This is a genomic window from Phycicoccus sonneratiae, assembly GCF_016887965.1.
Classification (GTDB): Bacteria; Actinomycetota; Actinomycetes; order Actinomycetales; family Dermatophilaceae; genus Phycicoccus; species Phycicoccus sonneratiae.
Map to the genome: position 1 here is coordinate 56,623 of NZ_JAFDVD010000001.1, position 54,668 is coordinate 111,290.

Annotated in this window: 56 protein-coding genes and 3 tRNA genes (2 of these 59 only partly in view); 26 read left to right on the forward strand and 33 right to left on the reverse strand. The window is 74.8% G+C overall.

Features of this window, described 5'->3' with window-relative positions; all coding sequences use genetic code 11:
- Window positions 1–222 carry the 3' portion of a MarR family winged helix-turn-helix transcriptional regulator gene (locus JQN70_RS00265; RefSeq protein WP_204129314.1) on the forward strand. The gene continues 186 nt to the left of window position 1, outside the view, so the window shows 222 of its 408 coding nt (coding positions 187–408); the start codon falls outside the window, past its left edge; its stop codon occupies window positions 220–222.
- Window positions 223–226: 4 nt separating this feature from the next.
- Here JQN70_RS00265 and JQN70_RS00270 read toward each other — a convergent pair whose 3' ends face one another.
- The 4 genes from JQN70_RS00270 to JQN70_RS00285 form a co-directional block, all read right to left on the reverse strand.
- Window positions 227–814, reverse strand: coding sequence for a TetR/AcrR family transcriptional regulator (locus tag JQN70_RS00270; protein ID WP_204129315.1), 588 nt, complete (start codon window positions 812–814; stop codon window positions 227–229).
- A gap of 97 nt (window positions 815–911) precedes the next feature.
- Complete coding sequence (locus JQN70_RS00275; RefSeq protein ID WP_204129316.1) at window positions 912–1,484, reverse strand: hypothetical protein; 573 nt, start codon at window positions 1,482–1,484, stop codon at window positions 912–914.
- Window positions 1,485–1,743: 259 nt separating this feature from the next.
- Window positions 1,744–1,817: transfer RNA gene (locus JQN70_RS00280), tRNA-Pro, on the reverse strand.
- Between the two features lie 87 nt (window positions 1,818–1,904).
- Window positions 1,905–2,852 carry a metallophosphoesterase gene (locus JQN70_RS00285; protein ID WP_204129317.1) on the reverse strand — a complete coding sequence of 316 codons (948 nt, stop codon included), beginning with the start codon at window positions 2,850–2,852 and terminating at the stop codon, window positions 1,905–1,907.
- Window positions 2,853–2,931: 79 nt separating this feature from the next.
- Between JQN70_RS00285 and JQN70_RS00290 the strand changes: the two genes are divergently transcribed.
- A complete protein-coding gene (locus JQN70_RS00290; RefSeq protein WP_204129318.1) occupies window positions 2,932–3,396 on the forward strand; it encodes a GatB/YqeY domain-containing protein in 465 nt (154 codons plus the stop codon).
- Window positions 3,397–3,487: 91 nt separating this feature from the next.
- On the opposite strand, the gene JQN70_RS00295 is transcribed toward JQN70_RS00290, so the two are convergent.
- Window positions 3,488–5,887, reverse strand: coding sequence for a transglycosylase domain-containing protein (locus JQN70_RS00295; protein ID WP_204129319.1), 2,400 nt, complete (start codon window positions 5,885–5,887; stop codon window positions 3,488–3,490).
- 242 nt (window positions 5,888–6,129) lie between these two features.
- Between JQN70_RS00295 and JQN70_RS00300 the strand changes: the two genes are divergently transcribed.
- Window positions 6,130–6,453, forward strand: coding sequence for a WhiB family transcriptional regulator (locus JQN70_RS00300; protein WP_204129320.1), 324 nt, complete (start codon window positions 6,130–6,132; stop codon window positions 6,451–6,453).
- Between the two features lie 110 nt (window positions 6,454–6,563).
- Here JQN70_RS00300 and bagB read toward each other — a convergent pair whose 3' ends face one another.
- The 3 genes from bagB to JQN70_RS00315 are packed head-to-tail and all read right to left on the reverse strand — an operon-like array spanning window position 6,564 to window position 9,580.
- Window positions 6,564–7,760 carry an ArsA family ATPase gene (gene bagB / locus JQN70_RS00305; protein ID WP_204129321.1) on the reverse strand — a complete coding sequence of 399 codons (1,197 nt, stop codon included), beginning with the start codon at window positions 7,758–7,760 and terminating at the stop codon, window positions 6,564–6,566.
- On the reverse strand, window positions 7,760–8,773 hold the full coding sequence (gene bagA, locus JQN70_RS00310) for an ATPase BagA (protein ID WP_204129322.1): 1,014 nt from the start codon (window positions 8,771–8,773) through the stop codon (window positions 7,760–7,762). Before bagA ends, bagB begins: the two co-directional genes overlap by 1 nt.
- A 21-nt stretch (window positions 8,774–8,794) precedes the next feature.
- On the reverse strand, window positions 8,795–9,580 hold the full coding sequence (locus JQN70_RS00315) for an alpha/beta hydrolase (RefSeq protein WP_204129323.1): 786 nt from the start codon (window positions 9,578–9,580) through the stop codon (window positions 8,795–8,797).
- Between the two features lie 45 nt (window positions 9,581–9,625).
- Between JQN70_RS00315 and sp36 the strand changes: the two genes are divergently transcribed.
- From sp36 to JQN70_RS00335, 4 genes are all read left to right on the forward strand, one after another.
- Window positions 9,626–9,778, forward strand: coding sequence for a Sp36 family protein (sp36, locus tag JQN70_RS00320; protein WP_143598344.1), 153 nt, complete (start codon window positions 9,626–9,628; stop codon window positions 9,776–9,778).
- A gap of 5 nt (window positions 9,779–9,783) precedes the next feature.
- Window positions 9,784–10,257 (forward strand): RidA family protein, encoded by a 474-nt coding sequence (locus tag JQN70_RS00325; RefSeq protein WP_204129324.1) that lies wholly within the window; start codon window positions 9,784–9,786, stop codon window positions 10,255–10,257.
- A 13-nt stretch (window positions 10,258–10,270) separates the two neighbouring features.
- On the forward strand, window positions 10,271–10,966 hold the full coding sequence (locus JQN70_RS00330; RefSeq protein ID WP_204129325.1) for an NUDIX hydrolase: 696 nt from the start codon (window positions 10,271–10,273) through the stop codon (window positions 10,964–10,966).
- Window positions 10,967–11,144: 178 nt separating this feature from the next.
- Window positions 11,145–11,966, forward strand: coding sequence for an MBL fold metallo-hydrolase (locus JQN70_RS00335; protein ID WP_204129326.1), 822 nt, complete (start codon window positions 11,145–11,147; stop codon window positions 11,964–11,966).
- Window positions 11,967–11,978: 12 nt separating this feature from the next.
- On the opposite strand, the gene JQN70_RS00340 is transcribed toward JQN70_RS00335, so the two are convergent.
- Window positions 11,979–12,656 carry a Crp/Fnr family transcriptional regulator gene (locus JQN70_RS00340; RefSeq protein WP_307835729.1) on the reverse strand — a complete coding sequence of 226 codons (678 nt, stop codon included), beginning with the start codon at window positions 12,654–12,656 and terminating at the stop codon, window positions 11,979–11,981.
- Between the two features lie 91 nt (window positions 12,657–12,747).
- Here JQN70_RS00340 and nth point away from each other — a divergent pair, with 91 nt between their 5' ends.
- From nth to JQN70_RS00355, 3 genes are read left to right on the forward strand one after another with little or no spacing between them, the layout of a single operon-like run.
- The gene (nth, locus tag JQN70_RS00345) at window positions 12,748–13,536 is read left to right on the forward strand and encodes an endonuclease III (RefSeq protein WP_204129327.1); all 789 of its coding nucleotides are present in this window, start codon (window positions 12,748–12,750) and stop codon (window positions 13,534–13,536) included.
- A 49-nt stretch (window positions 13,537–13,585) separates the two neighbouring features.
- Window positions 13,586–14,296: an NUDIX hydrolase gene (locus JQN70_RS00350; protein WP_204129328.1), complete on the forward strand. Its 711-nt coding sequence runs from the start codon at window positions 13,586–13,588 to the stop codon at window positions 14,294–14,296.
- Window positions 14,293–15,501: a MarP family serine protease gene (locus JQN70_RS00355; protein ID WP_204129329.1), complete on the forward strand. Its 1,209-nt coding sequence runs from the start codon at window positions 14,293–14,295 to the stop codon at window positions 15,499–15,501. Before JQN70_RS00350 ends, JQN70_RS00355 begins: the two co-directional genes overlap by 4 nt.
- 9 nt (window positions 15,502–15,510) lie before the next feature.
- On the opposite strand, the gene JQN70_RS00360 is transcribed toward JQN70_RS00355, so the two are convergent.
- The 4 genes from JQN70_RS00360 to JQN70_RS00375 form a co-directional block, all read right to left on the reverse strand.
- Entirely contained in the window at window positions 15,511–15,915 is a 405-nt protein-coding gene (locus JQN70_RS00360) for a phage holin family protein (RefSeq protein WP_204129330.1), read from the reverse strand.
- A gap of 51 nt (window positions 15,916–15,966) precedes the next feature.
- Window positions 15,967–17,340, reverse strand: coding sequence for a Na+/H+ antiporter NhaA (gene nhaA, locus JQN70_RS00365; protein WP_204129331.1), 1,374 nt, complete (start codon window positions 17,338–17,340; stop codon window positions 15,967–15,969).
- 191 nt (window positions 17,341–17,531) lie between these two features.
- Window positions 17,532–19,466 carry an acetate--CoA ligase gene (gene acs, locus JQN70_RS00370; RefSeq protein WP_204129390.1) on the reverse strand — a complete coding sequence of 645 codons (1,935 nt, stop codon included), beginning with the start codon at window positions 19,464–19,466 and terminating at the stop codon, window positions 17,532–17,534.
- A gap of 196 nt (window positions 19,467–19,662) precedes the next feature.
- Window positions 19,663–21,111 (reverse strand): DUF4832 domain-containing protein, encoded by a 1,449-nt coding sequence (locus tag JQN70_RS00375; RefSeq protein ID WP_204129332.1) that lies wholly within the window; start codon window positions 21,109–21,111, stop codon window positions 19,663–19,665.
- Window positions 21,112–21,397: 286 nt separating this feature from the next.
- Here JQN70_RS00375 and JQN70_RS00380 point away from each other — a divergent pair, with 286 nt between their 5' ends.
- The 3 genes from JQN70_RS00380 (at window position 21,398) to JQN70_RS00390 (ending at window position 24,422) form a co-directional block, all read left to right on the forward strand.
- Complete coding sequence (locus JQN70_RS00380) at window positions 21,398–22,294, forward strand: phenylalanine 4-monooxygenase (RefSeq protein WP_204129333.1); 897 nt, start codon at window positions 21,398–21,400, stop codon at window positions 22,292–22,294.
- Between the two features lie 233 nt (window positions 22,295–22,527).
- Window positions 22,528–23,769, forward strand: coding sequence for a beta-ketoacyl-ACP synthase II (gene fabF, locus JQN70_RS00385; protein WP_204129334.1), 1,242 nt, complete (start codon window positions 22,528–22,530; stop codon window positions 23,767–23,769).
- Window positions 23,770–23,834: 65 nt separating this feature from the next.
- Entirely contained in the window at window positions 23,835–24,422 is a 588-nt protein-coding gene (locus JQN70_RS00390) for a hypothetical protein (protein WP_204129335.1), read from the forward strand.
- Window positions 24,423–24,437: 15 nt separating this feature from the next.
- Here the strand turns inward: JQN70_RS00390 and JQN70_RS00395 are convergent, their stop codons facing one another.
- Together JQN70_RS00395 and JQN70_RS00400 are read right to left on the reverse strand one after the other, a co-directional pair.
- Window positions 24,438–24,953 carry a DUF3145 domain-containing protein gene (locus JQN70_RS00395; protein ID WP_204129336.1) on the reverse strand — a complete coding sequence of 172 codons (516 nt, stop codon included), beginning with the start codon at window positions 24,951–24,953 and terminating at the stop codon, window positions 24,438–24,440.
- Window positions 24,954–25,159: 206 nt separating this feature from the next.
- Entirely contained in the window at window positions 25,160–25,759 is a 600-nt protein-coding gene (locus JQN70_RS00400; protein WP_204129337.1) for a hypothetical protein, read from the reverse strand.
- Window positions 25,760–25,896: 137 nt separating this feature from the next.
- Between JQN70_RS00400 and JQN70_RS00405 the strand changes: the two genes are divergently transcribed.
- Window positions 25,897–25,970: transfer RNA gene (locus tag JQN70_RS00405), tRNA-Ile, on the forward strand.
- 32 nt (window positions 25,971–26,002) lie between these two features.
- Complete coding sequence (locus JQN70_RS00410) at window positions 26,003–26,176, forward strand: hypothetical protein (RefSeq protein WP_204129338.1); 174 nt, start codon at window positions 26,003–26,005, stop codon at window positions 26,174–26,176.
- Window positions 26,177–26,191: 15 nt separating this feature from the next.
- Here JQN70_RS00410 and JQN70_RS00415 read toward each other — a convergent pair whose 3' ends face one another.
- A complete protein-coding gene (locus tag JQN70_RS00415) occupies window positions 26,192–26,851 on the reverse strand; it encodes a nucleoside/nucleotide kinase family protein (protein ID WP_307835730.1) in 660 nt (219 codons plus the stop codon).
- Window positions 26,852–26,893: 42 nt separating this feature from the next.
- Entirely contained in the window at window positions 26,894–27,475 is a 582-nt protein-coding gene (locus tag JQN70_RS00420) for a TetR/AcrR family transcriptional regulator (RefSeq protein ID WP_204129339.1), read from the reverse strand.
- 89 nt (window positions 27,476–27,564) lie between these two features.
- Between JQN70_RS00420 and JQN70_RS00425 the strand changes: the two genes are divergently transcribed.
- Window positions 27,565–28,416 carry an alpha/beta fold hydrolase gene (locus JQN70_RS00425; protein ID WP_204129340.1) on the forward strand — a complete coding sequence of 284 codons (852 nt, stop codon included), beginning with the start codon at window positions 27,565–27,567 and terminating at the stop codon, window positions 28,414–28,416.
- A gap of 17 nt (window positions 28,417–28,433) precedes the next feature.
- On the opposite strand, the gene JQN70_RS00430 is transcribed toward JQN70_RS00425, so the two are convergent.
- From JQN70_RS00430 to JQN70_RS00460, 7 genes are all read right to left on the reverse strand, one after another.
- Complete coding sequence (locus tag JQN70_RS00430; protein WP_204129341.1) at window positions 28,434–28,691, reverse strand: hypothetical protein; 258 nt, start codon at window positions 28,689–28,691, stop codon at window positions 28,434–28,436.
- A 134-nt stretch (window positions 28,692–28,825) separates the two neighbouring features.
- Complete coding sequence (locus tag JQN70_RS00435) at window positions 28,826–30,733, reverse strand: DUF6541 family protein (protein ID WP_204129342.1); 1,908 nt, start codon at window positions 30,731–30,733, stop codon at window positions 28,826–28,828.
- A complete protein-coding gene (locus JQN70_RS00440; protein ID WP_204129343.1) occupies window positions 30,730–31,461 on the reverse strand; it encodes an ABC transporter ATP-binding protein in 732 nt (243 codons plus the stop codon). The genes JQN70_RS00435 and JQN70_RS00440 overlap by 4 nt, the downstream gene beginning before the upstream one ends.
- Window positions 31,461–32,312: an ABC transporter permease gene (locus tag JQN70_RS00445; RefSeq protein WP_204129344.1), complete on the reverse strand. Its 852-nt coding sequence runs from the start codon at window positions 32,310–32,312 to the stop codon at window positions 31,461–31,463. The genes JQN70_RS00440 and JQN70_RS00445 overlap by 1 nt, the downstream gene beginning before the upstream one ends.
- On the reverse strand, window positions 32,309–34,240 hold the full coding sequence (locus JQN70_RS00450; RefSeq protein WP_204129345.1) for a glycosyltransferase: 1,932 nt from the start codon (window positions 34,238–34,240) through the stop codon (window positions 32,309–32,311). The genes JQN70_RS00445 and JQN70_RS00450 overlap by 4 nt, the downstream gene beginning before the upstream one ends.
- Window positions 34,237–35,415 carry a UDP-galactopyranose/dTDP-fucopyranose mutase family protein gene (locus JQN70_RS00455; protein ID WP_204129346.1) on the reverse strand — a complete coding sequence of 393 codons (1,179 nt, stop codon included), beginning with the start codon at window positions 35,413–35,415 and terminating at the stop codon, window positions 34,237–34,239. Before JQN70_RS00455 ends, JQN70_RS00450 begins: the two co-directional genes overlap by 4 nt.
- Window positions 35,412–36,380 (reverse strand): glycosyltransferase, encoded by a 969-nt coding sequence (locus tag JQN70_RS00460; protein WP_204129347.1) that lies wholly within the window; start codon window positions 36,378–36,380, stop codon window positions 35,412–35,414. The genes JQN70_RS00455 and JQN70_RS00460 overlap by 4 nt, the downstream gene beginning before the upstream one ends.
- A gap of 169 nt (window positions 36,381–36,549) precedes the next feature.
- On the opposite strand from JQN70_RS00460, the gene glfT1 reads away from it, so the two are divergent.
- Window positions 36,550–37,443: a galactofuranosyltransferase GlfT1 gene (gene glfT1, locus JQN70_RS00465; protein ID WP_307835732.1), complete on the forward strand. Its 894-nt coding sequence runs from the start codon at window positions 36,550–36,552 to the stop codon at window positions 37,441–37,443.
- 13 nt (window positions 37,444–37,456) lie between these two features.
- Here glfT1 and JQN70_RS00470 read toward each other — a convergent pair whose 3' ends face one another.
- Window positions 37,457–38,863: an NAD(P)/FAD-dependent oxidoreductase gene (locus JQN70_RS00470; protein WP_239110347.1), complete on the reverse strand. Its 1,407-nt coding sequence runs from the start codon at window positions 38,861–38,863 to the stop codon at window positions 37,457–37,459.
- Window positions 38,864–39,004: 141 nt separating this feature from the next.
- Between JQN70_RS00470 and JQN70_RS00475 the strand changes: the two genes are divergently transcribed.
- The 6 genes from JQN70_RS00475 (at window position 39,005) to JQN70_RS00500 (ending at window position 44,520) form a co-directional block, all read left to right on the forward strand.
- Window positions 39,005–39,340: a cupin domain-containing protein gene (locus JQN70_RS00475; protein ID WP_204129349.1), complete on the forward strand. Its 336-nt coding sequence runs from the start codon at window positions 39,005–39,007 to the stop codon at window positions 39,338–39,340.
- A 106-nt stretch (window positions 39,341–39,446) separates the two neighbouring features.
- The gene (locus JQN70_RS00480; protein ID WP_204129350.1) at window positions 39,447–40,187 is read left to right on the forward strand and encodes an amino acid ABC transporter ATP-binding protein; all 741 of its coding nucleotides are present in this window, start codon (window positions 39,447–39,449) and stop codon (window positions 40,185–40,187) included.
- Window positions 40,188–40,255: 68 nt separating this feature from the next.
- The gene (locus JQN70_RS00485) at window positions 40,256–41,107 is read left to right on the forward strand and encodes a glutamate ABC transporter substrate-binding protein (RefSeq protein WP_204129351.1); all 852 of its coding nucleotides are present in this window, start codon (window positions 40,256–40,258) and stop codon (window positions 41,105–41,107) included.
- Between the two features lie 143 nt (window positions 41,108–41,250).
- Window positions 41,251–41,928: an amino acid ABC transporter permease gene (locus JQN70_RS00490; RefSeq protein ID WP_307835735.1), complete on the forward strand. Its 678-nt coding sequence runs from the start codon at window positions 41,251–41,253 to the stop codon at window positions 41,926–41,928.
- On the forward strand, window positions 41,925–42,860 hold the full coding sequence (locus JQN70_RS00495; protein WP_204129352.1) for an amino acid ABC transporter permease: 936 nt from the start codon (window positions 41,925–41,927) through the stop codon (window positions 42,858–42,860). Before JQN70_RS00490 ends, JQN70_RS00495 begins: the two co-directional genes overlap by 4 nt.
- Window positions 42,861–42,951: 91 nt before the next feature.
- Window positions 42,952–44,520 carry a glycoside hydrolase family 16 protein gene (locus JQN70_RS00500; RefSeq protein ID WP_204129353.1) on the forward strand — a complete coding sequence of 523 codons (1,569 nt, stop codon included), beginning with the start codon at window positions 42,952–42,954 and terminating at the stop codon, window positions 44,518–44,520.
- Window positions 44,521–44,581: 61 nt separating this feature from the next.
- Here JQN70_RS00500 and JQN70_RS00505 read toward each other — a convergent pair.
- The 5 genes from JQN70_RS00505 to JQN70_RS00525 all read right to left on the reverse strand — a co-directional run bounded on the left by JQN70_RS00505 (window position 44,582) and on the right by JQN70_RS00525 (window position 49,184).
- A tRNA-Asn gene (locus JQN70_RS00505) sits at window positions 44,582–44,654 on the reverse strand.
- An 88-nt stretch (window positions 44,655–44,742) separates the two neighbouring features.
- Window positions 44,743–45,273 (reverse strand): hypothetical protein, encoded by a 531-nt coding sequence (locus JQN70_RS00510; RefSeq protein ID WP_204129354.1) that lies wholly within the window; start codon window positions 45,271–45,273, stop codon window positions 44,743–44,745.
- Window positions 45,270–47,204: a DNA primase gene (gene dnaG, locus JQN70_RS00515; RefSeq protein ID WP_204129355.1), complete on the reverse strand. Its 1,935-nt coding sequence runs from the start codon at window positions 47,202–47,204 to the stop codon at window positions 45,270–45,272. Before dnaG ends, JQN70_RS00510 begins: the two co-directional genes overlap by 4 nt.
- Before the next feature lie 68 nt (window positions 47,205–47,272).
- Window positions 47,273–48,505 carry a deoxyguanosinetriphosphate triphosphohydrolase gene (locus JQN70_RS00520; RefSeq protein ID WP_204129356.1) on the reverse strand — a complete coding sequence of 411 codons (1,233 nt, stop codon included), beginning with the start codon at window positions 48,503–48,505 and terminating at the stop codon, window positions 47,273–47,275.
- A gap of 10 nt (window positions 48,506–48,515) precedes the next feature.
- Window positions 48,516–49,184: a YdeI/OmpD-associated family protein gene (locus JQN70_RS00525; RefSeq protein WP_307835733.1), complete on the reverse strand. Its 669-nt coding sequence runs from the start codon at window positions 49,182–49,184 to the stop codon at window positions 48,516–48,518.
- Between the two features lie 118 nt (window positions 49,185–49,302).
- Here JQN70_RS00525 and JQN70_RS00530 point away from each other — a divergent pair, with 118 nt between their 5' ends.
- Window positions 49,303–49,491 carry a hypothetical protein gene (locus JQN70_RS00530; RefSeq protein WP_204129357.1) on the forward strand — a complete coding sequence of 63 codons (189 nt, stop codon included), beginning with the start codon at window positions 49,303–49,305 and terminating at the stop codon, window positions 49,489–49,491.
- A gap of 6 nt (window positions 49,492–49,497) precedes the next feature.
- Here JQN70_RS00530 and dusB read toward each other — a convergent pair whose 3' ends face one another.
- Window positions 49,498–50,721 (reverse strand): tRNA dihydrouridine synthase DusB, encoded by a 1,224-nt coding sequence (gene dusB / locus JQN70_RS00535; protein ID WP_204129358.1) that lies wholly within the window; start codon window positions 50,719–50,721, stop codon window positions 49,498–49,500.
- Window positions 50,722–50,776: 55 nt separating this feature from the next.
- Entirely contained in the window at window positions 50,777–51,508 is a 732-nt protein-coding gene (locus JQN70_RS00540) for an alpha/beta fold hydrolase (protein ID WP_204129359.1), read from the reverse strand.
- Between the two features lie 63 nt (window positions 51,509–51,571).
- Here JQN70_RS00540 and JQN70_RS00545 point away from each other — a divergent pair, with 63 nt between their 5' ends.
- A complete protein-coding gene (locus JQN70_RS00545) occupies window positions 51,572–52,405 on the forward strand; it encodes a sulfurtransferase (protein WP_204129360.1) in 834 nt (277 codons plus the stop codon).
- 12 nt (window positions 52,406–52,417) lie between these two features.
- On the opposite strand, the gene JQN70_RS00550 is transcribed toward JQN70_RS00545, so the two are convergent.
- Window positions 52,418–54,226, reverse strand: coding sequence for an RNA polymerase sigma factor (locus JQN70_RS00550; protein ID WP_204129361.1), 1,809 nt, complete (start codon window positions 54,224–54,226; stop codon window positions 52,418–52,420).
- A 51-nt stretch (window positions 54,227–54,277) separates the two neighbouring features.
- Here JQN70_RS00550 and JQN70_RS00555 point away from each other — a divergent pair, with 51 nt between their 5' ends.
- On the forward strand, window positions 54,278–54,668 hold the 5' portion of the coding sequence (locus JQN70_RS00555; RefSeq protein ID WP_204129362.1) for a hypothetical protein. Its footprint extends 1,886 nt past the window's final position; the window shows 391 of its 2,277 coding nt (coding positions 1–391); the start codon lies at window positions 54,278–54,280; its stop codon lies beyond the right edge, outside the window.

The following is a 54,668-nucleotide window of genomic DNA, read 5'->3' on the forward strand; positions in this document are numbered from 1 at the left end:
CAGGCCTTCGCCTCGCTCGCCGGCCGCCTGCTGCGCCAGGGCCTCGTCGAGCGCGTCCCCGGGCACGGGAGGCGGCTCGAGCACCACCTCACCGAGTCCGGCCGGCAGACCTTGGAGCGCGGCTCGTCGGTGGCCGACACGACGCTCGAGCGCCTCTTCGCGGGGTTGGGCGCCGACGAGCGCCGCCGGCTGCAGCGGTTGCTCGACCGGCTGCTCGCCTGATCGGTCAGGCTCGCTCGCGCCGCTGCAGGCCGTCGAGGAGCAGGCCCACGGACTCCCGCGGGTCGTAGCGGGGGTCCTGGTCGCCACCGATGCAGAGGTTCCCGACGGCGCGCAGGAGCTGGTAGGGCTCGATGTCGCGGCCCAGCTCTCCGGCGTCCGCGGCGGCGTCGAGCAGCTCGCCGCACACCGGGACCAACCGGTCGACGAAGAAGGTGTGCAGCGCCGTGGAGGCGGCGTCGTCGGAGTTCAGCGTCTCGGCCAGGCCCCGCTTGGTCACGAGGAAGTCGACGAAGAGCTCGACCCATCGGGTGAGCGCCGTGCTCGGCGTCGCGGACTCGCGCAGGAGGGTCGGTCCCGCGGCCGCGCACGACTCCACCTGGTGGCGGTACACCGCGACGATGAGGTCGGCGCGGGTGGGGAAGTGGCGGTAGATCGTCCCGATCCCGACGCCCGCCCGGGCCGCGATGGCACGCACCGGGACCTCCACCCCGGAGGCGACGAACGCCTGCGTCGCGGCCTCGAGCAAAGTCTCCTCGTTGCGCCGCGCGTCGGCGCGCTTGGCCCCACGGCCTGCGGACGGCGAGGTGGTCACTGGGTCTCCGGACGGGTCGACGGAACGACGTTCCGCAGGGTAGCGGGGCCTGGGTCCACCCGGGGTGGGGCGGTGTCGACGGCTGCGCCCGGATGGGTCAGGACGGTGGCAGCCGGACGGTGTCGAGGACCCGGCCCGCGGCGTCGCGCAGGCTCACGGTGGCGCCGCCGCGACCCCCGCGCAGGACGACGAGCCGGCCGTGCCACGGCACGAGGACCTCGCGGTCGCCGACGATGACCGACGTCACGGCGGCCGTCACCCGCAGCTCGGTGTACCCGATCCAACGTCCGCTCCAGGGCCACCGCCCCGCGCGCGCAACGCCGTCGCTCACGCCACCCCCGCCCTCGACGCGTGCGTACGGTGCGGGGCCGGCGGCGTGCGGCGGCCCGGGGGGAGGCTCGAGGACCTCGGGGCGCGGGGCCAGCAGGTCGTCGTCGCCCGAGGAACCGCCGCCGCCGACGAGGTGCCAGCCCTCCTCCCGGCGTGTGAGGACGTGGGTCTCCGACCACACGCACCCCACCCCGCGGCGCGCGAACATCGTCACGGCCGTGTCGCCGGCGACGTCGACCGCCAGGGCGGCGAACCGGCGGCGCCGGCTGAGTGCCGGCACGACGTCGAGGCGCCGCGACTCGATGAGCCGCACGCTCTCGACGAGCGCGTCGTAGGCCATGGGCCGATGCTACGAGCGGTCTTTCGGCACGGACCGGGGACACCGGGGTGATGGCACCGGTTTCCTCGGGTGCTGGTCTGCTGTTCGGGTCGGGGGCACAGGACGCCCCGGTTTCGGGGTGACAGGACGCCGCGCGGGCGGGGTGACAGGACGCCGCGCTCCGCGTCCGCTCCTGCGTCGCGGTCGCGGTGCGCTCCCAGCATCCTGTCCCCCGACAGCGCGAAGGCCGTCCGACGGAGTCGGACGGCCTTCGCTGCTGTCGGGGTGACAGGATTTGAACCTGCGACCTCGTCGTCCCGAACGACGCGCGCTACCAAGCTGCGCCACACCCCGTGGCATGTCGCCGAGGCCCGGGGGCCGCAGCGACACCCGAGGATAGCCGACCACCTCCGGCCACCCGAAATCGGTCCCGCCCGCGGCTCAGGAGTCCCGGGCGACGAGGGTGAGGAGGGTGGCCTCCGGGCGGCACGCGAAGCGCACCGGGGCGTAGGGCGAGGTGCCGAGCCCGGCCGAGACGTGCAGCCACGCGGCGTCCTCCGGCGTGCCGCCGGCCGCCGGGCGACCGGCCCCCGGCCACCACCGCGAGACGCCCTTGGCCCGTCCGGTGTCGAGGTCGCAGTTCGTGACGAGCGCGCCGTAGAGGGGGACGGCGAGCTGCCCGCCGTGCGTGTGCCCGGCGAGCACGAGGCCCGCGCCGTCGGCGACCATCGCGTCGAGGATGCGCTGGTACGGGGCGTGCACGAGCCCCATCGTCAGGGCGACGTCGTCACGCGCCGGGGCGGCGACGTCGTGGTAGCGGTCGAACTCGACGTGCGGGTCGTCGACCCCGACGAGCTCGACCCGGTGCTCACCCATCTCGACGACGGTCCGGGCGTTGTCGAGGTCGGCCCAGCCGCCGGCCCGCAGGCCCTCGACGAGCTCGCCGACCGGCAGGTCGCCGCGCGTCTTCGGCGCCTTCGCGTAGCCGCGGGTCAGGTAGCGCGCGGGGTTCTTCGGCACCGGCGCGAAGTAGTCGTTGGACCCGAGGACGAACGCGCCCGGGAACTCCTGCAGCGGCTCCATCGCCCGCAGCAGCGGGGGTACGGCCTCGATGTGGGCGAGGTTGTCCCCGGAGTTGACGACGAAGTCGGGGCGCAGCCCGGCGAGCGAGCGCACCCACTCGACCTTCTTGCGCTGGCCGGGGGTCAGGTGGAGGTCGGACACCTGGAGGATGCGCACCGGCGCCGCCCCGGCCGGCAGGACCGGAACGGTGAAGCGGCGCAGCGTGAACCACGTGCGCTCGACGAGCGAGGCGTAGGCGACGGCCGCGACGCCGGCGCCCACGAGGCCCCCGGCGGTGCGCAGGGCGGTGCGGGCGATCGGCTCCATCGAGCCATCCTCGCAAACGAGCCCCCCGTCCGAGGAATCCCGGGTGCTCCCGTCGTCGGACCGGTGGGAGGATCGGGGCATGAGCGACACCTCCCTCAAGGCCCGGCTGCAGGACGACCTCCACGACGCGATGCGCGCCCGCGACAAGGTCCGGGCCTCGACGCTGCGGATGACCCTCACCTCCGTGACGACCGCCGAGGTCGCCGGCGACGAGGCCCGCGAGCTCGACGACGACGAGGTGCTCAAGGTCATCGCCAAGGAGGCCAAGAAGCGGCGCGAGGCGGCCACCGCCTACCGCGACGCGCAGCGCCCCGAGCTGGCCGACGGCGAGGAGGCCGAGCTCGCCGTCCTCGAGGCCTACCTGCCCGCCCAGCTCGGCGACGACGAGCTGCGGGCCGTCGTCGAACGGGCCGTGGAGTCCACGGGCGCCGGCGGGATGTCCGACATGGGGCGGGTCATGAAGGCCGCCCAGGGCGAGGTCGCCGGCCGCGCCGACGGCGGGCGGGTGGCGGCGGTCGTCCGGCAGGTGCTCGGCGCCCGCTGACCCGGACCCGTGCGGCCCGGACCGACGCCGGGCGCACGACGACGCAGGGCCCCCGACCGCGACGGTCGGGGGCCCTGCGTCGTCACCGGCCTCAGCCGGGTCCGGGCGGAGCGGTGGGTCCGCCGCCACCACCACGGCCCTTGCCGGGCTTGGTCGGCTTCGAGGGCTTGGGGTCGGGCTGCTGCGCCGGGCCGGAGGAGATGAGCAGGGTGACGGTCTGCCCGGGCAGCGCGCCGCCGGACGGCGAGGTGCCGCCGACGGTGCCCTTCGGGGCGTTGCTCGAGATGTAGCCGCCGACCCGGCTGTCGAAGCCCGCGTCGCGGAGGATGGCCGCGGCCTCGCCCGGGCTGCGCCCGTAGACGTTCGGCAGGTCCTGGAGGTTGCCGCGGCGGGCCTTGTCGCTCGGGGCCGGGAACTGCTTGACCTCCATGCCCTCGGACATCTTCTTCATCGCCGAGGCCCAGACCGGCGCCGAGACGGTGCCACCGAAGACGTCGCCGAAGCAGCCGTACGAGCCGAAGCACTTGCCGTTGAGCGAGTAGAGCTTGCGGTTCTTGTCGGTGACCTTGACGTTGCCGATCCACACCGCGGTGGCCAGCTGCCGGGTGTAGCCGACGAACCACGCCTGGTTGTGCTTCTCGGTCGTCCCGGTCTTGCCGGCCGCCGGGCGGGCGCCGACGTCCCAGTTGCCGTCGGCGGTGCCGCCGTTGCGCAGGGTGCCCTCGAGCAGGTCGGTCGCCGCGTTCGCGGTGTCCTTGGAGATGACCTGCTTGCACGAGGTCTTCGGGACCTTGATCTCCTTCTTGTCCGGCGTCGTGATGGAGACGATGGGGCTCGGCTCGCAGTACTTGCCGTCGGCCGCGAGGGTGGCGTACGCGCTCGCGAGGTCGAGGGGGGTCGTCGTGCCCGAGCCGAGGGTGGCGTTGGAGATGGTGCGGTCGAAGTCCTTGCCGTTGGCCATGTGCAGGCCCATCTTCTTCATCGTGTCGAGCACGTTGCACGGCCCGACCTCGATGGTCAGCTGGGCGGCCCAGGTGTTGATCGACTTCGAGATGCCCTCGGCGAGGCTCATCTGCCGCCCGCCGATGGCGTAGTCGTTGCCGACCTTCCAGGGCTCGTTGGCGCCGCACTCGGCCCCGACGACCTTCGGCCCGTCGAAGACGTGGTCCTGGTGGTTGCTCGCGAACGGGACGTTGATCGTCGCGTTCATCGGCATGCCCTGCTCGAGGGCGGTGACGAGGCCGAACATCTTGGCCGTCGACCCGAACTGGTAGCCGTAGGGACCGCCGCCGTAGACCTGGTCGACGTTCCAGTTGGTCTGGTTCTTCTCGAAGTTCGCCGCCTGGCCCATCGCGAGCACCTTGCCGGTGCCCGGCTCGACGACCGACATCGCGCCGCCGAGGTTGCTCTTGTTGCCGATCGGGATGGCCTTGGTGATCTCGGCCTGGGCGATCTTCTGCTTCGCCGGGTCGAGGGTGGTGCGGATGGTCAGCCCGCCCTGGTTGATCCGCTTGAGCCGCTCCTCTGGGGTCTTGCCGAGCACCGCCATCTGCGGGGAGTGCTGGAGGTAGCCCATGACGTAGGCGCAGAAGTACGGCTGCGACGAGCGGTGGCAGACACCCTTGACCGGCGTCTTCTTGATCATCTTCTTGACGTCGAGCTTCTTCGCGGCGGCGACGTCCTTGGCCGAGGCCATCCCGAGCTGCTGCATCCGGGTGAGGACGATGTCGCGGCGGGCCTGGGCCTGCTTCGGGTTGATGACCGGGTTGTAGGCCGTGGGCTGCTGGACGATGCCCGCGAGCAGCGCGGACTGCGCGAGGTTGAGCTTGCTCGCGTGGACGCCGAAGTAGTTGATGGCCGCGGCCTCGACGCCGTAGGCCTGGTCGCCGTAGTAGACGAGGTTGAGGTAGCCCTCGAGGATCTGCTGCTTGGTGAAGTTCTCCTCGACGTTGATCGCGTACTTGAGCTCCTGCACCTTGCGGGCGTAGCTCTTCTTGACCGCGGCGTCGGCGGCCTCCTTGTCGCCGGCGCGCAGCGCCTGCTCCTGGAGGGTGATCTTCACGTACTGCTGGGTGAGCGTGGACGCGCCCTGGACGTCGCCGCCCTTGAGGTTGCTGATCATCGCGCGCGTGAAGCCGCGCGGGTCGAGGCCGCCGTGCTCGAAGAAGCGCGCGTCCTCGATGGCGATCTGCGCGTTCTGCATGTTCTTCGAGATGGTGTTGAGCTTGACGATGATGCGGTTCTCGTCGTACGGGTTCGCGATGAGCTTGTTGTCGGCGTCGACGATCTTCGACTGCTGGGCGAGCGGGGAGATCTCGAAGTCGCTCGGGAGCTCGTTGAAGAAGTCGACGCCCGCCTTGGCGGCCTGACCGCTGGCACCGATGGCGGGCACCGCGATGCCGGCCACGAGCAGCCCGGCGACCGTGCTCAGCACGACGAATCCGAGGAGGAGCCTGAGCACGGCGGGGATGTTCTGGGCGCGACCGTCCATGCCCGACAGGGTAACGCGGGCATCTGGCAATGCCCGATTCCGCGGTGTCCGGGCGCTCGCCGCGCCGCGTCGGGCACCTGCGGGTCCCGTCGGTCGTCCGTTCGGCCCGGGGGTCGTCCGTTCGGCCGGGGGCGCGACCCGCTCGGACGATAGCCGCTGGTCACCGCCCTGCCTACGGTTTCAGTACGTCCTCACCGACATCCGGGGGGCCGAGGACATCGAGGCAGTGGAACGAGGTGGACATGAGCATCTCCCCGCAGGAGCAGAGCACCGAGGGGCAGTGGGTGGTGGAGTGGGCGCCGCTGGGCAAGTGCGCCGGCAGCGACCCGGACGCGCTCTTCGTCCAGGGCAAGGCGCAGCGCGCCGCGAAGGTCGTGTGCAAGGGGTGCCCGGTCGTGGCCGAGTGCCTCGCCGACGCGCTCGACAACCGCACGGAGTTCGGTGTCTGGGGAGGGATGACCGAACGAGAGCGCCGCGCCCTGCTGCGCCGCCGCCCTGACGTCAGGTCGTGGACGGCGCTGCTGTCCGCGGCGAAGGCCCGTGGCGCCGAGGGCGCCATCGCCTGACCCCCGATCTCCCCGGAGGGGCCGACCACCCCTGCACCCCGTTCGTGGCACCCCTGCAGCCGCGCGCGGACCCGGTCGGCCCCCCGGGGATTCTTCCTGTCCGGGATCGTTCAGCCCGCGGTCAGCGCGGCGGACACCTCGCGCAGCCCGTCGAGGTCGTGGATGTCGGTGGCGCTCGCCGGCACCGTCGAGAGCGGGACGCCCGGGTGCGACGCGACGAACCGGCGCACGTGCGCCTCGTGGCGGGTGGCGGTCTCGGCGAGCGAGGCGTGCAGCCGCAGCAGGGCCGGCGTGAGGCCGGCGGTGCCGGCCGCGTCCCCGGTGGTTCCGCCGCCGTCGTCCTCGCGGTCCTCGAGCTGCTCGGCCGCCGCGGCGGCGCGCGCGCCGCTGAGCCCCGGCGCCGCGAGCACCTGCATCCGGTTGACGACGACGCCGGCCAGCGGCATCGCCTCGGCCTCGAGCCGCTCGACGAAGTAGGCCGCCTCGCGCAGCGCATCCCGCTCGGGGGCGGCGACGACGACGAACGCCGTCGACGGCTCCTTGAGGAGGGCGTAGGTGACGTCGGCGCGCTCGCGGAAGCCGCCGAACATCGTGTCGAGGGCGGCGACGAAGGTCTGGACGTCGGAGAGGAACTGCCCGCCGAGGACCTTCGAGAGGGTGGCGGCCGCGAGGTTGGCACCGACCGAGAAGACCTTGAGGTAGGCCCGCCCCCCGGCCTTCGCGGGGGCCATGAGGAGCCGGATGAACCGCCCGTCGAGGAAGGAGCCGAGGCGCTTCGGGGCGTCGAGGAAGTCGAGGGCGCTGCGCGAGGGCGGGGTGTCGACGACGACGAGGTCCCACGTGCCGTCGGCGTCGGCCTGCGCCCGCAGCTGGCCGAGCTTCTCCATCGCCATGTACTCCTGCGTGCCCGCGAACGAGCTGGAGACCGCTTGGTAGAACGGGTTCTCGAGGATCTGCTCGGCCTTGTCGGGCGTCGAGTGGGCGAGCACGACCTCGTCGAAGGTCCGCTTCATGTCGAGCATCATCGCGTCGAGGGAGCCCCCGGCCGCGGTGTCGATGCCGGACACGGGACGCGGGGTGTTGTCGAGCTCGGTGAGCCCGAGGCTCTGGGCCAGCCGGCGGGCGGGGTCGATGGTGAGGACGACGACCTTCCGCCCGGCCTCGGCGGCCCGGACCCCGAGCGCGGCGGCGGTCGTCGTCTTCCCGACCCCACCGGATCCGCAGCAGACGATGATGCCGGTGCCCGGGTCGGCGAGGAGGGCGTCGACGTCGAGCCGGTCGGCGGCGGGGGCGGCGGCGCGGGCCATCAGCGGACCCCCTGCGCGGCGAGCTCGTCGGCGAGCACGGCGACGCCGCCGTCGTCGGTGCCGGCGGCCAGGGCCGGCAGGGTGAGCGTGGGGAGGCCGAGGGCGTCGACCTCGGCGGTCAGCTCGTCCTCGAGGGTGATGCGGGCCGCGTGGTCGCGGGCCTCGGCGAGCAGCCCGCCGACGGTCCGGGCGCCCGAGCGGACCCCGACCGCGGAGAGGTCGGCGCGCACCTGCTCCTCGACCTGCGGGCCGTCGGCCTCGAGCCGGGCGAGCAGCGGCGCGGGCACGAGCGGCTCGCGCACCTGGTTGACGACGACCGCCCCGAGCCCGAAGCCGGCGGCGGAGAGCTCGGCGACGGCGTCGGCGCTCTCCTGCACCGGCATCTCCTCGAGGACGGTGACGACGTGGACGACGCTGCGGCGGTCGCGGAGCATCCGGGTGATCGAGGCGGCCTGGGAGTGGATCGGGCCCATCCGGGCCAGGCCGGCGACCTGCTCGTTGACCCCGAGGAAGCGGGCCACGCGCCCGGTCGGCGGGGCGTCGAGGACGACGGCGTCCCAGACGAGCCGGCCCTGGCCGCGCTTGCCGCCGCTCGTGCGGCCGACCGCCTCGTAGACCTTGCCGGTGAGCAGGACGTCGCGCACCCCCGGCGCGATCGTCGTCGCGAAGTCGACGACCCCCATCCGCTCGAGGGCCCCGCCGGCGCGGCCGAGCTTGTAGAAGGTCTGGAGGTACTCGAGGAGGGCGGCCTTGGCGTCGACCGACAGCCCCCACAGCTCGCCGCCGGACGGGTCCTGGACGAGGCGGACCTCCTCGGTGCCGAGGGGCGGGACGTCGAAGGTCTGGCTGATGCCCTGCCGGTTCTCGACCTCGACGAGGAGGACCCGGCGGCCCTGCCGGGCGAGGGAGAGGGCCAGCGCGCTCGCGACCGTCGTCTTCCCGACCCCGCCCTTGCCGGTGACGACGTGCAGCCGGACGCCGTCGAGCACGCGCGCGAGGGGAGGGGCGGCCATGGGCCCAGCGTAGGTGGGGGGTCAGGCGTGGTGCGGGCCGCCCCGGCCGAGGGTCAGCTCCTCGACCTCGGCGAGGAGCAGGAGGTACGCGGGGTGCTCGGGGTCGACGAGGTCGAAGTGGTCGGCCCCGCGGGCGGTGGCCGTCGTGGCGTCGGCGTCGGCGTCGGTGCGGGTGGCGGCGTAGGACGCGGCGACCTCCGGCGGGACGACGTCGTCGTGCTCGCCGGAGACGAGGGCCACCGGGGCGCTGAGGCGCTGGCGGGCGGGGTCGGCGGCGGCCCACGCGTCCGGCACCTCGTCGGGGGCGCCGCCGAGGAAGGCGCGGGCGGCGTCGTCGCCGAGGTGGAGGCGGTCGGCGGCGCCGAGGTCGGCGACCGGCCCGAGCGCGACGGCCCCGACGAGGTCCTCGACCCGGTCCTCGGACGCCAGCCAGGTGACGAGGTGCCCGCCCGCCGAGTGGCCGACGAGGACGAGGGTGTCGGGCAGGTCGGTGTCGGCCCGCGCCGCCGCGAGCGTGGCGCGCAGGGCGTCCGCGGTGCCCGGCCAGCCGCCGCCGGGCATCCCGGTGCGCGGGTACTCGAGGTTGGCGACGTGGAAGCCGTCGCGGGCGAGGGCCTCGGCGAGCGGGCCGAGGTGGGTGCGGTCGTACGTCGGGCGCCAGAAGCCGCCGTGGACGAGGGCGACGGTGATGCCGCGGGCCCGGTGCGGCTCGGGGTCGAAGACGTCGTAGACGTCGGTCTGCTCCGGGCCGGTGACCTCGGTGCGGTCGGGCTGGCGGGCGGGCCGGGTCATGACGTCGTCGCTCATCACCGGCCACGGTAGCCGTGGTGGGCCGCCGGTAGGGTGGCGCGCATGCAGAAGTGGGAGTACGCGACCGTGCCGCTCATCGTCCACGCGACGAAGCAGATCCTCGACCAGTGGGGCGAGGACGGCTGGGAGCTCGTCCAGGTGCTCGTCATGCCCGAGGGCAACCTCGTCGCCTACCTCAAGCGCGCGAAGGGCTGAGCCGGATGGGTGTCGTCGAGGACCGCCTCGCCGCGCTGGGGCTGACGCTCCCGGAGGTCGTCCCGCCGCTGGCGGCCTACGTTCCGGCCGTGCTCGACGGCTCGCGCGTCTACGTCTCGGGGCAGGTGCCGATGGTCGACGGCGCGCTGCCGGTCACGGGTGCGGTCGGCGAGCTCGTCGGGCTGGTGTCGCCCGAGCGGGCCAAGGAGCTCGCCGCCGTCTGCGCGCTCAACGCCATCGCCGCGGTGAAGACCGTCGTCGACGACCTCGACCGCGTCGAGCGGGTCGTCAAGGTCACCGGTTTCGTCGCCTCCGACCCCTCGTTCACCGGTCAGCCGGGGGTCGTCAACGGCGCCAGCGAGCTGTTCGGTGCGGTCTTCGGCGACGCCGGGGTGCACGCCCGCTCTGCCGTCGGGGTGGCCGCGCTGCCGCTCGGCGCGCCGGTCGAGGTCGAGGTGATCGTCCACGTCCGCGACTGACGGCGCGGGCCGGGTGCTGCGCGCCCCGATGCGTGACGGCGGGCTGCTCGAGCGGGCGCGCGCGTGGGTCGGGGCGGGGTCGCCGTCCGGCGCCGAGCCGCAGCCCGCCGCCACGGTGATGCTGGTGCGTGACACCGCGTCCGGGCCCGAGGTCTACGTCCAGCGCCGGGTCGCGACGATGGCCTTCGCGCCGTCGATGGTCGTCTTCCCGGGTGGGCGCGTGGATGCCTCGGACTCCGGCATGGACCCCGCGACGCCGGGGCTCGCCGACCTCGCCGCGCACCTCGGGGTGTCGGCGGCCGCGGCCGCGCCCTTCGCCGCCGCCGCGGTGCGCGAGGTCGAGGAGGAGTGCGGGGTGCGGCTGCCCGTGTCGGCGCTGCGCGGGCGCGGGCACTGGGTGACCCCGGCCTTCGAGCCGCGCCGCTACGACACGTGGATCCTCGCCGCCGGGATGCCGGAGGGGCAGGAGGCGCGGGAGACGAGCGGTGAGTCCGACGGCGGCGGGTGGGCGCGGCCCGCGGTGCTCCTCGAGCGGGCGGCCGCCGGTGAGCTGCGGATGATGCCGCCGCAGGTGTGGGCGCTCGAGGCGCTCGCCGGGTTCGACGCCGCGGCGGCCTTCCTCGCCGACCGGCCGCGCATCGCCCGGGTCGCGCCCGTGCTCGAGCAGGAGCCGGACGGCTCGCTCGTCCTCGTCACCGAGCTCCCCTGACGGCCCGAGGGGCGACCCGGCGCACGGACCACCCGGACGTCCACCCCGCGTGGGCCGCCAGGAAGCCTCCCTGGGGCCGGACTGGGGGTGCTCGCCCCACCTCAGCGACCTGGAAGCCTTCCTGGGGCCGGACTGGGGGTGCTCGGCGGGGGACCGGGCCCGCGTCTAGGGTGGCCGGATGAGCGCCCAGCCGCCCCCGTCGGTCCGCGACCCGTGGGTCGGGGGAGCGGTCGGCGAGCGGGCGCACTGCGTCCTCGCGCCGAACCCCGGGCCGATGACCCTCGACGGCACGAACACCTGGGTGCTCCTCGAGCCGGGGTCCACCGAGGCCGTCGTCGTCGACCCGGGCCCGCACGGCGACGAGCACCTGCGCGCCGTCCTGACCCACGTCGAGGCCCGCGGCGCCCGGGTCGCGCTGACCGTCCTCACCCACGGCCACCACGACCACGCCGAGGCCGCCCCGCGCTTCGCCGAGCTGACGGGTGCCCCGACCCGGGCCGTCGGCCGCGGTCACGACGACCTGCACGACGGCGACGTCGTCACCACCGGCGGGCTCGAGCTGCGGGTCGTCGCGACCCCGGGCCACACGGCCGACTCCGTCTCCTTCGCGCTGCCGGCCGAGCACGCCCTGCTGACCGGCGACACCGTGCTCGGCCGCGGCACGACCGTCGTCGCCCACCCGGACGGCGAGCTCGACGCCTACCTCACCTCGCTCGAGCGCATCGCCGCGCTCACCGGCGACGGCGCCGTGACCCGCATCCTCCCCGGCCACGGCCCGCTCGTGCCGGACGCCGCGGCGATGGTCGCCTTCTACCGGACCCACCGCGCCGAGCGGCTCGACCAGGTGCGCCAGGCGCTGGCCGACGGCGCGGCCGCGGAACCGGACCCCGTCGAGGGCGTGCTGACGCGGGTCTACGCCGAGGTGCCGCAGGAGGTGTGGCCGGCGGCCCGGATGAGCATCCGCGCCCAGCTCGACCACCTCGGGGTGGCCTGGCGCTGAGCGCGCGGGACCTCAGCGGGCGCGGCGCCTCAGGCGCTCGACGTCGACGAGGAGGACGGCCCGGGCCTCGAGCCGCAGCCAGCCGCGGGAGGCGAAGTCGGCGAGCGCCTTGTTGACCGTCTCGCGGGAGGCGCCGACGAGCTGGGCGAGCTCCTCCTGGGTGAGGTCGTGCGCGACCATGACGCCCTCGTCGACCGGGCGCCCGAACCGCTTCGCGAGGTCGAGCAGGGCCTTGGCGACGCGGCCGGGGACGTCGGTGAAGACGAGGTCGGCGAGCACGTCGTTGGTGCGCCGCAGCCGGCGGGCGAGCGCGGTGAGGAGGGTGAGGGCGACACCCGGGCGCTGGTGCAGCACCTCGCGCAGCTGGTCCTGGCCCATCGAGACGAGCTGGGTCTCGGCGACGGCGGTGGCCGTGGCGGTGCGCGGCCCGGGGTCGAAGAGCGAGAGCTCGCCGAACATCTCGCCGGGGCCGAGGATGGCGAGGAGGTTCTCGCGCCCGTCGGTGCTCGTGCGGCCGAGCTTGATCTTGCCCTCGGCGATGACGTAGAGGCGGTCGCCCTGGTCGCCCTCGTGGAAGAGGACGTCACCGCGCTCGAGGCGCGCGGCGCTCATCGAGGAGATGAGGGTCTCGGCCGCCTGGTCGTCGAGGGGCGAGAAGAGCGGGGCTTTCCGCACGACGTCGTGATCCACGTCGCACAGTGTGCCAGAACGCGCAGGTCGTCCCGGGTGCACCGGCCGCCCGTCGCCCGGGGGTGTCGGCGCGGGCCCGTAGGCTGCCGCCGTGCCCGTCCGTCCCTCGCCCGCCGTCCGTCGCGCGGCCACCGGCGAGGAGTCGCCGGTCGCCCGCACCCGCCGCGCCCGGCGCATCTCGAAGGCGCTCCACGAGCGCTACCCGTACGCCCACTGCGAGCTCGACTTCGAGACCCCGCTGCAGCTGCTCGTCGCCACCGTCCTGTCGGCCCAGACCACCGACGTCATGGTCAACACCGTCACCCCCACCCTCTTCTCGCGCTGGCCCACCGCCGAGGCGCTCGCGGCCGCCGACCGCGAGGAGATGGAGGCCGTCCTCAAGCCCACCGGCTTCTTCCGGGCCAAGACGAACTCGGTCATCACCCTCGCCCAGGCGCTCGTCGAGCGGTACGGCGGCGAGGTGCCGGGGCGGATGGCCGACCTCGTCACCCTTCCCGGGGTCGGTCGCAAGACCGCCAACGTCGTCCTCGGCAACGCCTTCGGGGTGCCGGGCCTCACCGTCGACACGCACTTCGGCCGGCTGGTGCGCCGCTGGGGCTGGACGCAGGAGACCGACCCCGTCAAGGTCGAGGCCGACGTCGCCGCCCTCATCCCGAAGGCCGACTGGACGATGCTCAGCCACGTCGTGATCTTCCACGGCCGGCGCACCTGCTTCGCCCGCAAGCCGGCGTGCGGGGCCTGCCCGGTCACCCGCTGGTGCCCCGCCTACGGCGAGGGCGAGACCGACCCCGAGAAGGCCGCGAAGCTCCTCAAGTTCGAGCTCGCCCCCGGCGCCGTCCTCCCCGACCCGCCGCCGGGTCCGCTCCCCGACGAGCAGTGAGACGACGGGCTGCCCGGCCCACCCAGCGGGCGTGCCTACGATGACCCGCATGACCCCGGCCCCCGAGTGGCTGACCCGGCTCGCCGCTCGTGCCGACCTCCACGACCACCCCTGGTTCCGCGACCACCCCGTGCCCGGCGCCGGGGTGCGGCACTCGGCGGTGCTCGTCCTCTTCGGCCCCGACGGCCGCGGCGGGGTCGACGTCCTGCTCACCGAGCGCGCGCACACCCTGCGCTCGCACCCCGGCCAGGTCTCCTTCCCCGGCGGCCGGCTCGACCCCGGCGACGACGGCCCGGTCGGGGCCGCCCTGCGCGAGGCCCGCGAGGAGGTCGGGCTCGACCCGGCCGGCGTCGAGGTCCTCGCCACCTGGCCGGCGCTGCACCTCGCCCCGAGCCGCAGCGCGGTGACCCCGGTCATCGGGTGGTGGCCGGCCCCGGTGCCGGTGGGGGTCGTGGACCGCGGCGAGGTCGAGCGCGTCGCGCGGGTCGGGGTCGCCGAGCTGCTCTCGGCCCGGAGCCGGTTCACCGCCGTCTTCGGGCCCTACCGCGGTCCCGGCTTCGAGGTCGACGGTCTCTTCGTCTGGGGCTTCACGGCGATGCTCCTCGACGCCGTCCTCGACCTCGCCGGGCTCACCGCGCCCTGGGACACCGGGGTCGAGCGTGAGCTGCCCGAGCGGGTCAAGTCCCCGTGGATGCGTGACGCCGACGCCTTCGACGCCACCGACGACGACGCCACCACCGACGCCGAGGAGGCCCCGTGACCGGGTCGGTCTGGGTCGACCTCGTGCTCGGCGTCGCCCTCGTCGCGTACGCCTGGAGCGGGTGGCGCCAGGGGCTCGTCGGCGCCGTCCTCGGGCTCGTCGGGCTCGTCGCGGGGGCCTTCGTCGGGGCGCGCGTCGCCCCCGACCTGCTCGAGCAGCACGCCGGCCTCGACCTCGCGACGCCGGCGGGCACCCTCGTCGTCATCGCGGTCGTCCTCGTCCTCGCCACCGTCGGCCAGTCCGTGATGCTCCTGCTCGCCGGCCGGCTGCGGACCCTCATCCACGTCTCGGGGCTGGGCGCCCTCGACAGCCTGCTCGGCGCGGTCGCGGTCTTCGTCGCCTCCACGGTCGTCGTCTGGGTGGTCGCCGGAGCGGCCCGCACGAGCGGTCCGCAGCCGCTGCGCCAGGCCGTCGCGCAGTCCACCGTCGTGCGGGCCGTCGACTCGGTGATGCCGCCCGCCGCGGGCCGGCTCGTCGACGAGGTGACCCGGGCCCTCGACCGCACCGGCTTCCCCCGGGTCTTCGAGGGCCTCGGACCCGAGCCCATCCGCGCGGTGCCGGCGCCCGACACGGCGCTCGCGCGCGACCCCGACGTCGCGCAGGCCCTCGGGTCTGTCGTCCACGTCCGGGCCGAGGCCCCGCGCTGCGGCCAGACCTCGGTCGGCAGCGGCTGGGTCGCCGCGCCCGGGCTCGTCGTCACCAACGCCCACGTCGTCGCCGGGGCCCGCAGCGTCCGGCTGAGCATCGAGGGCACCGGACCGGAGGTGGCGGCCCGGATCGTCGCCTTCGACCCCGACCGCGACGTCGCGGTGCTCGCGGCCCGCTCGCTCGGGGCGCCGGCCCTCGACCGCGGGGCCCAGCTCGAGGCCGACGACGGCGCCGTGCTCGCCGGCTTCCCCGGTGACGCCGGGCTCTGGGTGGGAGCGGCCCGGGTCCGTGCGGTGATCGAGGCCCGGGGCGCGGACATCTACGGCAACGCCGGCGCCACCCGCGAGACGTACTCGCTGCGGGCCACGGTGCGCCAGGGCGCCTCGGGCGGACCGGTGCTCGACGCCGACGGCCGGGTCGTCGGGATGGTCTACGCCACCTCGCTCGACGACCCGCAGACGGGGTACGCGATGACCCTCGACGCCCTCTCGCCGGTGCTGCGCGGCGCCACGCTCGGCGACCGGGCGGTGTCGTCCGGGGCCTGCGTCAGGGGCTGACGCCCGCGCTCAGTCGCCGGTGCCGTCGCCGTCGCGCCTGAGCGCCGCGATGGTCTCCCGGCCCTGCTCGATGGCCCGCTCGGGGGCCGGCTTGGCCTTGTCGAACGCGCTCTTGCCGAGGAGCGCGAGCACCCCGGCGACGAGGAACATGAAGACCGTGACGACGAGGTAGCCCGCCCACACCGGGAGCCAGATGGCGACCACGTAGGCGAGGGTGTGGAAGAGGAAGATCAGTCCGAGCAGGCCGACGAAGGCGGCGCCGGCGAACATCCCGGCTCCCTTGCCGATGACCTTGGCGCCCTGGGCGACCTCGGCCTTGGCGAGGGCGATCTCGCCGCGCACGATGCCCTGGAGGTCGTGCGTCGCGTCGGCGACGAGCTGGCCGATCGTGCGCTCGCTGGTCTCGGGTGCCATCGCTCTCGCCTCACTGGTCGTCGTCCCACGTCGGGGCGTCCTGACCCGACCTTACCGAGTGGCGGAGGTCCCCGGTCCCGGCACGTCGTCCCAGGCGTCCGGGATGCCGTCGCCGTCGGCGTCGTTCGTCTCGCGCTCGTGGATCCGGCGGTAGGCCGCGTTGCGGCGCCGGAGGACGGCCGCGGAGAGGAGCGCGGCCAGCAACGAGCCGGCGAGGATGCCCAGCTTGACGTGCTCGTCGCGCTCGGACCCCGCCCCGAAGGCGAGCTCCCCGACGAGCAGCGAGACGGTGAACCCGACGCCGGTGAGCACCGCCAGCCCGGCGATGTCGGACCACGCGAGGTCGTCGTCGAGGCGGGCGCGGGTGAACCGGGCGACGAGGTAGGTCGACCCGAGGACGCCGACGAGCTTCCCGACGACCAGCCCGAGAACGACGCCGATGGCCACGGGGTCACGCAGCGCCTCGCCGAAGCCACCGCCGAGGACGGCGACCCCGGAGGCGAAGAAGGCGAAGACCGGCACCGCGACGCCGGCCGAGACCGGACGGACGCGGTGCTCGAAGCGGTGGGCGACGTCGGTGTCCGCGTCGTGGGTGCTGACGGCCGGCACACCCCGCCGGCGGGGGCGGACCGGGACGACGAGCCCGAGCAGCACGCCGGCCACCGTCGCGTGGACGCCGGAGGCGTGCACGAGCGCCCACGTGGCCCCGGCGAGCGGCAGGAGCAGCCACCAGGGGGTGATGCGGCGCTGGGTGAGCGCGGCGAAGCCGGCGAGCGGCAGCAGCGCCCACAGCAGCGGGGCGACCTGGAGGTCGCCCGTGTAGAAGACGGCGATGATCGTGATGGCGATGAGGTCGTCGACGACGGCCAGGGTGAGGAGGAAGGAGCGCAGGCCGGAGGGCAGGTGCGAGCCGATGACGGCCAGCACGGCGAGGGCGAACGCGATGTCGGTGGCCGTCGGGATGGCCCAGCCCCGCAGCGCGTCTCCTTCTCCGCCGAGCAGCGTGACGGCCCCGACGAAGACGAGGGCCGGGACGGCGACCCCGGAGAACGCCGCGATGACCGGCACGGCGGCCTTGGCGGGGGAGCGCAGGTCGCCGACGAGGAACTCGCGCTTGAGCTCGAGGCCCGCGACGAAGAAGAAGATGGCGAGCAGGCCGTCGGCCGCCCAGTGCCCGACGGACAGCCGCAGGTGGCCCCAGTCGGTGCCGATCTCGGTGTCGCGCAACGAGAAGTAGCTGTCGCTGAGCGGGCTGTTCGCGAGGACGACGGCGATGACGGCCGCCACGAGCAGCAGGGCCCCGCCGATGGTCTCGGTGCGCAGCGCGTCGGCCACGTAGCGGGCCTCGGCCCAGGACGGGCGGCCGAAGACGGTGGTGCGGGAGGGGCCGGGCGGGGTGGGGGTCGCGGGCGGGCGGGTGCTCATCGCGGCTCCTGACGTGGTGGCGGGACCGCGGCGCGGGCGCGCGGCCATGACGTTGCCGACCAGACTTCCCGGCGCTCCGCGTCCCAGCCTACCGACCGGGCGGCCGGCGCCGTGCCTCCGTCCACGCCCCCGGACGCCGAGGACGGGGTGCCGCGGGCTCTCGCGCGGCACCCCGTCCCGGGCACGGAGGGTCAGTCGGACGAGCCGCTGCTCATGCCCTCCTTGATGAGGCTCATCACCGAGCTGTCGGCGAGCGTCGTGACATCGCCGACCTCGCGGTTCTCGGCGACGTCCTTGAGCAGGCGGCGCATGATCTTGCCGGAGCGCGTCTTCGGCAGCTCGGGGACGATCATCACCTGGCGCGGCTTGGCGATCGGGCCGATCTCCTTGGCCACGTGGTTGCGCAGCTCCTGGACCGTCTCCTCGCCGTTGTCGACCGCGTCGCCGCGGAGGATGACGAAGGCGCAGACGGCCTGGCCGGTGGTCTCGTCGGCGGCACCGACCACGGCGGCCTCGGCGACCGACGGGTGCGACACGAGGGCCGACTCGATCTCGGCGGTCGAGAGCCGGTGGCCGGACACGTTCATCACGTCGTCGACCCGGCCGAGCAGCCAGATGTTGCCCTTCTCGTCGTACTTGGCGCCGTCGCCGGCGAAGTAGTACTTCGGGCCGAACCGGCTCCAGTACGTCTCCTTGTAGCGCTCGGGGTCGCCCCAGATGCCGCGCAGCATCGACGGCCACGGCTTGGTGAGGACGAGGTAGCCGACCTTCTCGGGCTCGGTGAAGGGGTTGCCGTCGTCGTCGAGAATCTCGGCGGAGATGCCGGGGATGGGCTTCTGCGCCGAGCCGGGCTCGAGGGTCGTGACGCCCGGCAGCGGGCTGATCATGATGGCGCCGGTCTCGGTCTGCCACCACGTGTCGACGATCGGGGCCTTGTCGCCGCCGACGTGCTTGCGGTACCAGAGCCACGCCTCGGGGTTGATCGGCTCGCCGACCGAGCCGAGGACCCGGATGGAGGACATGTCGAACTTCGCCGGGATGTCGGCGCCCCACTTCATGAAGGTGCGGATGGCCGTGGGCGCCGTGTAGAGGATCGAGACCTTGTACTTCTCGACGATCTCCCACCAGCGGCCCTGGTGCGGGGTGTCCGGGGTGCCCTCGTAGAGCACCTGCGTCGCGCCGTTGGCCAGCGGGCCGTAGACGATGTAGCTGTGGCCGGTGACCCAGCCGACGTCGGCGGTGCACCAGTAGACGTCGGTCTCGGGGTGCACGTCGTGGACGACGGCGTTCGTGTAGGCCGCCTGGGTGAGGTAGCCGCCGGTCGTGTGGAAGATGCCCTTCGGCTTCCCGGTGGTGCCCGAGGTGTAGAGGATGAACAGCGGGTGCTCGCTGTCCATCGGCTGGGCCTCGTGGGTGTCCGGCTGGCCGGGGACGAGGTCGTGCCACCAGACGTCGCGGGAGTCGTCCCACTCGACGTCGGTGTCGGTGCGCTTGACGACGAGGACCTTCTCGACCGGCGACTCGTCGTCGCCGTGGTGGATGGCGGCGTCGACGGCGGCCTTGAGCGGCGCCGGCTTGCCGCGGCGCCACTGGCCGTCGGTGGTGACGACGACCTTGGCCTCGGCGTCGGCGATGCGGGTGTGCAGCGCCTCGGCCGAGAACCCGCCGAAGATCACCGAGTGCGGGGCGCCGATGCGGGCGCAGGCGAGCATCGTGAAGACCGTCTCGGGGATCATCGGCATGTACACCGCGACCCGGTCGCCGGTTTCGACGCCGAGCGACTCGAGGGCGTTGGCCGCCTTCGAGACCTCCTTCTGGAGGTCGGCGTAGGTGATGGTGCGGGTGTCGCCGCCCTCGCCCTCGAAGTGGATGGCGACCCGGTCGCCGTTGCCGGCCTCGACGTGCCGGTCGACGCAGTTGTGCGCGACGTTGAGCGAGCCGCCGACGAACCACTTGGCGAAGGGTGCGTCGTCCCAGTCGAGGGTGCGCTCGAAGTCCGTCGCCCAGCTGATGCGCGAGCGGGCCTGCTCGGCCCAGAAGGCCTCGTGGTCGGCCGCCGCCGCGTCGTACAGGTCGGCCGTGCCGTTCGCCTGCGCGGTGAACGCGGAATCGGGGCTCAGGTCCATCTCGTGCAGGTGGCTCGACAGGCTGTCGTCGGTCACGGCGGCTCCTCCTCGTCGTTGAGACTCTCGGCCCCAACCCAACCCGACGACGGCCCGCGGGGCAACCGTCCGACAGGCGGGGGCCGCCGAGCGGCCCCGCGCTGCGCCGAGCGGGCGGCGGGCACGGGGAGCGCGCGAGGTCGGTGCCGCCGACCGCCGGTCAGCGCAGCGGCACCCCGCGCGAGGACACCGGACGCGGGCGGTACGGGGGAGGCACGGTGACGACGACCGGCTGCCGCGCCGCCGCCCGCCCGACGAGGACGGTCCCGAGCGGGTACGAGCCGTCCGCACCGCGGGCGGCGTTGGCCAGGCGCATCGGGGCGGAGTAGCCGGTGGGGTCGAGCACCTCGAGGCGGAGCCCGTAGCGGCCGGGGAGCACCGTGGGCAGGGTGAGCGTGGCGGCGACCGTCCGGCTGCCCGGCAGCACGGTCCGCAGGTCGACGGCGACGGGCAGCGTCGCGACCCGGGCCCCGCGACCGTCGGTGAGGACCGCCCGGACGGTCCAGGCGTCGTACGTCGGCGCGACGCCGAAGTTCGACAGGGTGAGATCGACCCGGGACGAGGTGCGCGAGCGCAGCGGGGCGACGGTGGCGCGGGTGACGGCGTACCGGTAGCCCGAGGAGCGCACGGCGTCCTCGTAGGCGGTGCGCTGGCCGGCGGTCATTCCCTCCCACGTGAGCCGCATGTTGTGGCTCGAGGTCGTCGACACGTGGTGGGTGCGGACCTGGTCGCGCCCGAGGGCGGGGTCGGCGCCGGTGCACCACTCGGTGAAGAACGGGCGCGTGCGCCAGAGGTCGGCGAACTCGCCGGTCGGCACCTGCATCCCGCTCTGGCCGAGGCAGTCGCTGCGCAGCCCGACGTTCGCCCACCGGGCCAGTGACTGCCGCAGCACCGCGGGGCGGGTGTACACGGTGACTGCGCTGAGGAGGACGTGCCGGTCCGGGAAGGCCTCGGCGACGGCGCCGACGATGCGCAGGGCGCTCGCGTCGCTGATCGGCGCGCCGGCGTCCATCCACTCGCCGTAGGCGCCGAAGCCGCCGACGTCGACGTAGCCGAGCCGCGGGTCGTCGGCGTAGCGCCGGCCGAGGGCGGCCATGAGGTCCTCCCAGGCGGTGAGGAAGCGCGCGTCGTCCCACGCCGGGATCCGGGTGCCCGGCTGGAGGGGCATCCACGCGGGGATCGTCGGGGGCAGGTCGGGACGCTCGTCCATCCAGCAGCCGGGGCAGTAGGCCATGACCCGGAAGCCGAGCTTGCCGCGCACGCTGCCGGCGTCGGCGAGCCCGGCGTCGAGGGTGGTGAAGTCGTACGTGCCACGGGTGGGCTCGAGGCGTCCCCAGTACGAGCGGTCGCGCTCGTAGTAGTCGGGGGCGGGCCAGGAGGCGGGCTGGCTCGGGTAGCCCATCCAGCGGTACTGGCCGCGCAGGGGGTTCGCGAGGTCGGTGCCGGTCATCGGCAGGACGCTCGGGGTGAGGACGCGCGGGGCGGTGGTCGTCGTGGGCGCGGCGATGGGGGCACCGGGGAGCGCCGCGGCGCCGGCGGGGGGCAGCGCGGCGAGGGCGGCGAGCAGCGCGAGGGTCGCGCGGACGCGGGTGCGGGGGGTGGACCGCATGCCGGGGCCTCCTGCGGGGTTCGTCTCCGGACGGGCCGAGGCTAGGGGCGGGCGTGTCGCCGCGCGGGCGCATCGGGGTGGGAACCGGCCGTCCGGCCGATGCGGCGGGGCGGGGGCGGGGTCCGGTCGCCGGTGGACAGGTTGTGCAGCGACGCGCCGAACGTGCTGGCGAAAGTGTGCGCTCGTTGCCCACAGGACACGCCATCGGTTCCATCCTGCGCGGTGTCGTGCTTCCGTGGGCTTTCCGGCCCACGAGGCCACGACCACTCACGAGGAGGTGAGCGCGGTGTTCGAGGAGGGACAGCTCTACTCGGCCGTGACGACCGACGCCGACGGGACGGTGCAGGTGCACCTCGCCGACAACCACCCCGGGCTGCACGACGCCGCCTACCTCGCCCGGCGCGGCGAGATCGCCGGGGTGTCGCTGGCGCACCGCGCGGGGGAGCCCGTGCCGCACGTCGACTACACGGCCGACGAGCACGCCATCTGGCGCACCGTCTGCGCCGAGCTGGCGCCGAAGCACGAGCGGTACGCGCACCCCGAGTTCCTCGCCGGCAAGGCCGCGCTCGGCCTCCCCACCGACCACGTCCCGCAGCTCACCGAGGTCACCGAGCGCCTCGAGCCGCTCACCGGCTGGTCCTACACGTGCGCGCCGGGGCTCGTCCCGCTGCGCGACTTCTACGGCGACCTCGGCCGCCGGGTGTTCAACTCCACGCAGTACCTGCGGCACGGCAGCCAGCCGCTCTACACGCCCGAGCCGGACATCATCCACGAGGTGGTCGGGCACGGGAACCAGCTCGCGAGCCCGCGGTTCGCGGCCGTCACCGAGGCGGCCGGCCAGGCCGGCCTGCGCCTCGAGACCGACGAGGCGGTGAAGTTCGTCGCCGACGTCTTCTGGTTCTCGATGGAGTTCGGCGTCATGGCCGACGGCGACGCGCTCAAGGCGTACGGCGCGGGCATCCTCAGCAGCTACGGCGAGATGGACGAGTTCGGGCACATAAAGATCCGCCCGCTCGACCTGCACCAGATGGGCACGCTCAACTACGACATCACGGCCTACCAGCCGGTGCTCTTCCGGGCCGAGAGCGTCCAGCACCTCGAGGACGTCGTCGGGCACTTCTTCGCGACCGTCGACGACGACCTCGCGGCCCGGCTGCGCGCCGAGGCGGGCGCGACCGTCTGACCCCGCCTGTCCCGACCTTGTGGGGGCGCGTCCGGGGCGGCCCCCCCCGCGGCCCGGGGGGGGGGGGGGGGGGGCCCCCCCCCCCGGGGGGGGGGCCCCGGGGGGGGGGGCGCCCCAACCCCCCCCCCCCCCGGGGGGGGGGGGGGGGGGGGGGCCCCCCCCCGGGGGGCCCCCGCCCCGGCCCCCACCGCCACCCCGGCACCCCACGCCACCCACAAGGAGCTGCAGCACCCATGAGCGAGCGTCGCGTCGTCGTCACCGGCCTCGGGGCCACCACGCCCCTGGGCGGCACCATCGCCGAGACCTGGGAGGGCATCCTCGCGGGTCGGTCCGGTGCCAAGCCCCTGCCCGAGGAGATGGTCGAGCGCTACGAGCTGCCGGTCCACTTCGCGTGCACCATCGCCCAGGACCCCGCCGAGGTGCTCACCAAGGTGCAGATCCGCCGGATGGACCCCAGCGCCCAGTACGCCGTCATCGCCTCGCAGGCGGCGATGGAGGACGCCGGCTCCCCCGAGGTCGACCCGGAGCGGCTCGGCGTCGCGATCGGCACCGGCATCGGTGGCGTGTGGACCCTGCTCGACCAGTGGGACATCCTGCGCGAGAAGGGCCTGCGCCGCGTCTTCCCGCTCGCCGTCCCGATGCTCATGCCGAACACCTCGTCCGGCAACGTGTCGCTGCTGCTCGGCGCCCGCGCCGGCGCGCACACCACCGTCTCGGCCTGCGCCTCGGGCGCGGAGTCGATGGGCACCGCCTACGACATGATCCGCGACGGGCGCGCCGACGTCGTCGTCGCCGGCGGCACCGAGGCCGCCACGCACCCGATCTGCTTCGCCGGCTTCGCCCAGATGCAGGCCCTCTCGACCCGCAACGACGACCCCGCCGCGGCCTCGCGCCCCTACGACACCGGCCGCGACGGCTTCGTCATGGGCGAGGGCGCGGCCGTCATGGTCCTCGAGGAGTACGAGCACGCCACGGCCCGCGGCGCCCGCATCTATGCCGAGTTCGCCTCGATCGGGATGTCCGCGGACGCCCACCACATCACCGCGCCGGAGCCCGAGGGTGCCGGGGCCTCGCGGGCGATGCGCGCCGCCGTCGAGCGGGCCGGGCTGTCCGACAACGACATCGTCCACATCAACGCCCACGCCACCTCGACCCCGGTCGGCGACGTCGCCGAGGCCAACGCCATCCGGCGCGCCTTCGGAGCCGCGGCCGACTCGATGCCGGTGAGCGCGACCAAGTCGATGACCGGGCACCTGCTCGGCGCGGCGGGGGCGCTCGAGGGGCTGCTCACCGTCCTGTCGGTGCACCACCGCACGGCGCCGGCGGCAATCAACATCGACGACTTCGACCCGGCGATCGACCTCGACGTCGTGCGCGGCGAGCACCGCACGCTGCCCGACGGCGACATCGCGGCGCTCAACAACTCGTTCGGGTTCGGCGGCCACAACGTCGCGCTCGTCGTCAAGAGCATCTGAGCTCCGCCCTCGTCGCGGGCCCGGTTCGCCTGCGGGCGGGCCGGGCCGCTGCGTACCCTCCTGCCGTGGACGGGGGCGAGGCGGTCGAGCGTGACGACGGGGTCGGCCCTCGGGCGGAGGCGTCGTACGTGAGCACCGAGGCGGTCATCGCCCGGGAGGTCGCCGCGGTCGTCCGCGACGTCGAGGGCCGGCCGGGCTACTGGCGCCCCTTCCTGCTGCGGCACGCCGCCGTCACCCTGCTCTTCGTCGCGGTCCTCGTCGGCGTCACGGTCGTCGGCCCCGCCGGCCCGGCCGGCCTGGCGCGGGGCACGGCGCTCGCCCTCGTGGTCATGGCGGCGGTCACCGCGTTCGACGGGGTGCAGCACCGGCGACGCCTGCGCCGCGCGCTGCGCATCCACCACCGCACCTCGTGCCCGCCGGGCACCGTGGTGCACGCGCTGTGGACCCCCGAGTACGTGCTGTTCCGGGTCCCGACCCACGAGGTGCGCCTCGCGCTGGGGACGGTCACCGCGGGACGCCACGACGGCGGCGTGCTGCGCCTCGACCAGGATGGGTCGGCGCCGGCGTGGGTCGTCCCCGACGAGCTGCTCGGGCAGGAGGCGCTGGCCATCGTCCGTGGCGCCCTGGGGACGCGCCTGCGCGAGACCCTCTGACCGCCCGGGTGTCGGTCAGCCGACCTTGTGCAGCCAGCGGACGGGCGCGCCGTCCCCGGCGTAGCGGAAGGGCTCGAGCTCGTCGTCCCACTCGAGGCCGAGCAGCTCCTCGATCATCTCCTGCATGGCCTCCGAGCTGCCCTGGGCGAGGACGACGACCTCGCGCAGCCGGTCCTCGTTGATGACGGCGTCGCCGCTCGCCGAGGTCCAGGTGTGGTGGATGCCGAGGCGCGGCGTGTGCGACCAGCGCGAGCCGTCGCAGCCGGGGCTCGGCTCCTCGGTGACCTCGTAGCGCAGGTGGTCCCAGCCGCGCAGGGCGGAGGCGAGGCGGGCACCGGTGCCAGACTCCCCCGCCCAGCTGAGCTCGGTGCGCACGAGCCCGGGACCGGCCGGCTGGTCGGTCCACTGCACGCTGACGCGGGCGCCGAGGACTCCCTCGATCGCCCAGACCACGTGCGGGCAGAGCGCCTTGGGCGTGGAGTGGACGTAGACCACTCCTCGCGTGGCGGTGCGCGGCATGGCGAACGACATCCTGGTCTCCTTCACGTGCGGTGGACGTCTTCCCCAACGCCAGAGCTCGTGACGGGACCGGTCGCGGCCGGTGGTGCAGCTGTGCGGGCACGCGGACGCGCCGTTGTGGGTCACATCATGCACCACGCAGCGCACCCGCACCAGTGATCACACGGATCACTCGGGTGCGGGTGCGCCGGGGCCGGCTCGACGAGGCCCTCGGGGGGTCAGACCGTCGTGGCCGACCCGGTGGTCGTGGTGCTCGTGCCGTTGGCGTCGGACGGGTCGCTCGACCCGGTGCCCGAGCCCGTGCCGCTGCCGTCACCGTCCGGGGCCGCCCCGCCCTGGCCACCGCCGGGGCCGCCGGTGTGCTGCTCGGTGCCGGTGACCGCGAACGACGAGGAAAGGAGCACGTCGACGCGGCCGGAGTCGGTCGTCACGGTCACCTCGTAGGTGCCGTCGGAGAGGGCCCGCACGCCGGAGACGGTGCCGCTGCTGACGGCCGTCTGGGCCGCGGCCACGGCCTTGCTCGCGGCGTCGGCGGTCAGGGTGCCGCCCTCGTCCATCATCCCGCCCCGGCCGCCACCCGGCATCCCGCCGCCGTCGGTGCCGGCCTGTCCACCGCCCGGGAGGGTGCCGCCCGTGCTCCCCGTGCCGCCGCCCTGGTTGGCGTCGGAGCCGGTGCCGGGGGTGGCGGATGAGGCGGCGGAGGACGTCGTGCCGGTCGAGTCGGCCGCCCCGGCGAGCGTGGCACCGGTGAGGCCGAGGGCGACCGCGGCGGCGATGCCGACGCCACCGATCGCGAGGGTCTTGGTCTGGCGGTCCATGGGAGTGCTCCTTCGTCGGGGGACCTGGCGTGCCTCCCACGCTCCGGGTCGGCCCTGTGCCGGACCTGTCGGCGGTGTCTGGCACCCCTGTGACTCGGCGATAGGCTCGCCGGGCCGCGGCCCCGGACGCCGCGGGCGGGGCGTTAGCTCAGTCGGTCAGAGCAGCGGACTCATAATCCGTCGGTCGTCGGTTCAAGCCCGACACGCCCCACCGGACCGTGCTCGTCGACTCCAGGGGGACCCGTGATCCTGCTCATCATCGCCGTACTGCTGCTCGTGGTCGTCCTCGCCGGGACCCGTGGCCGGTCGGTCGACTCCGCTGCCCGGCGGCGGGCGTTCACCGTCCTCGCCGCCGTCGTGGGAGTCGGGGTCGTCGTGTGGGTCGTGGTCATCGCCGTCCAGGCCGGCTCGGCCTGACCCGCCGACCGCCGCTCAGAAGGTCGTGACGACCCGGTCCGCCCGGCCGCGCGTCGCGGCGACGAGGGCGGCGTTCGGCTCGTCGACCGACGCGATCCACTCTCGGGCGACCTCGGGCGCCTTGCCGAAGGTCACGTGCCGCTGGACGAGCGCCGTCATCCGCCGGTCCGGGTCGGCCTCGCAGAACCACACCTCGTCGAACACGTCGCGCACGAGCGACCACGGCTCGTGCCCGAGCAGCAGGTAGTTGCCCTCGGACACCACGAGCCGCGCCCCGGACGGGACCTCGATGGACCCCGCGAGCGGCTGCTCGAGGTCGCGGTCGAAGCCCGGCGCGAAGACGGCGTGGTCGGGGCGCGAGCGCAGGAGGCGGAGCAGCTCGAGGTAGCCCCACCCGTCGAAGGTCTCGGCGGCGCCCTTGCGGTCGCGCGTGCCGTGGGCCTCGAGGACCCGGTCGGCGAGGTGGTAGCCGTCCATCGGGACGTGCACCGCCGTGCCGGGGGACGCGGCGTTCAGCGCCGCGACGAGCCCGACGGCGAGGGTCGTCTTGCCCGCCCCCGGGACGCCGGTGAGGCCGAGCAGCGCACGGGGCGCGTCGTCGAGGAGGTGCCGTGCCGCCGCGACGAGGTCGTCGGGCACGGCAGGGACGGGATCGGGTGCGAGGTCGTCCGCCACGGCCCCAGCCTCGCACGACCGGCCGCGTCGGGTGGCCCGGTGTCAGCCCTCGTCCGGGTGGACGCCGAGCAGCGGCCGGAGCAGCTCCCAGAGCGCCTCCTCGGTCTCCGTCGGGGAGAGCCCGCCGTCCTCGCGCAGGATGCGCCACGTGGCGGCGTCGCACACGGCGACCACCTGCGCGAGCCGGCGCGCGCGGGTACGGGCGTCGTCCACCTGCGCCAGCCGCTCGGCGAACACGGACCCGCACCAGCCGACGTGGTAGGCCCGGGCGCGCTGGGCGAGCTCGGGCACGCCGGGTGCGAGGTGGGCCTCGGCGTAGAGCTTGAGGATGAGGGGCGCGTGCTGCTCGTAGTAGGCGACGAGGGCGCGCACGGTGCTTCGCGGCGACTCCCCCGCCGCGGCCTCCCGGTCGGCGGCCAGCCGGCCGAGCTCGCGCTCGACCGTCGCGGCGAGCAGCCCGGGCTTGCCCCCGAACCGGCGCACGACGGTCTGGACGGTGACCGCCGCGTCGGCGGCGACGTCCTCGAGCCGGATGCGGTCGTAGGGCAGCGTGGCGAAGCGCCCGAGCATCGCGTCGACGACCCGCTCCCCGGTGCGCTCGGCCGCCGCCGCTCGCGCCGTCATCCGGTAGGGCCTCGACCCCTTGACATTCATGCAAGCCACACTAACATCAACATATTCGTACTAGCCCGGCTCACCTCAAAAGGAACACCATGACGCACCGCCCGACCACCGACCCGACCACCGCCCCCGACCGGGTCGGGCACGTGCCAACGCGCCTCGGCCGCCTCCACGTCCGCAGCGGTGGCGACGGCGACGGCGCGCCCGTCGTGCTCTGGTCGTCGATGTTCGTCGACGGCCACACCTGGGACCGGTTCCTCCCGCACCTGCGCACCGATCGCCGGTACCTCGTCGTCGACCCGCCTGGGCTCGGGCGCAGCGAGCCGCTGCGGCGCCGCTCGACCGTCGCCGAGGCGGCCGACGCGGCCACGGACCTCCTCGCCGCCGTCTACCCCGACGCCCCGGTGGACTGGGTCGGCAACGCCCTCGGGGGGCACGTCGGCCTCGACCTCGGGACCCGCCCCGGCGTCCTGCGCAGCCTCGTCGCCGTCAGCTCCCCCACCGAGGCGATCGCCCCGGCGCTGCGGCGGCAGATCCACCTGCTGCTGCCCCTGCTGCGCACCCTCGGACCCGTGGGCCCGGTCCGCGACGCCGTGTTGGAGGCCATGCTCACCGACGCGTCGCGGGCCGACGAGGAGGTGCGACGCGTCGTCGCCGACTCGCTGTCCCGGCCGACCCGGCGCAGCGCGGCGCTGGCCGTGCGCTCGTTCATCCTCGACCGGGTCGACGTCACCGCCCGCCTCGCCGACCTCACCGTGCCGAGCCTCTTCGTCGCCTCCGACGACCGCGGCGACTGGGACCCCCGGGACGCCGAGGCGGCGGCCCGGCTCGCCCCCCGCGCCGAGGCCGTGACCGTCGCCGGTGCACGCACCCTCGTCCCGCTGGAGCAGCCAGAGGCCCTCGCCCGCCACGTGGAGCGCTTCCACGCCTCGCTCGAGGACTGACCGCCGGCGCCGCGGGGTCAGGCCCAGGGCGGACGCGCGAAGGTGGCCGCGTCCTCTTCGTCGACGTACTCGCGGGGTCGACGCCGGCTGTGCGCGCTGAGCCGGGCGAGGGCTCCGGCCGCCCGCGCGGCCTCGGCGAGCACGCGCTCAAGCTCGAGGGCGGCGGCCTCGCGGTCGACGGGGTCATCGACGGCGGCGACCGCGTCGAGCAGCCGGTGCACCAGCACGTCGGGCGGCGCGGGGACGGAGGGGGTGAGTGCGGGATCTGTGGTCACGACGTGTCCGGCCCGAGGCGAGGGGCGCCTCCTGCGACGGTGGGGCCGGACGGGTGCCTCGTGCTCCCGCACGCATCGACCCTACGTCAGAAGTCTACTCGCGCAGTCGGTTCCGCGACAGGGCCCGGCCGGCATCACGCGCCGCAGGCGGTGACCCGCCAGAGGGTGAGGGACCCGCCGGCGTCCACCCGCTCGAAGCCCGGGGCACCCGCCACCTCGAGCCCGTCGTAGTCGTGGCGCCGCCGGTCCTCGACCCAGAACCGCGACCCCCCGGTGAGCACGTGCGTCACCCCGAGGCGGCGGACGGCCGCGCAGACGTCCGGCCGCCGCGCCGCCGCGGCGAGGTGCGTGCCGACGAGCCGCCGGTCGGCGTCCCACGCCCCCGTGACGTGCGGGAACAGCGGATCGCGGTCGGCCAGCGGGCCGGTGAGCGCTGCCCCGTCGAAGGGGTTGCCGGCGACCACGCCCCGCGCGGGGACCTCCCCCGGCAGCCGGCCGAGCAGCGCCGCGGACGCGGGCTCCAGCATCGACTGGTACCGGTACCAGCGGGCGGTCACCTCGCTCGTGGCCGACCACGACAGCCCGCTCGTCGCGACGGCCACCACGGCGAGCAGAGCCCCTCCGACCACGACCTCCGGAGGGCGGGGCACGAGGACGCGCACCCGCCGGACCAGCGCGTCGACCCCGAGGGCCGCCAGCGGGACCGCCGTCACCGCGGCGAGCGCCGCGAGGCGGAAGGCGTCGTCGTACCAGGGGCCACCGGCCAGCCGGGCGAGCCGCGAGTCGCTGCCAGCGACGAGGGCGAACACCGCCCCGCTCGTCACGTGCACGGCGAGGAGCCAGCGCAGGGAGGCCCGTCGCCAGGCGACGACGCCGCCGAGGAGGGTGAGCCCGGCGAGGACGAGCGGGACGGGCAGCCGCTGCGGCGCGAGCAGCAGCCACTCCCCCAGCGCCTGCGGCACCGACTCGCGCGCCGGCCACGACGTGCGCCGCGTCGCCGCGAAGACCGGCGACCACGCGACGAGCCAGACGGTCACCGGGACCGCGGCGAGCGCGACCCACCTCCACCGGCCACCGCGCGGCCAACCGACCACGACGGCGACGACCACCCCGAGGACCAGCCACGACACGGCGGTGTTCGGGTGCGCGAGCACGAGACCCGCCGCGACGACGAGGAGGAGGACGACCGCCCGGACCGGCTCGACGCGGACCCGTGCCCCGGCCCCGAGGACGACCACGAGCAGGGCGAGCGCGGCGGGCAGCAGGGACGTGCCGAGGGCGTTGGGCCACAACGTCCCGTAGGAGGCGAGGACGACGGGGGACGCCGTGACACCCGCGGCCAGGGCGCCACCGGCGGCGAGGGCCACGGGGTGCGGACCGAGGGCCGCCCGCGTCAGCGCGACGCACCCGAGCGGGTGGACGACGGCGACGACGACGACGGCCAGCGCGGACGAGGCCGGGACCACCCCGACCCCCGAGCCGCCGGCCACGAGCGCGACGAGGTCGTGCCAGCCGGCCGGGTAGAAGGCGCGCGCCAGCCCGGGAGCGTTGACCGTCCCGAGGGTCAGCGACGACCCGTCGCCGCCCGTGAGCACCCGCCACGACGCCGAGAGGTGGAAGACCGCGTCGAAGGTCTGCGGCCACCGCCCGGGCGACCCGATCCCGTGCGCGACGCCGACGGCCAGCGACGTGCCCCCGGCGAGCACCCCGACCACCGCCCCCGCCCACGCCGCACCGCCGTCTCCCCCGCCCGGCGGGGCCTCCCCCGACGAGCGCGAGGGCACCCGTCGCGCCAGCGACCGCACGGCGCCGCCCCCGACGACCGCCACGAGCGCGCCACCGACGGCGACCGGCCAGCCCCAACGCAGCCCGACCAGCGGCGCGACGACGGCGCTCACCGCGAGCACCCCGACCGAGAACACCGGGGCCAGCGCCACCCGCAGCACGCCGCGCACGCCCAGCGCCCACGCGAGCAGCGCCCCGGGCACGAGGACGAGGACGGCGGCGGTCGCGAGGGCCGGCGCCGCCTCCCACCACGTCACAGGACGGCTCGGAGGCGCTCGACGGCGGGGACGACGGGGCCGTCGTGCACGACCCTCCCGGCGTCGAGGACCACGCCGCGCCCGCAGAGCCGCTCGACGAGCGGGAGGTCGTGGCTGACGACGACGAGCGTGCGACCCTCGGCCGACAGCTGCTCGATGCGCGTGAGGCACTTGTCGCGGAAGGCCTCGTCGCCGACCGCGAGCACCTCGTCGACGAGGAAGACGTCGGGCTCGGTGTGCACCGCGACCGAGAACGCGAGGCGCAGGAACATCCCGGAGGAGTAGAAGCGCACCTGGGTGTCGAGGAACGGCCCGATGTCGGCGAAGGCGACGATCTCCTCGAACCGGGCGCGGATGGTGGCCGGCCCCATCCCGAGGATGGAGGCGTTGAGGTGGACGTTCTCGCGCCCGGTGAGGTCGGGGTGGAATCCCGCGCCCACCTCGAGCAACCCGGCGAGCCGGCCGCGGACCCGCACCCGACCGGTGTCCGGGGCCATCACCCCGGCGACGAGCTTGAGCAGGGTCGACTTTCCCGACCCGTTGCGGCCCAGGAGGGCGACCGACTCCCCCTCGCGCACCTCGAGGTCGAGCGGCGCCAGCGCGTGGAAGTCCTCGTGCCGGGGCCGCCCCTGGACCGCCCACACCAGCCCCTCCTTGAGGGAGTGGGTGTGCCGCAACCGGAAGTGCTTCGAGGCCCCCTCGACCGACACCGCGACGCGACCGGCCATCAGAGCTCCTGCGCGAACCGGCCGGAGAGCCGCCGGAAGACGGCCTGACCGAGCACGACGAGGGCGGCCGCCACGACGAAGGCGATTGCGGTGCGCGCCGCGAGGTCGCCCGGGACCCGTCCGAGGTTCGCCGGCGAGGCCCCGGCCCAGGTCGCGCGGTGGACGAGGTCGACCGCGACGGTCAGCGGGTTGTGCTGGTACAGCGCGAAGGTCCACGACCCGGCGCCGAGGAGCCGCTCGACGAGGTGCGTCGGGTAGAGCACCGGCGAGGTCCACACGAGGACGGTGAGGACGAGGTCGACGACGTTCTCGACGTCGCGGAAGAGCACGTCGACGGCCGAGAGGAGCAGCCCCAGCCCCGTGGCGAGCAGGCCGGTGAGGACGACGCAGGCGAGCAGGGCCAGGAGGCCCACGAGGTCCGGCCGCCAGCCGGCGACGAGCGCGCCGACGACGAGGACGAGCAGCTGCGGCAGCAGGTGCACGCCCGCGACGCACACGCTGGCGACCGGGAACAGCTCGCGGGGCAGGAAGACCTTCCGGACCAGCTCGCCGTTCGCGACGACCGAGCGGGTCGCGTTCCCGAGCGCCTCCGAGAACGCGGTGACGACGACGAGGCCGCCGAAGAGGTACACCGCGTAGTCGTCGATGCTGTTCTGCCGCAGCACGAGTCCGAGCCCGACGAAGTAGACGGCGAAGGTGACCGCCGGCTTGACGTAGGACCAGCCGAGCCCGAGCAGCGAGGCCCGGTAGCGCACCCGGAGCTCCTTGCGGACGAGCAGCTGGAGGAGGTAGCGGCGCCGCGCGACCTCCGCGAGGCCACCCCCGACGCCCTGGACGACGAGCTCGCTCACCGCCGGTCCATCCCGAGGGTGCGCCGCCAGGCCTGCTCGCCGGCCAGCTCGGGCAGGGCGCCCCGGTAGCGCGAGGCGAGCTCCGGCCAGGCGGTCAGCAGCTCGCGGTGCACGTCGAGCGCCTCGACCACCGCACGGGCGGCGTCGCCGCGCGACCGGCGCAGCCAGGCCAGCCCCGCACCGTCGGCCGTGGCCACGAGGGCCGAGTCCATCCGCGCGAGCGACCACCAGCCGGCGTCGGCCGCCGCGACCTCGAGCTCGGGGGCGTAGTGGGCGCCCCGGGCGACGGGCGAGACCTGGTGCACGAGCCCTGCCGCGCCGGCGAGCAGCGTGGCCACCCGGCTGCTCGGCTGCGTGGCGTCGGGGTCCCGGCGGCGCCGACGTCGGGGCGTGACCGGGGCGAAGTCCTCGGCGTCCGGCCGCACCCGCGCGTCGGCGAACCCGCCGCGCAGCGCCCGCACCTCGCCGAGGGTGCTGCCGAGCTCGGCGTGCATCACCTCCGGGCCGCGCAGCACATCCCGCAGCGCGCGCGTCCGCAGGGCGGCGGCGCCGTACTGCATCGCGAGGACGTGCTTGACCGAGATGAGCAGGCTCTCGCGCACCAGCCGCCCGCCCCGGTCGTAGCGCGAGTGCAGGAGCGCGGCGACGATGCGGTTGCGGGCGTGGAAGTAGGCCTGCCAGTCGGTGCTGTCGTCCTTGTCGGTCCACGGGACGTGCCAGACGGCCGCGCCGGGGAGCGACACCGTCGGGTGCCCGGACGCCGAGGCGCGCAGGCCGAACTCCGCGTCGTCCCACTTGATGAAGAACGGCAGCGAGAGCCCGACGTCGCGCAGCACCGAGGTCGGGACGAGGCACATCCACCAGCCGGTGTAGTCGGCGTGCAGCCGCCGGTGCAGCCACGGGGTGGCGCGCAGGGTCCGCCGGGCGAGGTCGTGGTCGTGCACCGACGGCGCGGCCGGCCCCCACCGGAACTGCCACGGCCGGACGACCTCGGCGACGGCGTGCAGCACCGAGCGCTCGTGCATCGAGAACATGTGCCCGCCGACGACCGTCGGGCGCCGGCAGTGCCGCGCGAACGCCACCGCCCGCGCGATGCCCTCCGGCTCGCAGACGACGTCGTCGTCGAGGAGCAGCACGTGGGCCGAGCGGTCGGCGTCGAGCGTCTCGAGCATCGCTCGCGAGAAGCCCCCGGAACCACCGAGGTTCGCCTGCCGGATGACCCGCAGCCGGTCCCCGAGGAGGCGCCGCGCCTCGGGGAAGCCGGGGTCGTCGGAGACGGTGCGCGAGCCCTGGTCGACGACGACGACCTCGTCGAGCACGTCGACGAGCTCCTCGGCGGCACCGAGCTGGGCGAGCAGCGCCGCGCACGACGCGGGCCGGTCGAAGGTCGTGATGCCGACCGTGGTGCCGGCGGGGCGCAGTGCCGCCGGGTCCTCGACGGGCACCGACCAGTCGGCCTCGTCGAGGACGAGGCCGTCGGCGCCGGCGACGAGGTCGAACCAGTACCACCCGCCGTCGGCGAACACGTCGAGCGGCAGGCGCACCTCGTGGTCGGTGGCGCCGTCGAGCGGCCGGCTCGTCACCCGGGCGCTCGCCCCGCGCGCCGAGGAGCGGTAGACCATGAGGACGCCGGTGCCGGTCGCGCGGACCCGCAGGACGACCTCGCGGGCACCGGTCCAGCGTCGCCAGTACGAGGCGGGGAAGGCGTTGAGGTAGGTGCCGAACGAGGCGCCCACGCCCTCGGGCAGGCGGTACGAGCGCCGGCCGAGCACCTGGTCGGGGTGCTGGTCCGAGGGCAGCGACACGACCGGGGTGTCCTCGTCGGCGGGCGGCTCCTGCACGTGCCGTCCGTCGACGTAGAGGGGCAGCACGTCGAGGTCCCCGTCGAGCGGGAGGACGACCCGCGCGACGACGTCGAGGTGGGTCACCGGGCACCCACCGGGCGGCCGGCGAGGAGGTCGTCGAGCTCGTTGTCGACGAAGGTCAGCGCCGACGCGATCGCCATGTGCATGTCGAGGTACTTGTACGTGCCGAGCCGGCCGCCGAAGTGCACGCCGAGGCCGCGCTCGAGGGCGGCGAGCTCGCGGTAGCCGGCGAGCCGCTCGCGGTCGGCGGGCGCCGCGACCGGGTAGTACGGCTCGTCCCCGGGTCCGGCGAACCGCGAGTGCTCGCGGACGACGACGGTCCGGTCGCTCGGGTAGTGGGTGCGCTCGGGGTGGAAGTGGCGGAACTCCAGGACGCGGGTCCACGGCACCGACTCGTCGGCCTCGTTGAGCACCGCGGTGCCCTGGTGGTCGCCGACGGGCAGGACCTCCTGCTGGAAATCCAGTGTGCGCCAGCCCAGCCGGCCGTGGGAGTCGTCGAACCAGCGGTCGACCGGCGCGGTGACGACGAGCGGCACCTGCCCGACGAGGCGGTCGCGGTGCAGGTCGTGGCCACGGTCCAGCACGTCGGTGTCGAGCCGCACCTCGATGCGCGGGTGCTCGGCCATCCGGGTCAGCCAGGCCGCGTAGCCGTCGACCGGCAGGCCCTCCCACGTGTCGCTGAAGTACCGGTTGTCGTACGTGAAGCGCACGGGGAGCCGGGTGATGACCTCGGCGGGCAGCTCGGTGGGGTCGGTCTGCCACTGCTTGGCGGTGTACCCCCGGACGAACGCCTCGTAGAGCGGGCGCCCGATGAGCGAGACCGCCTTCTCCTCGAGGTTGCGCGGCTCCCCGACGAGCTCGGCGGCCTGCTGCGCGACGAGGGTGCGCGCGGCGTCCGGGCCGTGGGCGCTGCGGAAGAACTGGTTGAGCGTCCCGAGGTTGATCGGCATCGGGAAGACCTCGCCGCGGTGCACCGTCCAGACGCGGTGCACGTAGTCGGTGAAGGCGGTGAACCGGTTGACGTACTCCCAGACCCGCGCGTTGCTGGTGTGGAACAGGTGGGCGCCGTACCGGTGCACCTCGATGCCGGTCTCGGGCTCCACCTCGCTCCACGCGTTGCCGCCGATGTGGTCACGGCGCTCGAGGACGAGGACGTCGAGGCCGCGGTCCGCGGCCCGCTCGGCGACGGTCAGCCCGTAGAGGCCGGACCCGACGACGACGAGGTCGGCGCGCGTCACGCCTCCTCCTCGGTGCCGCTGCGCACGACCGGCGGGACCGCCGGGCGCCCCCCGGCGGACGTCCCCGCGGACGGGTGCCTGTGCCAGGCCGGCGCCACGGGCAGGGTCAGCTCGGTGGCGCTCGTGGCGGTCGCCGCGGTCGTCGTGAACGTGCGCCGGTACGCGCGGCGGCGCAGCGCGGTCGGCACGAGGCGGTACCCGCCCCGGACGACGCTGTTGCGCACGAGCTGGCCCGAGGTCGTGAAGCCCTCGGCCCGCAGTCGTCGCTGGAGGCCGAGCTCCGAACGCAGCTGCCGCACACCGCCCTTGCGCTCGTACGACCCGGCGTCGACCCGGTAGCGCACGAGGGGCTCGGCGATGTTCGCCACCCGGGCGCCGTTCGCGATCATCCGTGCGAAGACCCAGTAGTCCTCCATGAACGGCAGCTCGCGGTAGCCCCCGGCGGCGAGCACGGCGCTGCGGCGGTAGACGACCGTCGGGTGGTTGAACGGGTTGCGCCACCGGGCGGCCTCGGCGATCTCGGCCGGGGTGGTCGGCGGCACCCGCAGGACGCCGCCCTCCCCCGAGCGGACGTCGCCGTCCTCGACCTCGAGGACGGCGGCACCGACGAGGTCGGCGCCGGCCTCGACGACGGGCAGCTGCACGAGGAACCGGTGCGGCAGCGAGATGTCGTCGGCGTCCATCCGCGCGACGACGTCGTGCCGGCACGCCGCGAGGCCGCACTGCAGGGCCTGCGCGAGGCCGACGTTGTGCGACAGCCGGAGCCGGCGCACCGGCACCGGCGACCCGGACTCGAGGCGCTCGAGGGCCGACGCGAGCTCGGGGCCCACGTGGCCGTCCTGGACGACGACCACCTCGTCGGGCCGGCGGAGCTGCTCGTGCACGGTGCTGCGGAAGGCCGTGACGAGGTGGTCCGGGCGGTCGCCGCGGTAGACGGGCAGGAGCAGGGAGAACGGTTCGCTCACGTCGCCGACGCTAGGGACGGCAAGGGTACGGATGGTGAACTCGCCACGGCCGCAGGGTGACCGGTGTCCGGCGCTCGACCGACGTCCGCGTCCGACCGACACGTGGGGACCCCCTGCAGTTCACCTGCGGGTGGGGAGGTCGCCGCCGGCCGCCCCTACCGTCGACGTCGTGAGCCCGACCGCCCCCCGCGTCATCGCCGTCGTCGTGACCCACCGGCGCCCCGGCCTCCTCGCCCAGGGCCTCGCCGCCCTCGCCGCGCAGGACCGCCGCCCCGACCACCTCGTCGTCGTCGACAACGCCGACGACCCGCACACGCGTGACGTCGTCGAGGAGTGCGACCTCCCCCTCACCTACCTCCCGTCCGCGACCAACCTCGGCGGGGCCGGCGGCTTCGCGTACGGCGTGCTCACCGCCCGCGCCCTCGGGGCCGACCTCGTGTGGATGGCCGACGACGACGGGCGCCCGGCGACGACCTCCACCCTCACGCGCCTCCTGCGGGCCGCCGCGGACGAGGACCTCGAGGTGGTCGCCCCGCTCGTGCTCGACGTCGACGACCCGTCCCGGCTGGCCTTCGGCCTGCGCCTCGGGACCCGTCGGGCGGCCGTGCGCACCGACCTGCCGGGCACCGGGGTCGTGCACGGCGTGGCCAACCCCTTCAACGGGATGCTCCTGACGACCCGTGCGCTCGACGCGGTCGGCGTGCCGGACCCGCGCCTCGTCGTGCGCGGTGACGAGGTCGAGCTGCACCGCCGGCTCGTGCGCAGCGGGCTGCCGTTCGGGACCTGCCTCGACGCGACGTGGCTGCACCCGTCCGGCACCCGCGACGTCGTCCCGCTGCTCGGCGGGTCGGTGCCGGTCTACGTCCCGGCCGACCCCGAGCGGGCCCGCGTCGCGTACCGGAACCTCGGCTGGCTGACGAGCCAGCCCGGGATGCGGTGGCGGCGCTGGCCGGACGAGGCGCGCTACGCCTGGTACCACCTCGTCGTGCGCCGCGACCCCGAGGCGTGGCGGGAGTGGCGCGAGCGCTCGGCCGCGGGCCGGCGCGAGCAGTTCGTCTCCTGACCGGGGCGCGACCTCAGCTGTCGAAGCCGATGCCGACCGCGTCCATCCCCCGCAGCCAGAGGTTGCGCCGGCCGGTGCGGTCCTCGGCCGCGAGGCTGGCCCGCGTCGCCTTCACCCCGAGGGTGCGGAACGGCTCCGGCGGGAAGGGCAGCGGCTTGCGGCGCACCATCCCGAGCCGGGTGACCTCGGTGTCGCGGCCGTTGACGAGGTCGAGCGCGACCCGCGCGCCGAACCGGGTCGAGGCCACCCCGAGGCCGGTGTAGCCGACCGCGTACGCGAGCCGGCCGCCGAGCGCCGTGCCGAACACCGGCGTGAAGCGCGAGGTCGTGTCGATGACCCCGGCCCACCGGTGGGTGAACCGGATGCCGTCCAGCTGGGGGAAGATCTCGAGGAAGTGGCGCGCCAGCAGGTCGTGCGACGCCGACTGCTCCAGCCGGGCGTCGATGCGCCCCGGGAAGTGGTAGTTCGCGTCGTAGCCGCCGAAGAGGACGCGGTCGTCGAGGGTGCGCCGGTAGTAGTGGAACTGGTTGCCGGCGTCGGTGAGGCCCTCGCGCCCCTCCCACCCGACGGCCGCGAGCTGCGCGGCCGAGAGCGGCTCGGTCATGAGCACGTGGTCGTAGACGGGCAGCGTGTACCAGGCCAGCCGGCGCAGCACCCCGCGGAAGGCTCCGGTGCCGACGACGACCCGCCGCCCGTGCACGCTCCCCCACTCGGTGCCGACCCGCACCCCGTCGCCGTCCTCGTCGAGCGAGGTGACGGCGGTGTCCTCGTGGAGGCGGACCCCGAGGCGCTCGGCGGCCGCCGCGAGCCCCCAGACGAGGCGGGCCGGGTCGACGAGCCCGACGCCCGGTTCGACCATCCCCCCGAGGTAGCGCGGCGAGTCGACGCGGGCGCGGGCGGCCTCGGCGTCGAGCAGCTCGACGTCGACCCCGTGCTCGCGGTGCAGGTCGTACGCCTCGCGCACCGTCGCGACCTGTCGCTCGTCGAGGGCGAGGGTCAGCTCGCCCGGGACGTGGAGGTCGCAGTCGATGGCGTACCGCTCGACGGTGTCCGCCAGCGCCGAGAAGTTCTCCGCGCCGAGCCGCTCCAGCGTCGGGACCTCGTCCGGCCAGCAGGCCACCCCCTGCGCGAGCCCGTGCGTGAGCGAGGGCGACACGAAGCCCCCGTTGCGCCCCGAGGCCGCGACGCCGAGCCGCCCCCGCTCGAGGACGACGACGTCGAGGGAGGGGTCGTCCTCCTTGGCCTGCACCGCCGCCCACAGCCCGGTGAACCCGCCGCCGACGACGACGAGGTCGGCCCGGTGGCCGTGGCCGGTGAGGGCCGGCCGCGGGGCGGGGCGCAGCGCGGGCCGGTCGGTCCAGAAGACGTCCGGGACGGCGTCGGCGAGGGAGGCGCGCACGGCACCCGGGGACACGGCCATGACGGGCATCATGCCCGAGCGACGCACCACCGGGCGAGCCCCCGTCCATCGGATCCGCTCGTCGTCGACCCCTCACGCGCCGGATTGCCACCGTCCCGACGACCTGTGGCTTCTCGATCCGTCACGTGGGAGCATCCGGGGATGACCCAGCGCCTGCTCGCCGACGACGTCACCCGGCTGCCCCTCGACCACGAGCCACTGCCCGGCGACGAGGTCGAGGACGGGTCGCCGACCGCGGCGGTCCGCACCCTCGACACCCTCGGCGGGGTCGAGGTCGGGGTCTGGGAGATGACGGTCGGTACCGCTCGCGACACCGAGGTCGACGAGGTCTTCGTCGTCGTGGCCGGGTCCGGCACCGTCGAGTTCGAGGACGGCGAGCGCCTCCGCCTCGGTCCCGGGACGGTGGTCCGCCTGCGCGCCGGTGACCGGACCCGGTGGCTCGTCGACGAGCCGCTGCGCAAGGTCTGGGTCGCCTGAGGCGGACGACCGGATCGGGCCGCGGCAGGTCTCGGAACGGTCACGGTCTGCGGAAGTCCGGCTGACAGTTCCCTGAGATGCCGGGTCTTGACTAGGTTGCTGGACCATGAGTGAGCCCCTCGTCGTCCTCGAGCGCGTCAACAAGCACTTCGGGGACCTCCACGTGCTCCGCGACATCGACCTCACGGTGGGTCGCGGCGAGGTGGTCGTGCTCATCGGTCCGTCGGGCTCGGGCAAGTCGACGCTGTGCCGGACCATCAACCGCCTCGAGACGATCGAGTCGGGCTCGATCACCGTCGACGGCAAGGCCCTCCCCGAGGAGGGCAAGGAGCTGGCCGCCCTGCGCGCCGACGTCGGGATGGTCTTCCAGTCCTTCAACCTCTTCGCCCACAAGACGATCCTCGAGAACGTCACGCTCGGGCCGGTCAAGGTCCGCGGGACGAAGAAGGCCGACGCCGAGAAGCGGGCCATGGAGCTCCTCGAGCGCGTCGGCGTCGCCCACCAGGCCGAGAAGTACCCCGCGCAGCTCTCCGGCGGCCAGCAGCAGCGGGTGGCCATCGCCCGGTCGCTGGCGATGGACCCCAAGGTGATGCTCTTCGACGAGCCCACCTCGGCGCTCGACCCCGAGATGATCAACGAGGTCCTCGACGTCATGGTCGAGCTGGCCCGCAGCGGCATGACGATGATCGTCGTCACCCACGAGATGGGCTTCGCGCGCAAGGCCGCGAACCGCGTCGTGTTCCTCTCCGACGGCCAGGTCGTCGAGGAGGGCACGCCCGAGGAGTTCTTCACCAACGCCCGGAGCGAACGCGCCCGGGACTTCCTCGGGAAGATCCTCACCCACTGACCCACGAGGGACCGCACACCGCCGAGGCTCGACCACTCGGGCCGCGGCACGACAGGGAGGACCAGCACATGACGACACGACGATGGGGTGCGCTCGCGGCCACGGCCGCCGTGGCCCTCGGGCTCGCGGCCTGCGGCTCGGACGCGGGGAACACCGGCAGCGGCGGCGACGGAGGCGACTCCGGCGGCGGCAGCGGCCTGAAGGTCGGCATCAAGTTCGACCAGCCGGGCATGGGCCTGAAGAAGGGCACCGAGTACAGCGGGATGGACGTCGACGTCGCGACGTACATCGCCAAGGAGCTCGGCACCGAGGCCGGCGACATCCAGTGGGTCCAGGCGCCGAGCGCCCAGCGCGAGACCCTCATCTCCACCGGGCAGGTCGACATCGTCGTCGCGACGTACTCGATCACCGACGCCCGCAAGGAGAAGGTCTCCTTCGCCGGGCCGTACTTCGTCGCCGGGCAGGACCTCCTCGTCCGCGCCGACGACTCCTCGGTCACCGGGCCGGACGCGCTCGACGGCAAGAAGCTGTGCTCGGTCACCGGCTCGACCTCGGCCCAGAACGTCAAGGAGGACGTCCCCGGCGTCCAGCTGCAGGAGTTCGCCACGTACTCCGAGTGCCTCCCGGCGCTGGCCAACGGCGGCGTCGACGCGCTGACCACCGACGACACGATCCTCGCCGGCTACGCGTCGCAGGAGGAGTACAAGGGCAAGTTCAAGGTCGTCGGCCAGCCGTTCTCCGAGGAGCGCTACGGCGTCGGCCTCAAGAAGGGCGACACCGCCCTCTGCGAGAAGGTGAACGCCGCCATCACGAAGATGGTCACCGACGGCGCCTGGCAGAAGGCGATCGACGACAACCTCGGCCCGGCGGGCTACAAGCCGGGCGCGGGCAACCCGCCCACGCCCGACGCCTGCTCCTGACCACCCCCGCGGCCGGGGGGGGGGCCCCCCCCCCCCGGCGGGGGGGCCCCCCCCCCCCCCCCCGGGCGCGCGGCCCCCCCCCCCCGGGGGGGCGCCCCCCCACCCCGCGCCGCCGCCACCCGGAAGGAGCCGCCGTGGGTGAGATCGGCGACATCCTCGCGAAGTACGACGTCCTCGCGGCGTTCGGGATGACGGTGTACCTCACCGTCTTCTCGGCGGTCGGCGCACTCCTCCTCGGCACGGTCCTCGCGATCATGCGCGTCTCCCCCGTCGGGGTGCTGCGCTCGCTCGGGGCGTTCTACGTCAACACCGTGCGCAACACCCCGCTGACGCTCATCCTCGTCTTCTGCTCGCTGGGGGTGTTCTTCATCCTCCAGCTCAACCTGGAGCCAGCCAGCTCACCGACCTTCCTGCGCGACAACGCGATCCGCTGGGCGATCGTCGGGCTGGCGGCCTACCACGCCGCGTTCGTGTGTGAGGCGCTGCGCTCGGGCGTCAACACGGTGCCCGCCGGACAGGCCGAGGCCGCCCGCTCGATCGGGCTGACCTTCGGCCAGTCGTTGCGCGAGGTGATCCTCCCGCAGGCCTTCCGCGGGGCGATCGCCCCGCTGGGGTCGGTGCTCATCGCGCTGACCAAGAACACCACCGTCGCCTCGATCGTCAGCGTCTCCGAGGCCTCGGCCCTCATGAAGGTGATCATCGAGAACGAGACCGCGGGCACCGCCGTCTTCCTCGTCTTCGCCATCGGCTTCGTCGTCCTCACCCTCCCGGTCGGCATGCTCTTCACGACGCTCTCCCGGCGGCTGGCGGTGAAGCGATGAGCACCTCGGTCCTCTTCGACGCCCCCGGTCCCCGCGCCCGGGCTCGCCACCGCCTCCTCACCCTCCTCGGGCTGCTGCTCGCGGCCGGGACGCTCGCGCTGGTGCTGTGGAAGTTCGCCCAGCAGGGCCAGCTCGAGGCCTCGATGTGGCGCTCCCTCCTCCTCCCGGAGGTCTGGACCGAGTACGTCCTGCCCGGCATCCGGCAGACCCTTGCCGCCGCCGGTGCCTCGATCGTCGCCGCGCTGGTCTTCGGCCTCGTCTTCGGCATGGGCCGGCTCTCGACGATCCGCCCGGTGCGCTGGGTCGCCGGCACGATCGTCGAGTTCTTCCGGGCCGTCCCCGTGCTGCTGATGATGTACTTCACGTTCACCCTCTACGCGCGCAACAACGTCTTCGGGGTCGACTTCAACTCGTTCTACGCCGTCGTCACCGGCCTGACGCTCTACAACGGGTCGGTGATCGCCGAGCTGGTCCGCTCGGGTGTGCACCAGCTGCCGAAGGGACAGTCCGAGGCCGGGCTCTCGATCGGCCTCTCCCCCGGGCAGACGTTGCGCTCGATCGAGCTGCCGCAGGCCCTCACCGCGATGCTCCCGGCGCTGGTCGGCCAGCTCGTCGTCATCCTCAAGGACAGCGCGCTCGGCACGGCCATCACCTACCCGGAGCTGCTCGCCCAGGCCAAGAACGTCGGGACCGCCTACGGCAACGTCATCCCGGCCTACGTCCTCGCGGCCGCCCTGTTCATCCTCCTCAACTACGGGCTGACCGTCGTCGCCGGCCGCGTCGAGCGCCGCATCAACCGGCGCGGACGGGCCGCCGGCGGGACGACGACCAACGCGATGCCCGGGGCGCCGGGAGGCACCGGGGCGATGCCGAGCACCGGGCTCGGCGGCGACAACGTGCAGAACCTCGATCCGACGAGCACCGGTCGCTGACACCGCGATCCGCCAGGTCTTCCCCTCCGGCCCCCCGGGTCGCTAGAGTCGGCCCGCTTGGTCCTGTTCAACGGAACCCGGGGGGGTCATCGTGATTCGTCGTGCTGTGTTCGCGTCCGTGCTCGTGGCGGCGGTGGCGGGAGGAGGTCAGGCCTCGGCGCTCGAGCACCGACCACCACCGGCCTCCGTGACGACGGCCGGCTCGGTCGCCGCCGTGCCGTCGGTGGCCGCGGCCCTCCCCGACCCCGGCGACCCGACGTGGAGCAAGGTCTTCGAGGACGGCTTCACCCAGACCCACGTGGCGACCACCGACGGCGACCCGACCTACCCGGCCGTCTTCACGACGCCGGAGGGCCGCGCGATCTGGCGCAACATCGGGTCGGAGAAGGTGATGAACAACTGCGCGACGGTCGACACCTCGGGCGACGGCATCCTCACCGTCAACGCGAAGCCGCGCAACGCCGACACGGCCACGCATCCGTGGCGCTGCCGGATCACCTCGACCTCGACGTTCAGCGGTGGGACCTACGTGTTCGCCGCCAGGGTCAAGGTCCACGCCAGCACGGGGAACCTCTCGTCGTTCTGGCTCAACTCCGCGCTCGGCGGCGCGTACAACGAGATCGACGTCATCGAGGACGCCGGCACCGTGTCGCACCAGCAGGGGTGCAAGGCCACCGCCTCGCTGCCCTCCAACCACGGCACGACCGACGGTCCGTACTACGGGTTCAACCACACCTACTACTCCTCGCGCTCGCCGAAGGACGTCGGCCGCAAGTTCTGCCTCCCGCAGGGCCGGGCCACGGCGCTGCACGACGGGGGCTTCCACACGTTCCACGTCGAGTGGACCCCGGGCGTCCCGATGCGCTTCTTCGTCGACGGCGTGCAGTCCGCCGAGTTCCCTGCGCAGTACTCCGTCGACAGCCCGCTGACGGCGATCCTCACCAACGTCGACAAGCAGAACGGCAGCGCGACGTCCGGCTTCCAGGTCGACTGGGTCAAGGTGTGGAAGAAGAACCCGCCGCCCCCGCCGCCGGTGTGCAACGACAACGAGTGCTTCCGCGCCCAGCTCGGGACGCAGGCCTACACCTACCGGCCGAGCTCGAACGAGGCGAACCCGCAGCTGACCCGCATCGTCTTCGACAGCAAGTTCTACGCCGCCACCTACCCGGACGTCGTCGCCTGGGCCAACGGCAAGGTCGCGAGCCAGGGCGGGAACTTCTACGACCACGTCCAGTGGCACTGGCTGCACTACGGCATCCCGTGGGGGCGGACCGGGTCGGCGACCTTCGACCCCATCTTCTACATGAACGCCCAGCCCGACGTGTCCGCCGCCTACGGCTGGAACAACTACGCCGGCGCCATCTCGCACTACGTCTCGAACGGCCGGTTCGAGGGCCGGCGCGCCTCGCTCGCCTTCGACCCGGGGTGGTACCGGGCCCGGTACGGCGACCTCGCCGGGTGGGCCAACTGGGCGGTCGTCGACCACTTCACGGTGTACGGCCTCAGCGAGGGGCGTCAGGGAGCCCCCGAGTTCGCCCCCGCCTGGTACATGGCCGTCAACTCGGACCTGCGCGCCGTCTACGGCTCGAACAACTACCGGGCCGGGCTGAGCCACTGGTACGCGCACGGCCGGGGCGAGGGACGTCCCGGCGCGCCGTGACGGCACCCGTCGTGTGACGCGCGAAGGGCCCGGACCGAGGTGGTCCGGGCCCTTCGTCGCGCTCCCCCGGTTGGACTCGAACCAACAACCTGCCGATTAACAGTCGGCTGCTCTGCCAATTGAGCTACAGGGGAAGGTCTGCTGCGGGATCGCCGCAGCAGCGCGCGCAACGATAGCAACACCCGGCCCACCGGTAGAAATCGGGGTGCCCGGTCGGCCGGCTCAGTCGAGGCCAACCTGCTCGCGCACCCGGGCCAGCCCGGCGCGCACCTGTTCGGCGACGTCCGGGTCGTCGGCGCGCACGCCGCGGCCGAGCACCGCCTGGCTGACGAGGGCGTTCGTCGCGAGGTCGCGGCGGACCACCACCTTGGCGGTGCGCCGCAGCCCGAGGTCGAGGGCCTCCGCCAGCACCACCGACGCCTGGACCCGCTCGCGCAGGGTCTCCGGAAGCATCCCCGGCTCGGTGAGGACGACGCGCAGCGGGGGCCGGCCGTCGACCCAGGTGACGCGCAGCACCCCTCCCTCGCCCCACGTGCCGGCGTCGACGAGGTGCCACGGGCGCGAGAGCACGACCTCGGCAGCACCCTCCACGGAAGTCCGCACGACGTGCAGCCGGTGCCGGCCGGCGACGAGGGTCGTGCCGTCGTCGCCGGGCGCCCACGCCAGCAGGCGGTCACCCTCGGCCGGGTCGATCGCCGCGGCGACGTCGGCGGGGACCGGCGGGCGGCGCAGCCCGGTCCAGCGCAGCCTCACGACGTCGCCCCCTGCCGCAGCCGCACCCGTTCGAGCTCGAGCGCGTGGAGGCTCGTCGTACGCTCGCGCAGGGCGTCGGGGCCGGCGTCGGGGTCGTTCTGCACGCGGCGCAGGGTCGCCATCGCGTCGGCGATCTGCCGGCCGAGGTGGGCGTCGCGGACCCCGACGACGAGGCTGTCGAGGTAGCGCTTGGGGGGCAGCCCGGTGGAGACGTCGTAGCGGACCGGCAGCGGCGCGACCGAGAGCTCGGCGACGAGCGGCTTGACCGGCACCGGCGCCGCCTCTCCCACCGCCGAGACCCAGGCGGCGGTCGACCCGGTGCGCGCCCCGGCGGCCAGGGCGATGCGGATGCCGTCGAGGACGGCCCGGTGCGCCGGCGCGGTGAGCGCCTCGGGCACGAGGGTGTCGAGGACGGCGTCGGGGAACTGCGACGGGTGCTGGACGACGGCCTGGAGCAGCTGGCGCTCGGCGGCGACGACCGGGTCGCGCAGGTCGGGGGCCGGGAGTCCCGGGGCGTCGGCCGGCCCCGGCTCGGGGACCTCGTCGGTGCCGGACGGGCGGCGCTCGTGCTCGTCGGGGGGCACGAGCTTCGGGGCGTGGCGCACGGCGTCGGCGAGCTGCTCGACCTCGAGGCCCAGCCACCCCGACACCGTGCGCGTGTACTCCGGGCGCAGGCTGGCGTCGCGGATCGAGCCGATGATGGGCGCGACGGCCTTCATCGCCTGCACCCGGCCCTCGGCGGTCTCGAGGTCGAAGCGGCGGATGGTCGTGCGCACGGCGAACTCGAACATCGGGACGGCGTCGTCGACGAGGGCCGCGACGGCGGCGTCGCCCTTGGCCAGGCGCAGCTCGCAGGGGTCCATCCCGTCGGGCGCGACGGCGACGAAGGACTGCGCGACCCAGCGCTGGTCCTGCCCGAAGGCCTTCATCGCCGCAGCCTGGCCAGCCTTGTCGCCGTCGAAGGTGAAGACGACCTTGGCGGGCGCCTGGTCGGCCTCGTCACGCATGATCCGCCGGAGGATCTTGATGTGCTCGACGCCGAACGCCGTGCCGCAGGTGGCCACGGCCGCCTCGACGCCGGAGAGGTGCGCGGCCATGACGTCGGTGTAGCCCTCGACGACGACCGCCCGGCGGTCGTCGCGGATCGCCTTCTTCGCGAGGTCGAGGCCGTAGAGCACGGTCGACTTCTTGTAGATGGGCGTCTCGGAGGTGTTGAGGTACTTCGCGGCGATGCGGTCGTCGTCGAAGAGCCGCCGGGCGCCGAAGCCGACGGTGTCGCCGGTGGTGTCGCGGATCGGCCAGACGAGCCGCCCGCGGAACCGGTCGTAGAGGCCCCGGCTGCCGCGGCCGGAGAGCCCGCCGGTGACGAGCTCGTCGTCGGTGAACCCGCGCTGGAGCAGGTGACGGGTGAGGGCGTCGCCGTCCCCGGGGGCGAAGCCGACGCCGAAGTGCTCGACCGCCGCACCGTCGAACCCCCGCTCGCGCAGGAAGTCGCGACCGGTGCGGGCGTCGGTGCGGGTGCGGTCGAGGAGCAGGCCGGTGTAGTACTCCTCGGCCGTGCGGTGCGCCTCGAGGAGCCGCGAGCGCTTGCCGAGCGAGGTGCCGCCCTCGCGCGGGCCGCCCCCCTCCTCGTACCGCAGCTCCATGCCGGCCTTGGCGGCGAGGCGCTCGACGGCCTCGGTGAACGTGAGGTGCTCGACCTTCTGCACGAAGCTGATGACGTCGCCGCCCTCGCCGCAGCCGAAGCAGTGGTAGCTGCCGACCGTGGGGCGCACGGTGAAGCTCGGGGTCTTCTCGTCGTGGAACGGGCAGAGCCCCTTGAGCGAGCCGACGCCGGCCGGGCGCAGCGTGACGTGGTCGCGGACGACGTCCTCGATGGACGACCGCTCCTTGACCGACGCGACGTCCTCGGCCCTGATCCGACCCGGCACCCGACCCCAACCCTTCTCGACTCGTGCGTGAGTCTAGGTCGTGGGGGTGTCGGGCCGCCGGGCGGTGCTCAGCGCCGGCACCACCGGCGGTGCAGCTCGAGGGCGCGCACGTCGGTGAGGGAGGCGACCTGGTCGACGACGACCCGCAGCGCGGCGCCGTCGTCGGGGGCGTCGTCGTGGTCCGCGCGCAGGGCGGGGTCGAGGCGCGAGGGGTCGGCCTCGTACGCGGCGACGAGCTCGGCGACGACCTCGCGCTGCTCCTCGTACACCGCCACGCGCTCGGCGGCGAGCATCACGTAGCGGGCGGCCACGGCCTTGAGGACGACCGTCTCGGCGCGGGCGCCGTCGGGGACGACGAGCGAGGCCTCGTGGCGCACGAGGGCGCCGTCACCGTGGGCCTCCCGGGTCGCGCTCTCGACGGCGACGGCGAAGCGACCGATGAGGCGCGAGGTCATGTCCTTGAGGGCGGCCAGCGCGCGGCGCGAGCCGTCGTGGGCCTCGGGCACCGCCCCGGAGGCGAGGACCCGCTCGAGGGCGGCCCCGAGCTCGTCGCCGTCGAACCCGCCGCCGTACACCCGGGCCGCGACCTCGAGGACCGCCTCGACGTCGGCGCGGTCGCGCAGCCGGCGCGGGTCGAGCCATCCGGAGGCGACGGCGTCCTCGACGTCGTGCACCGAGTAGGCGACGTCGTCGGACCAGTCCATCACCTCGGCCTCGAAGGACCGCCGGCTCTCCGGGGCCCCGGCGCGCACCCAGGCGAAGACGTCGAGGTCGTCCTCGTAGACGCCGAACTTCGTCGTGGGAGAGGGCGACCCGCCACGGCGCCACGGGTACTTCGTCGAGGCGTCGAGGCTGGCGCGGGTGAGGTTGAGCCCGGCGGGCCGCCCGTCGGGGTGCGTGCGCTTGGCCTCGAGGCGGGTGAGCAGGCGCAGGGTCTGGGCGTTGCCCTCGAAGCCGCCGATGCCGGCCGCGACGGCGTCGAGCGCGGTCTCGCCGTTGTGGCCGAAGGGCGGGTGGCCGAGGTCGTGGGCGAGGCAGGCGGTGTCGACGACGTCGGCGTTGCAGCCGAGCGCCGCCCCGAGCTCGCGGCCGATCTGGGCCACCTCGAGCGAGTGCGTCAGCCGGTTGCGGACGAAGTCGTCGGACGCCGGGGCGACGACCTGGGTCTTGGCCGAGAGCCGGCGCAGGGCCGAGGAGTGCAGGACGCGGGCGCGGTCGCGCGCGAAGTCGTCACGGTCGGAACGCTTCTGGGCGGGGTCCTCCGCGACCCAGCGCTCCCGGTCGCGCGCGGAGTACGTCACGCGGTGGAGCCTACGACCCTCGCGCGGCCTCGGCGGCGGCGGCGGCCCGGGCCACCCAGCCGGGCACGTCGCCGTAGCGCTGGAACTTCACGAGCCGGCCGGCGGCGCAGTCCTCGACGAGCATCGCCAGCCGGCGGGCCCGGGTGGCCTCCTGCTTGGCCTCGTGCAGCCAGTGCGTGACGATCTTGCGGTACCCGGCCGTGGCGGCGTCCCAGAAGGCGGCCGCGGCGGGGTCGGCCCGCACTGTCGCCTCCTCGTCGGCCGTGAGCACGGCATCGGGGCGCTCGAAGGAGTAGACGCCCGTGCGGTCCTCGCGCCGCTGGGCGAAGGCGGCCAGGCCGCTCGGCTGCATCCGACCCTGCGCCGTGAGCTCCTCGACCGCGGTGACGTTGACGGCGCTCCAGTTGCTGCCCGTGCGCCGCGGGGTCCAGCGCTGGCGCCGGGCGTGCTCGTCGATGCGCTCGGCGCGGCTGTCGATCCAGCCCCAGCAGAGCGCCTCGCGGACGGCCTCGGCCCAGGTAATGCCGCCGCGGCCGGAGTCCTTCTTCCACAGCCCCATCCAGAGGTCGGGCGCGGTGTCGTGGTTCGCCGCGAGCCAGCGACCGAACTCGGCGCCGTCCGCGAAGAACAGCGCCGGCTTCTCGGGGGTGCCGCCGGGGGTGCCGATGCTCTCGCTCACCCGCCCATCCTGCCCGCCACCCCCGACAGCGCACAGCACCCGTGGACGACCGGGCGGTGGACCCGGGGTCCGTCGGCCGGTGGACCCGCAGCGGGGTGGCGCCGCCTAGGGTCGAGGCATGAACCGTCGGTACCTCGCGTTCGCCGCCCTCGCCATCACGCTGCTCTACGGAGCGAGCTTCGCGCTCTTCGACGAGACGCCGAAGGGCTACGCCGCGATCGGCGGGGTCGTCGTCGCGCTGGCGTGGATCTCGGTCGGCGTGTTCGGGCGGGACGACGGCCCCGGCCGCGACCGCACCCGGGGCTGACGCGCCTCAGCCGCCGGAGACCGACAGCTCGGCCTGGGCCACCTGGGCCCGCTGGGCCTCGTCGAGCTCGCGCCCGCGCAGCCAGTTCTCCGGCAGCGCGACGACCCGCGGCGAGCCGGCCCGGCCGCGCGGGCCCTCGGCCGGCTCCCCCGGCCACGGCGCGTCGAGGTCCATCGACCCGATGAGGTCGTCGAGGGCGGCGAGCGAGTCGACGAGCGCCAGCTGGTTGCGCACCGTCGACCCGGCCGGGAAGCCCTTGAGGTACCAGGCGATGTGCTTGCGGATGTCGCGGCAGCCGCGCAGCTCGTCGCCGTCGTAGAAGTCGACGAGGTACTCGGCGTGCCGGCGCAGCACCGACGTCACCTCGCGCAGCCCCGGCCGCACCCGCGCGTCGGACCCGGCGAACGCCGCCGCGAGGTCGGTGAAGAGCCACGGCCGGCCGAGGCACCCGCGTCCGACGACGACGCCGTCGCACCCGGTGCGCCGCACCATCTCGAGCGCGTCCTCCGCCGACCAGATGTCACCGTTGCCGAGCACCGGCACGGAGGTGACGGCCTCCTTGAGCCGCGCGATGGCCTCCCAGTCGGCCTGCCCCGAGTACGCCTGGGCCGCCGTCCGGCCGTGCAGCGCGACCGCCGCCGCCCCCTCGGCCTCGGCGATCCGCCCGGCGTCGAGGTAGGTGACGTGCTCGGCGTCGATGCCGACCCGCATCTTGACGGTGACCGGCACGTCGTGGCGCGACGCCTCCCGGACGACCGCGGAGACGATCCCCCGGAACAGGTCGGTCTTCCACGGCAGCGCCGCGCCGCCGCCCTTGCGCGTGACCTTGGGGACCGGGCAGCCGAAGTTGAGGTCGATGTGGTCGGCGAGGTCCTCGGTGACGAGCATCCGGGCGGCCAGGCCGGCCGTCGCGGGGTCGACCGAGTACAGCTGCACCGAGCGCGGCGTCTCCTCGGGCCCGTGCGAGATGAGCCGCATCGTCTCGGGGGTCCGCTCGACGAGGGCGCGCGAGGTGACCATCTCGGCGACGTAGAGGCTGCTGGCGCCGGACGCACCGCCCGCCTCGAGCCCGGCCGCCCCGTACTCGCGGCACAGCAGGCGGAAGGCCCTGTTGGTGATGCCGGCCATCGGCGCGAGGACGACGGGCGACTCGATGACGTGGCGGCCGATGTGCAGCGGCGGCAGCACGGGCGCGGTGGCGGTGGCGGTGGCGGTGGTGGTGGTGGTCATGGCGCCGCCCATTGTCGCCCGGGCCGGGCCCGGACCGTGAATCGGCGCCGGGCGGTCAGGCCGGACGGCGGGCCCAGGAGACGAGCTCCCAGAGGGCGGCGACGGTCTCGGCGGGGTGGGTCAGCGGGAAGACGTGCAGGCCGCGCGGGACGGTGACGACGTGCACCCACGGCGCCGAGCGGGCGGCCCGACGGAAGCGCCGGACGTCGACCCGCAGCTGGTCGAGCTGGCCGTTGACGAGCAGCACCGGCGCCGTGACCCCGGCGAGCATCTCCGGGCGGCACTGCCCCATGACCCCGGCCCAGGCGTCCGGGATGCCGTCGAAGCCGTAGCCGGCCTCCTTGAGCAGGGCCGCGAACGCCGGCGGCAGCAGGGCGTCGAACTGGCGGTCCAGCGCCCGGGCCATCCGGTCCGGGCCGAGGCGGTGCTCGACTCGGGCCAGCCCCCGGTAGAGCGCGGCGCCGGGGCCCGCCGGCACGGCCGACGCCCCGAGCAGCCCGAGGCCGTGCAGGCGCGTCGGGTTCCGGGCCGCCCACGCCATCGCCACGTACCCGCCGAGGCTGTGCCCCGCGAGGACCACCGGGACGCCGTCGTCGGTGCCGACCGCCTCGCCCACGACCTCGAGGGCGCCGTCCCAGGTGAACGGCTCGCCGCGGCGGGCGCCGTGCGCGGGCAGGTCGGGGAGGACGAGGTCGACGTCCGGCCCGAGGAGGGCGGGGTAGCGCGCCCACATCGCCCGGCTCAGCTGGGAGCCGTGGACGAGGACGAGCCGGACGCGAGGAGCCACCCGGCCATCCTCGCGCACCGCTGCACACCACCCCGGCCCGGGCGCCGGTGGTTGGATGAGCCGATGAGCGCGCTCATCACCGCCGCCGACCTCGCGACCGCCCTGGCCCGCGACGAGGTGCGGGTCCTCGACGTCCAGTACGCCCTCGTCGGCACGCCCGGCCGCGAGCGGTACGCCGCTGCGCACCTGCCGGGGGCCCCGTTCCTCGACCTCGACGACGCCCTCGCCGGGCCGCCGGGCGCGCGCGGGCGCCATCCCCTCCCCGACCCCGCCGTCCTCGAGGAGGCGCTGCGGGCCGCCGGTGTCCACGACGACGACGAGGTCGTCGTCTACGACCAGCGGACCTCGCTGTCGGCGGCCCGCGCCTGGTGGGTGCTGCGCTGGGCCGGCCACCCGCAGGTCCGGGTGCTCGACGGCGGGCTCGCGGCCTGGCAGCGCGCCGGCGGCCCGGTGAGCACCGAGGTGCCGACCCCGTCCCGCGGCGACCTCGTCGTGCGGCCGGGGTCGGTCCCCGTCCTCGACGCCGAGGGTGCGGCGACGATGGCCCGCGCCGGCGTGCTGCTCGACGTCCGGGCCGCCGAGCGCTACCGCGGCGAGGTCGAGCCCATCGACCGGCTGGCCGGGCACGTCCCCGGTGCCGTCAACCTCCCGATGACCGACCTGCTCGCCGACGACGGCACGTTCCTCCCGCCGGCCCGGGTCCGCGAGGTCGCAGCGGGCGTCGGCGTGCACCGCGACACCCCGGTCGGCACGAGCTGCGGCAGCGGCGTCACGGCGGCGCAGATGGCCCTCGCGCTGCACACCGCGCGCATCGAGGCGATCCCCTACGTCGGGTCGTGGAGCGAGTGGATCGAGGACACCGCGCGACCGGTCGCCCTCGGTCCCGACCCCGGCTGACCCCGGCCGACGCTAGAGGCACCAGGCGCCGGTGAACCCCTGGTCGGTGTCGGCCTCGGACGCCGGGCGGTCGACCTCGGCCACCCGGTACAGGCGGTTCTCGATGACGTCCCACGCGAGGACGCGCAGCGCCTCGACCTCGGCGGTGAACGAGCGCGACTCGAGGAGCACCGTGTCGCGCGGACCCCACGCCAGCGGACGGTACGCGGCGAGCGGCACGTCCTCCGTCGCCGCCGCAGCGAGGATGCGCGGCGACGGTCGCAGGTCGCCCTGGACGGCGGCCAGCCCCTGCATGCGGTTGCCGGTGGCCCGCACCGCGCCGAAGAACGCTGCGCGACAAGCCCATCCCTCGGTGTTCGATACCGACTCGCCCTGCACGTCGAGGTCCGGCCCGGCGAGCTCGCGCGAGGTCGTGAGCCGGCCGTCGCCGGCGAAGGACCGCAGGGTCGCCGGGCCGCCGGTGACGGCGATGTCCGCCCAGCCGGCGAGGACCGGCGCCTTCGCCCGCGTCGCCTTCCCGGTGACGGAGTCGACGAGCCATCCGGCGTCGTCGCTCGCGGCCACGATGGTCCGGCCGTCGGTCGCCCACCCGGCGGTCCCCAGGTGCTCGTCGGGGACGGCGAGCCGGTGGGTGCGGGCCGAGTGCACCTCGAGGACGACGACGGCGCCGGGCTGGGCGAAGACCACCCTCCGGCGCTCGCCGTCGACCGATCGCGGACCGAGGCGGAGCCCGGTGTTGCCGCCGGCGTCGACCGTGGGCCGCAGCGGCGCCATGGCGACGAGCTGGAGGCGCGTGGACTGCCGCGGCAGGAAGAGGGCCGGCTGGACGCCGCCCTCGACCCGGACGAGGAAGACCGCCCGCACGGAGGCCGTCGTGCCGGCCGGCGAGAGGATCTCGAGCGGGCGGTCGCGGCCGGGTCCGAGCCGCTGCGGCAGCGCGAGCCGGGCGGCGTCCGGGTAGAGGGGCAGCCGGGTCTCGAGGGACGGCTCGGGGGCGAGGTAGACGCCCACCCCGTCGACCGGCACGCCCTGGAGCCGGCCCGGCCCGCCGGTGCTCGAGGTGGCGGAGGACGACGGGGCCACCCGGGGTGCCGGGGTGTCGCGCCCGGTGACCGCCACCGCCACCGCCCCGCCGGCGAGGACGACCGCCCCGGCCACGAGCCCGCGCCGGCGCACGGTGCGCCGCCGCTGCTCCGCGGCGGCCCAGGCGGATTCGGCGAGGGCCGGCTCGTCGAGGTCGTCGGAGGCGAGCTCGAGCAGCTCGCGCAGCTCGTCGTCGGAGGCCTCGACGGTGGCGTCCTCGCCGTGGACGAGCACCCCGAGCCGGGCCCGGACCACGTCGACGGCGTCCCGCAGCCGGGCGGCGTCGAGGTGGGCCAGCTCGGCGGTCTCGCGGTCGGGGCGCTCCTCGAGCCACCGCACCGCGGCGACGACGCGCTGCCGGGGCGTGAGTCCGGCGAGGACCGCGCGGACGGCGCTGCGCCGCTCGGTGAGCAGGTCGACGCCCCACGAGTCGGCGGTCGCGCCGGGATCCGGGTCGGGGGGTGTGTCCGGAGCCGCCGCCCCGCCGGCGTCGGGGTCGGCACCGCACGCGGCGAGCGCCCGGCGGTGCACGGCGGTCCGGAGGGTGGCGGCCGGGCCGGCCTCCCGCGCCTCGCCCCAGTCGGCGGCGACGGCGGTCAGCGCCTCGAGGACCACGCGCTCGGCGGTGACCGGGTCCCCGCAGACGACGACGGCGGCCCGGAACGCCGGGCCCTCGTGGGCGCCTGCGAACTCGACGAAGTCCGACGCCGCGCGCCCTCCGGCTCCCTCGCCCGCCATCGTCGACACCTCCTCGCGCCATCGTCGCACCGATCTGGTTGGCTCGACGTCATGAGCGAGCCACCCGAGGTCGAGCCCGCCCCCGACGTCGCGGGGGGTGGGGCCGACGCGCTCGCCGCCGCCCGGGAGGTCGAGGCGCTCGCCTCGGCGGGCGAGCTCGACCGGGCGGTCGCCGCCTTCCGCGGCTGCTGGCCGGTGCTCGCCGACGCCGAGGGCGGCACGCTCGGCGTCGCGGCCTGCCTGCGGGCCCTCGTCCGGTTGGGCAACACCGACCGCGCCCTCGACCTCCTGCTCCCCCGCGTCGACCGCGTCGACACCCTCACCGACGACGCCGAGCGGATGTGGCTGGCGGGCACGGCGGGCTGGGTGCTGCGCCACGCGCGGGCGCTGGGGATGGACCCCGAGCGGGTCGGCCACCGCGACGCCGCCGCCGCCGAGTCCG

What these genes read in the sequence shown, in the direction of transcription:
- JQN70_RS00275 (WP_204129316.1), bottom strand. Translation starts at nt 1,484, where the DNA reads ATGGCCTACGACGCGCTCGTCGAGAGCGTGCGGCTCATCGAGTCGCGG.
- JQN70_RS00285 (WP_204129317.1), bottom strand. Translation starts at nt 2,852, where the DNA reads ATGGAGCCGATCGCCCGCACCGCCCTGCGCACCGCCGGGGGCCTCGTG.
- JQN70_RS00290 (WP_204129318.1), top strand. Translation starts at nt 2,932, where the DNA reads ATGAGCGACACCTCCCTCAAGGCCCGGCTGCAGGACGACCTCCACGAC.
- JQN70_RS00295 (WP_204129319.1), bottom strand. Translation starts at nt 5,887, where the DNA reads ATGGACGGTCGCGCCCAGAACATCCCCGCCGTGCTCAGGCTCCTCCTC.
- JQN70_RS00300 (WP_204129320.1), top strand. Translation starts at nt 6,130, where the DNA reads ATGAGCATCTCCCCGCAGGAGCAGAGCACCGAGGGGCAGTGGGTGGTG.
- bagB (WP_204129321.1), bottom strand. Translation starts at nt 7,760, where the DNA reads ATGGCCCGCGCCGCCGCCCCCGCCGCCGACCGGCTCGACGTCGACGCC.
- bagA (WP_204129322.1), bottom strand. Translation starts at nt 8,773, where the DNA reads ATGGCCGCCCCTCCCCTCGCGCGCGTGCTCGACGGCGTCCGGCTGCAC.
- JQN70_RS00315 (WP_204129323.1), bottom strand. Translation starts at nt 9,580, where the DNA reads ATGAGCGACGACGTCATGACCCGGCCCGCCCGCCAGCCCGACCGCACC.
- sp36 (WP_143598344.1), top strand. Translation starts at nt 9,626, where the DNA reads ATGCAGAAGTGGGAGTACGCGACCGTGCCGCTCATCGTCCACGCGACG.
- JQN70_RS00325 (WP_204129324.1), top strand. Translation starts at nt 9,784, where the DNA reads ATGGGTGTCGTCGAGGACCGCCTCGCCGCGCTGGGGCTGACGCTCCCG.
- JQN70_RS00335 (WP_204129326.1), top strand. Translation starts at nt 11,145, where the DNA reads ATGAGCGCCCAGCCGCCCCCGTCGGTCCGCGACCCGTGGGTCGGGGGA.
- JQN70_RS00350 (WP_204129328.1), top strand. Translation starts at nt 13,586, where the DNA reads ATGACCCCGGCCCCCGAGTGGCTGACCCGGCTCGCCGCTCGTGCCGAC.
- JQN70_RS00360 (WP_204129330.1), bottom strand. Translation starts at nt 15,915, where the DNA reads ATGGCACCCGAGACCAGCGAGCGCACGATCGGCCAGCTCGTCGCCGAC.
- nhaA (WP_204129331.1), bottom strand. Translation starts at nt 17,340, where the DNA reads ATGAGCACCCGCCCGCCCGCGACCCCCACCCCGCCCGGCCCCTCCCGC.
- acs (WP_204129390.1), bottom strand. Translation starts at nt 19,466, where the DNA reads ATGGACCTGAGCCCCGATTCCGCGTTCACCGCGCAGGCGAACGGCACG.
- JQN70_RS00375 (WP_204129332.1), bottom strand. Translation starts at nt 21,111, where the DNA reads ATGCGGTCCACCCCCCGCACCCGCGTCCGCGCGACCCTCGCGCTGCTC.
- fabF (WP_204129334.1), top strand. Translation starts at nt 22,528, where the DNA reads ATGAGCGAGCGTCGCGTCGTCGTCACCGGCCTCGGGGCCACCACGCCC.
- JQN70_RS00395 (WP_204129336.1), bottom strand. Translation starts at nt 24,953, where the DNA reads ATGTCGTTCGCCATGCCGCGCACCGCCACGCGAGGAGTGGTCTACGTC.
- JQN70_RS00400 (WP_204129337.1), bottom strand. Translation starts at nt 25,759, where the DNA reads ATGGACCGCCAGACCAAGACCCTCGCGATCGGTGGCGTCGGCATCGCC.
- JQN70_RS00420 (WP_204129339.1), bottom strand. Translation starts at nt 27,475, where the DNA reads ATGACGGCGCGAGCGGCGGCGGCCGAGCGCACCGGGGAGCGGGTCGTC.
- JQN70_RS00425 (WP_204129340.1), top strand. Translation starts at nt 27,565, where the DNA reads ATGACGCACCGCCCGACCACCGACCCGACCACCGCCCCCGACCGGGTC.
- JQN70_RS00440 (WP_204129343.1), bottom strand. Translation starts at nt 31,461, where the DNA reads ATGGCCGGTCGCGTCGCGGTGTCGGTCGAGGGGGCCTCGAAGCACTTC.
- JQN70_RS00470 (WP_239110347.1), bottom strand. Translation starts at nt 38,863, where the DNA reads ATGGCCGTGTCCCCGGGTGCCGTGCGCGCCTCCCTCGCCGACGCCGTC.
- JQN70_RS00475 (WP_204129349.1), top strand. Translation starts at nt 39,005, where the DNA reads ATGACCCAGCGCCTGCTCGCCGACGACGTCACCCGGCTGCCCCTCGAC.
- JQN70_RS00480 (WP_204129350.1), top strand. Translation starts at nt 39,447, where the DNA reads ATGAGTGAGCCCCTCGTCGTCCTCGAGCGCGTCAACAAGCACTTCGGG.
- JQN70_RS00485 (WP_204129351.1), top strand. Translation starts at nt 40,256, where the DNA reads ATGACGACACGACGATGGGGTGCGCTCGCGGCCACGGCCGCCGTGGCC.
- JQN70_RS00495 (WP_204129352.1), top strand. Translation starts at nt 41,925, where the DNA reads ATGAGCACCTCGGTCCTCTTCGACGCCCCCGGTCCCCGCGCCCGGGCT.
- JQN70_RS00530 (WP_204129357.1), top strand. Translation starts at nt 49,303, where the DNA reads ATGAACCGTCGGTACCTCGCGTTCGCCGCCCTCGCCATCACGCTGCTC.
- dusB (WP_204129358.1), bottom strand. Translation starts at nt 50,721, where the DNA reads ATGACCACCACCACCACCGCCACCGCCACCGCCACCGCGCCCGTGCTG.
- JQN70_RS00545 (WP_204129360.1), top strand. Translation starts at nt 51,572, where the DNA reads ATGAGCGCGCTCATCACCGCCGCCGACCTCGCGACCGCCCTGGCCCGC.
- JQN70_RS00550 (WP_204129361.1), bottom strand. Translation starts at nt 54,226, where the DNA reads ATGGCGGGCGAGGGAGCCGGAGGGCGCGCGGCGTCGGACTTCGTCGAG.